General features: G+C 69.1%; 55 protein-coding genes and 1 tRNA gene (2 of these 56 only partly in view). 22 read left to right on the plus strand and 34 right to left on the minus strand.

Annotated elements, in window-relative coordinates; translation table 11 throughout:
- The 7 genes from AA983_RS11740 to AA983_RS11770 form a co-directional block, all read right to left on the minus strand.
- Positions 1–428, minus strand: partial view of an acetoin utilization protein AcuC gene (locus AA983_RS11740; RefSeq protein ID WP_047312439.1) — the beginning only. The gene continues 769 nt to the left of window position 1, outside the view; the window shows 428 of its 1197 coding nt (coding positions 1–428); its start codon is at positions 426–428; the stop codon falls past the left edge of the window.
- Between the two features lie 5 nt (positions 429–433).
- Positions 434–991 carry an N-acetyltransferase gene (locus AA983_RS11745; protein ID WP_047312616.1) on the minus strand — a complete coding sequence of 186 codons (558 nt, stop codon included), beginning with the start codon at positions 989–991 and terminating at the stop codon, positions 434–436.
- A gap of 116 nt (positions 992–1107) precedes the next feature.
- On the minus strand, positions 1108–1902 hold the full coding sequence (gene proC / locus AA983_RS11750; protein ID WP_047312440.1) for a pyrroline-5-carboxylate reductase: 795 nt from the start codon (positions 1900–1902) through the stop codon (positions 1108–1110).
- Positions 1903–1907: 5 nt separating this feature from the next.
- On the minus strand, positions 1908–2822 hold the full coding sequence (locus AA983_RS11755; protein ID WP_047312441.1) for a hypothetical protein: 915 nt from the start codon (positions 2820–2822) through the stop codon (positions 1908–1910).
- Positions 2823–2892: 70 nt separating this feature from the next.
- On the minus strand, positions 2893–3708 hold the full coding sequence (locus AA983_RS11760; RefSeq protein ID WP_182434773.1) for a sugar phosphate isomerase/epimerase: 816 nt from the start codon (positions 3706–3708) through the stop codon (positions 2893–2895).
- Positions 3708–4631 carry a Ppx/GppA phosphatase family protein gene (locus AA983_RS11765; RefSeq protein WP_047312443.1) on the minus strand — a complete coding sequence of 308 codons (924 nt, stop codon included), beginning with the start codon at positions 4629–4631 and terminating at the stop codon, positions 3708–3710. The genes AA983_RS11760 and AA983_RS11765 overlap by 1 nt, the downstream gene beginning before the upstream one ends.
- A 19-nt stretch (positions 4632–4650) precedes the next feature.
- Positions 4651–5526 (minus strand): hypothetical protein, encoded by an 876-nt coding sequence (locus tag AA983_RS11770; protein WP_052947092.1) that lies wholly within the window; start codon positions 5524–5526, stop codon positions 4651–4653.
- Positions 5527–5674: 148 nt separating this feature from the next.
- On the opposite strand from AA983_RS11770, the gene AA983_RS11780 reads away from it, so the two are divergent.
- The 5 genes from AA983_RS11780 (at position 5675) to AA983_RS11800 (ending at position 11258) form a co-directional block, all read left to right on the plus strand.
- A complete protein-coding gene (locus AA983_RS11780; RefSeq protein ID WP_047312446.1) occupies positions 5675–6520 on the plus strand; it encodes a hypothetical protein in 846 nt (281 codons plus the stop codon).
- Positions 6521–6777: 257 nt separating this feature from the next.
- Positions 6778–8196 carry a DNA repair protein RadA gene (radA, locus tag AA983_RS11785; RefSeq protein WP_047312447.1) on the plus strand — a complete coding sequence of 473 codons (1419 nt, stop codon included), beginning with the start codon at positions 6778–6780 and terminating at the stop codon, positions 8194–8196.
- A gap of 141 nt (positions 8197–8337) precedes the next feature.
- On the plus strand, positions 8338–9183 hold the full coding sequence (locus AA983_RS11790; RefSeq protein WP_047312448.1) for a CoA ester lyase: 846 nt from the start codon (positions 8338–8340) through the stop codon (positions 9181–9183).
- A 118-nt stretch (positions 9184–9301) separates the two neighbouring features.
- The gene (gene disA / locus AA983_RS11795) at positions 9302–10381 is read left to right on the plus strand and encodes a DNA integrity scanning diadenylate cyclase DisA (RefSeq protein WP_047312449.1); all 1080 of its coding nucleotides are present in this window, start codon (positions 9302–9304) and stop codon (positions 10379–10381) included.
- Between the two features lie 4 nt (positions 10382–10385).
- Positions 10386–11258, plus strand: coding sequence for an A/G-specific adenine glycosylase (locus AA983_RS11800; RefSeq protein WP_047312450.1), 873 nt, complete (start codon positions 10386–10388; stop codon positions 11256–11258).
- A gap of 74 nt (positions 11259–11332) precedes the next feature.
- Here the strand turns inward: AA983_RS11800 and AA983_RS11805 are convergent, their stop codons facing one another.
- Genes AA983_RS11805 through AA983_RS11815 form a run of 3 tightly spaced genes read right to left on the minus strand, consistent with a single transcriptional unit; the run spans position 11333 to position 13882 of the window.
- Positions 11333–11869 (minus strand): gluconokinase, encoded by a 537-nt coding sequence (locus tag AA983_RS11805; RefSeq protein ID WP_047312451.1) that lies wholly within the window; start codon positions 11867–11869, stop codon positions 11333–11335.
- A gap of 23 nt (positions 11870–11892) precedes the next feature.
- Complete coding sequence (locus AA983_RS11810; protein WP_047312452.1) at positions 11893–13335, minus strand: gluconate:H+ symporter; 1443 nt, start codon at positions 13333–13335, stop codon at positions 11893–11895.
- Positions 13336–13393: 58 nt separating this feature from the next.
- Positions 13394–13882, minus strand: a complete 489-nt coding sequence (locus AA983_RS11815; RefSeq protein WP_047312453.1) for a hypothetical protein — start codon at positions 13880–13882, stop codon at positions 13394–13396.
- Positions 13883–14022: 140 nt separating this feature from the next.
- On the opposite strand from AA983_RS11815, the gene AA983_RS11820 reads away from it, so the two are divergent.
- Positions 14023–14376: a hypothetical protein gene (locus AA983_RS11820; RefSeq protein ID WP_052947093.1), complete on the plus strand. Its 354-nt coding sequence runs from the start codon at positions 14023–14025 to the stop codon at positions 14374–14376.
- A gap of 63 nt (positions 14377–14439) precedes the next feature.
- Here the strand turns inward: AA983_RS11820 and AA983_RS11825 are convergent, their stop codons facing one another.
- Complete coding sequence (locus AA983_RS11825) at positions 14440–14940, minus strand: amino-acid N-acetyltransferase (RefSeq protein WP_047312454.1); 501 nt, start codon at positions 14938–14940, stop codon at positions 14440–14442.
- A gap of 90 nt (positions 14941–15030) precedes the next feature.
- On the opposite strand from AA983_RS11825, the gene AA983_RS11830 reads away from it, so the two are divergent.
- Positions 15031–15936, plus strand: coding sequence for a ketopantoate reductase family protein (locus AA983_RS11830; protein WP_047312455.1), 906 nt, complete (start codon positions 15031–15033; stop codon positions 15934–15936).
- Positions 15937–16021: 85 nt separating this feature from the next.
- Here the strand turns inward: AA983_RS11830 and AA983_RS11835 are convergent, their stop codons facing one another.
- Positions 16022–18643, minus strand: a complete 2622-nt coding sequence (locus AA983_RS11835; RefSeq protein ID WP_047312456.1) for an ATP-dependent Clp protease ATP-binding subunit — start codon at positions 18641–18643, stop codon at positions 16022–16024.
- A gap of 242 nt (positions 18644–18885) precedes the next feature.
- Here AA983_RS11835 and AA983_RS14950 point away from each other — a divergent pair, with 242 nt between their 5' ends.
- The gene (locus AA983_RS14950) at positions 18886–20058 is read left to right on the plus strand and encodes a hypothetical protein (protein ID WP_129664970.1); all 1173 of its coding nucleotides are present in this window, start codon (positions 18886–18888) and stop codon (positions 20056–20058) included.
- Positions 20059–20085: 27 nt separating this feature from the next.
- On the opposite strand, the gene AA983_RS11845 is transcribed toward AA983_RS14950, so the two are convergent.
- Positions 20086–20877 carry a Ku protein gene (locus tag AA983_RS11845; RefSeq protein WP_047312457.1) on the minus strand — a complete coding sequence of 264 codons (792 nt, stop codon included), beginning with the start codon at positions 20875–20877 and terminating at the stop codon, positions 20086–20088.
- Between the two features lie 56 nt (positions 20878–20933).
- Here AA983_RS11845 and ligD (AA983_RS11850) point away from each other — a divergent pair, with 56 nt between their 5' ends.
- Positions 20934–21881 (plus strand): non-homologous end-joining DNA ligase, encoded by a 948-nt coding sequence (gene ligD / locus AA983_RS11850; protein WP_047312458.1) that lies wholly within the window; start codon positions 20934–20936, stop codon positions 21879–21881.
- Positions 21874–22755, plus strand: a complete 882-nt coding sequence (ligD, locus tag AA983_RS11855) for a non-homologous end-joining DNA ligase (RefSeq protein WP_047312619.1) — start codon at positions 21874–21876, stop codon at positions 22753–22755. The genes ligD (AA983_RS11850) and ligD (AA983_RS11855) overlap by 8 nt, the downstream gene beginning before the upstream one ends.
- Positions 22756–22820: 65 nt before the next feature.
- Here ligD (AA983_RS11855) and AA983_RS11860 read toward each other — a convergent pair whose 3' ends face one another.
- The 5 genes from AA983_RS11860 to AA983_RS11880 form a co-directional block, all read right to left on the minus strand.
- Entirely contained in the window at positions 22821–23141 is a 321-nt protein-coding gene (locus tag AA983_RS11860; RefSeq protein ID WP_047312620.1) for an Lsr2 family protein, read from the minus strand.
- 96 nt (positions 23142–23237) lie between these two features.
- Entirely contained in the window at positions 23238–23501 is a 264-nt protein-coding gene (locus AA983_RS11865) for a hypothetical protein (RefSeq protein WP_047312459.1), read from the minus strand.
- 83 nt (positions 23502–23584) lie between these two features.
- Complete coding sequence (gene panC, locus AA983_RS11870) at positions 23585–24439, minus strand: pantoate--beta-alanine ligase (RefSeq protein WP_047312460.1); 855 nt, start codon at positions 24437–24439, stop codon at positions 23585–23587.
- On the minus strand, positions 24436–25374 hold the full coding sequence (locus AA983_RS11875) for a Rossmann-like and DUF2520 domain-containing protein (RefSeq protein ID WP_082128884.1): 939 nt from the start codon (positions 25372–25374) through the stop codon (positions 24436–24438). The genes panC and AA983_RS11875 overlap by 4 nt, the downstream gene beginning before the upstream one ends.
- Before the next feature lie 88 nt (positions 25375–25462).
- On the minus strand, positions 25463–26026 hold the full coding sequence (locus AA983_RS11880; protein ID WP_047312462.1) for an AAA family ATPase: 564 nt from the start codon (positions 26024–26026) through the stop codon (positions 25463–25465).
- Between the two features lie 78 nt (positions 26027–26104).
- Between AA983_RS11880 and AA983_RS11885 the strand changes: the two genes are divergently transcribed.
- Positions 26105–27139, plus strand: coding sequence for an SAM-dependent methyltransferase (locus AA983_RS11885; protein ID WP_047312463.1), 1035 nt, complete (start codon positions 26105–26107; stop codon positions 27137–27139).
- Between the two features lie 13 nt (positions 27140–27152).
- Here the strand turns inward: AA983_RS11885 and AA983_RS11890 are convergent, their stop codons facing one another.
- Positions 27153–27698, minus strand: coding sequence for a CGNR zinc finger domain-containing protein (locus tag AA983_RS11890; RefSeq protein WP_047312464.1), 546 nt, complete (start codon positions 27696–27698; stop codon positions 27153–27155).
- 81 nt (positions 27699–27779) lie between these two features.
- Between AA983_RS11890 and AA983_RS11895 the strand changes: the two genes are divergently transcribed.
- The 3 genes from AA983_RS11895 (at position 27780) to AA983_RS14955 (ending at position 31917) form a co-directional block, all read left to right on the plus strand.
- Positions 27780–28901 carry a DMT family transporter gene (locus AA983_RS11895; protein ID WP_052947095.1) on the plus strand — a complete coding sequence of 374 codons (1122 nt, stop codon included), beginning with the start codon at positions 27780–27782 and terminating at the stop codon, positions 28899–28901.
- 240 nt (positions 28902–29141) lie between these two features.
- Entirely contained in the window at positions 29142–30308 is a 1167-nt protein-coding gene (locus AA983_RS11900; RefSeq protein ID WP_047312465.1) for an NADH-quinone oxidoreductase subunit D, read from the plus strand.
- Between the two features lie 430 nt (positions 30309–30738).
- Positions 30739–31917, plus strand: a complete 1179-nt coding sequence (locus AA983_RS14955; protein ID WP_052947096.1) for a DUF6801 domain-containing protein — start codon at positions 30739–30741, stop codon at positions 31915–31917.
- A gap of 179 nt (positions 31918–32096) precedes the next feature.
- On the opposite strand, the gene AA983_RS14960 is transcribed toward AA983_RS14955, so the two are convergent.
- The 8 genes from AA983_RS14960 to AA983_RS11945 form a co-directional block, all read right to left on the minus strand.
- Positions 32097–32630, minus strand: a complete 534-nt coding sequence (locus AA983_RS14960; RefSeq protein WP_052947097.1) for a DUF3180 domain-containing protein — start codon at positions 32628–32630, stop codon at positions 32097–32099.
- Entirely contained in the window at positions 32627–33598 is a 972-nt protein-coding gene (gene folK / locus AA983_RS11915; RefSeq protein ID WP_047312466.1) for a 2-amino-4-hydroxy-6-hydroxymethyldihydropteridine diphosphokinase, read from the minus strand. Before folK ends, AA983_RS14960 begins: the two co-directional genes overlap by 4 nt.
- Positions 33599–33622: 24 nt before the next feature.
- Entirely contained in the window at positions 33623–34522 is a 900-nt protein-coding gene (gene folP / locus AA983_RS11920) for a dihydropteroate synthase (RefSeq protein WP_047312624.1), read from the minus strand.
- 5 nt (positions 34523–34527) lie between these two features.
- Positions 34528–35121 carry a GTP cyclohydrolase I FolE gene (folE, locus tag AA983_RS11925; RefSeq protein ID WP_082128885.1) on the minus strand — a complete coding sequence of 198 codons (594 nt, stop codon included), beginning with the start codon at positions 35119–35121 and terminating at the stop codon, positions 34528–34530.
- Positions 35114–37156 (minus strand): ATP-dependent zinc metalloprotease FtsH, encoded by a 2043-nt coding sequence (ftsH, locus tag AA983_RS11930; RefSeq protein WP_047312467.1) that lies wholly within the window; start codon positions 37154–37156, stop codon positions 35114–35116. Before ftsH ends, folE begins: the two co-directional genes overlap by 8 nt.
- A gap of 129 nt (positions 37157–37285) precedes the next feature.
- Positions 37286–37837, minus strand: coding sequence for a hypoxanthine phosphoribosyltransferase (gene hpt / locus AA983_RS11935; RefSeq protein ID WP_047312626.1), 552 nt, complete (start codon positions 37835–37837; stop codon positions 37286–37288).
- Positions 37838–37902: 65 nt separating this feature from the next.
- The gene (tilS, locus tag AA983_RS11940; RefSeq protein WP_047312468.1) at positions 37903–38970 is read right to left on the minus strand and encodes a tRNA lysidine(34) synthetase TilS; all 1068 of its coding nucleotides are present in this window, start codon (positions 38968–38970) and stop codon (positions 37903–37905) included.
- 10 nt (positions 38971–38980) lie between these two features.
- Positions 38981–40036 carry a zinc-dependent metalloprotease gene (locus AA983_RS11945; protein WP_047312469.1) on the minus strand — a complete coding sequence of 352 codons (1056 nt, stop codon included), beginning with the start codon at positions 40034–40036 and terminating at the stop codon, positions 38981–38983.
- A gap of 173 nt (positions 40037–40209) precedes the next feature.
- On the opposite strand from AA983_RS11945, the gene AA983_RS11950 reads away from it, so the two are divergent.
- A complete protein-coding gene (locus AA983_RS11950) occupies positions 40210–41286 on the plus strand; it encodes a hypothetical protein (protein WP_047312470.1) in 1077 nt (358 codons plus the stop codon).
- Positions 41287–41322: 36 nt separating this feature from the next.
- On the opposite strand, the gene dacB is transcribed toward AA983_RS11950, so the two are convergent.
- Positions 41323–42723: a D-alanyl-D-alanine carboxypeptidase/D-alanyl-D-alanine-endopeptidase gene (gene dacB, locus AA983_RS11955; RefSeq protein WP_052947098.1), complete on the minus strand. Its 1401-nt coding sequence runs from the start codon at positions 42721–42723 to the stop codon at positions 41323–41325.
- 83 nt (positions 42724–42806) lie between these two features.
- Between dacB and AA983_RS11960 the strand changes: the two genes are divergently transcribed.
- From AA983_RS11960 to AA983_RS11970, 3 genes are all read left to right on the plus strand, one after another.
- On the plus strand, positions 42807–43397 hold the full coding sequence (locus tag AA983_RS11960) for an inorganic diphosphatase (RefSeq protein WP_047312471.1): 591 nt from the start codon (positions 42807–42809) through the stop codon (positions 43395–43397).
- 169 nt (positions 43398–43566) lie between these two features.
- Positions 43567–44754 (plus strand): CapA family protein, encoded by a 1188-nt coding sequence (locus AA983_RS11965; protein ID WP_082128886.1) that lies wholly within the window; start codon positions 43567–43569, stop codon positions 44752–44754.
- A gap of 83 nt (positions 44755–44837) precedes the next feature.
- Positions 44838–46079 carry an MFS transporter gene (locus AA983_RS11970; protein ID WP_231579603.1) on the plus strand — a complete coding sequence of 414 codons (1242 nt, stop codon included), beginning with the start codon at positions 44838–44840 and terminating at the stop codon, positions 46077–46079.
- 37 nt (positions 46080–46116) lie between these two features.
- Here AA983_RS11970 and AA983_RS11975 read toward each other — a convergent pair whose 3' ends face one another.
- Positions 46117–47466, minus strand: a complete 1350-nt coding sequence (locus tag AA983_RS11975) for a nitrate/nitrite transporter (RefSeq protein ID WP_047312473.1) — start codon at positions 47464–47466, stop codon at positions 46117–46119.
- 139 nt (positions 47467–47605) lie between these two features.
- On the opposite strand from AA983_RS11975, the gene AA983_RS11980 reads away from it, so the two are divergent.
- The 4 genes from AA983_RS11980 (at position 47606) to AA983_RS11995 (ending at position 51856) form a co-directional block, all read left to right on the plus strand.
- Complete coding sequence (locus AA983_RS11980) at positions 47606–48604, plus strand: bile acid:sodium symporter family protein (protein ID WP_156170380.1); 999 nt, start codon at positions 47606–47608, stop codon at positions 48602–48604.
- A 150-nt stretch (positions 48605–48754) separates the two neighbouring features.
- On the plus strand, positions 48755–50473 hold the full coding sequence (locus AA983_RS11985) for an AMP-binding protein (protein WP_047312474.1): 1719 nt from the start codon (positions 48755–48757) through the stop codon (positions 50471–50473).
- 158 nt (positions 50474–50631) lie between these two features.
- The gene (locus AA983_RS11990) at positions 50632–51177 is read left to right on the plus strand and encodes a helix-turn-helix domain-containing protein (protein ID WP_047312475.1); all 546 of its coding nucleotides are present in this window, start codon (positions 50632–50634) and stop codon (positions 51175–51177) included.
- A 19-nt stretch (positions 51178–51196) separates the two neighbouring features.
- Complete coding sequence (locus tag AA983_RS11995) at positions 51197–51856, plus strand: LysE family translocator (protein WP_052947100.1); 660 nt, start codon at positions 51197–51199, stop codon at positions 51854–51856.
- A 78-nt stretch (positions 51857–51934) separates the two neighbouring features.
- Here AA983_RS11995 and AA983_RS12000 read toward each other — a convergent pair.
- From AA983_RS12000 to AA983_RS12020, 5 genes are all read right to left on the minus strand, one after another.
- Positions 51935–52008, minus strand: a tRNA-Thr gene (locus AA983_RS12000).
- Positions 52009–52144: 136 nt separating this feature from the next.
- Positions 52145–53698 (minus strand): alpha/beta hydrolase, encoded by a 1554-nt coding sequence (locus tag AA983_RS12005; protein WP_047312476.1) that lies wholly within the window; start codon positions 53696–53698, stop codon positions 52145–52147.
- A 17-nt stretch (positions 53699–53715) separates the two neighbouring features.
- Positions 53716–54900, minus strand: a complete 1185-nt coding sequence (locus AA983_RS12010; protein ID WP_047312477.1) for a DNA polymerase III subunit delta' — start codon at positions 54898–54900, stop codon at positions 53716–53718.
- Complete coding sequence (gene tmk / locus AA983_RS12015) at positions 54897–55598, minus strand: dTMP kinase (protein WP_082128911.1); 702 nt, start codon at positions 55596–55598, stop codon at positions 54897–54899. Before tmk ends, AA983_RS12010 begins: the two co-directional genes overlap by 4 nt.
- A gap of 189 nt (positions 55599–55787) precedes the next feature.
- Positions 55788–56178: the final stretch of a MerR family transcriptional regulator gene (locus tag AA983_RS12020; protein WP_047312478.1), read on the minus strand. The gene runs 401 nt beyond the window's last position; only the last 391 of its 792 coding nucleotides appear in the window; the start codon falls outside the window, past its right edge; its stop codon occupies positions 55788–55790.

The raw sequence follows: 56178 nt of genomic DNA on the forward strand, positions 1-56178 counted from the left end.
AAACCGCTCGCCTTGTCGGGCATGGCGTGGTGCAGGCCCCCGGTGAAGTTGACCGCGTGGCGCGCCTCGCCTGAATGGACGGCCTGCACGGCTTGCAGCGTGCCGGCGGCGATCAGCGCGGACACGTCGTGCATGCCCGCGAACGCCGGGTCGTCCTCGGTACCGATACCGAAGTTCTCATCGGCCGACGCCGGGTTCTGCGACGCCGCACGCACCGCGTCGAGGTACTCACGCGAGTGAACGGTCTCGAGGAAGGCGTCAGACCCGTCGGGCAGCGACGGCGCTTCGATGCGAACGTGCTCGAAAACGCCGAGACCCTCTGCGAGCTTCGCCGTGAGGGCGAGACGCAGAGGGTTCATGGGGTGGCCCTCGCCGAAGTCGTACCCCACGAGCGCGGGGTCCCAGATGACGAGGGCCGTGTCGTCCATGTCGGTCAGTGACGGGAGTCGAGGACGGCGCTCGGAACGTGCTCCGGGTCCGTGGTGATCGGGTAGACGAAGGCGATCTCTTCGGTGGACTCGGTGTCGGGGGACGCCGGGTTCATCGGACGGCGGTAGTCGGTCGGCCGGAAACCGTGACCGGACGCGAAGGCCACACCGCGGGCGTTGTCGGTGCCGACCCAGTACAGAACGGCTCCGAGGTTGTCCTTGCGAGCCTGCTCGAGGAGCGCCTCGAGGAGGTTGACGGCCACGCCGGTGCCGCGCTGCGAGGGAGCGACCCACAGGCCGAAGAGCTCGCCGTAGGGCTGGTCGACCTCGTCGTTGCTGTGGGTGCGCAGCGAGACGATGCCCACGCGCTCGCCGGCCTCGTTCTCGGCGAGAAGGCGACGCGAACGGCGCATACGCGAGCGCCACTCGTCCTCGTCGATCTGCTTCTCACCCGACGCCGTGGCCGCAAACGCCTCAGGGGATTCGTTCAGCGCGCTGAGGCGAACGTCGCGATAGGTCTCCCACTCGTCTTCACCGAGGGTACGTACAGTCAACGCAGTCATGGCCATATCGAATCACGTTTGAACGTCGCTTGGCCTCTTGAAGCGCCTTCCGCATCACATCGCGGGCACACAGTTCACCGGGCGACAACTGGGAATCGGCTGAAGGCGACGCGGCGTCAGTTCATCGATGCCGAGCGGTCGTGCGAGGCTTGCATCGCGGCCACCATGGCCGCCCGTACGGCGCGTCGATCCAGCTCTGCGAGCGCCATGATCGTCGTGCCGCCGGGGCTCGAGACCTTCTCGCGAAGCTGCACCGGGGAGTCGCCCGATTCAGCCAGCATCGCACCCGCTCCGACGATCGTCTGGACGGCAAGACGGTGAGCGACGTCACGCTGGAGGCCGAGCAGAACGCCTGCCTCGACCATGGCGTCGGCGATGTAGAACAGGTACGCCGGGCCGCTTCCGGAGACGGCGGTGACGGCGTCGTGGTCCTTCTCGGCCACCGTGACGACGTCGCCCGAGGCCGCGAGGAGCGACTTCGTGCGGGCCAACTGCTCGTCGCTGCACGCCTCGTTCGGCGTGACGGCGTGCATGCCCTTGCCGACCATCGAAGGGGTGTTCGGCATGACGCGCACGACGGCGACGCCGTCGGGCAGCTTGGCCTCCATCGACTCGAGCGTGCGGCCGACGGCCAAGGAGACGACGACAGCGTCCTTCGTGAGGTGCTCGCCGATCTCGGTGAGGATGTCATCGAGCTGGTACGGCTTCACGCCGAGCACGACGGTGTCGGCGTCAGCGACGGCCTCGGTGTTGGAGTTCGTCGCCTCGACGCCGAACTTCTCCTTGAGCGCGCTGATGCGCTCGTCACGGCGCGCGGTGGCGACGACGTCGGCGGCGTCGTAACCGCCCGCGAGGGCCCCGGCCATGACGGCCTCGTTCATGTTGCCCGTACCGATGAATGCGATGGTCATGGGGATCAGCCCTTTCGTCGAATGGGGTTCGGCAGGCTCAGCGCCAGCGAGGGGCGCGCGGCCACGAGGTTCGCGACGTACTCGGCCCACCGAGGGCCGTAGGGCACGAGCACGCGGGTGGCGAGCGTGTCGATCTCGCGCTGACGCGCACTCTGAGTACCCAAGGGCGCGATGACCTCGGCGCCTTCCGCTCCGTACCGTTGCACCAACGAGCCCACGATGTCGAGCAGCAGCGCGTCGTCGGTGTCGAAGCTGACCTGCGCGCCGCCGGCCAGCAGTTGCTTCGTGATGTCGACGAAGGCCGCGCCGCTCTCGCGCGCCGACGTGAGGCCGATCGCGGCGTCGAGGCGACCGGTGGCGAGGCGCACCCGCTGCCCCTCACGCGCCAAGTCGGAGACCTCCGTGGGTAGGCGGCGAAGACGCGTCGGCAGGACGATACCGACCTCCGGGAAGTCCTGACGCAGCTCGTGACCGAGGACGTGGACGGCCTCGATGAGCGCGGCATCGGGGATGGTGAGCGTCAGGCTGACGCCGGCGTTGCGCGCCGCCTGACCGACCTCGCGCAGCGCGTTGAGCAGGATGCCGGGCGTGACATCGGGCGCGAGCACACCGAAGGTCGCGACGTCGAGTGTCAGGTCGGGCGCCTCGGTGCCCGCGGCGGCGAGCCAGTTGAGGGCGCCGATCGTCTCCTGACGCGCGGTGATGATGTCGTCCGGGCTTGCGGCGTGGGTGAGCAACGGCATCCACGAGACGCGCTGGCCACCGACAACCACCTCACCGGTGACGCGGATGGCGTCGTCGACGCTCTCGCCCGCAACGAGCACTTTCGAGGCCGCACGCGCGATCGGCCCCCGCGACGTCAGCGCCAGTACACGCGAGGTCGCGACGGGAAGGCGAGGTGTCAGTGAACGAGGGTCCATGGCAAGGTGTCGTCTCCATAGCGCGATTTCGCTCAAGCCTACTCGGCGGCGTGTACGGGGCACAGCGCCCTCAGGGTGCGGACGCCTCCCCCGCTCCGATTGCGAGGTGGAGGCGGGCGAAGGCGAGGGCCTCGGCGAGATCGATGAGCCTGTCCTCGTCAGAAAGGCGCCGGGTGCCGACCTCAACGACGACGTCCCCGCTGAAGCCCGTTCGGGACAGGTGCTGGAGCAGTTCGGCGCACGGCTGGTTACCTCGGCCGGGCACGAGGTGTTCGTCCTTGTACGAGCCCAAGCCGTCGGCGAGGTGGATGTGCGTGAGGCGGTCACCGAGCTCGTCGGCGAGCGCCAGGGCATCGCTACCGGACGTGGCCGTGTGCGAGAGATCGAGAGTGGTGTGGGAGTAGTGGTTGCGCCGCAGATCCCAGTGCGGCAGGTAGGCCTGAACCTCGCGGCCCCGGGCCCGCCACGGGAACATGTTCTCGACGGCGAGGCGGATCTGCGGGTGCTCGCGTTCGCGTTGCGCCACACCTTCGACGAAGCCCGTCGCGTACTCCTTCTGCCACCGGAACGGTGGGTGCAGGACGACGGTGGACGCACCGACGTCACGCGCGAGCGCCACGGAGCGGTCGACCTTGCCCCACGGCTCGTTGCCCATGACGCGCTGGGTGAGCAGGAGCGTCGGCGCGTGGACCGACAATACGGGCACACCCCAGCGCTCGACGAGATCCCGCAGGAACTCGGGGTCCTGACTCGCCGCCTCGTTCCACACCATGACCTCGACGCCGTCGTAACCGAGCTCGGCGGCGATACGGAAGGCCGCCGAGGTGCCGAGCGGGTAGCACGACGCCGTCGACAGGCCGACGCGGATGGGTGCGGGCACCGTCATCACTCCAGGGCGTCGAGGCGGCGCAGGATGAGGCCCTCGCGCAGGGCCCACGGGCAAACGTCGAGGCGCTCGACGCCGAAGATGTCCATCGTGGCCTCGATGACGACGGCGCCGGCAAGAACCTGGGCCGAGCGTTCGGGCGAGACGCCCGGCAGCGAGGTGCGCTCCTCGGCGGTCATGCTCGCGAGGCGCGGAACGAGGTCGGCGAGCGCCGCGCGTTCGAGGCTGCGGTGCACGAACGGGCCGTCGCTCGACGGCGCCGCCCCACACATGCGGGCGAGCGATCGGATCGTCTTGCTCGTACCGACGTACCGATCGGGCGTGCCCCAGCGCGTCAGGGTGCGAGCCGACGACGCGATCTGAGTGCGCACCTGGGCACGCACGGCACGCAGGTCCTGGGCCGACGGCGGGTCGCCGTCGAGAGTGCGCGTGAGGCGGCCGGCACCCAGCGGAAGGCTGATGGCGGTGTCGGGCGTCTCGTCGATGCCGGTGGCGAGTTCGAGCGAACCGCCGCCGATGTCGATGCCGAACAGGCGTCCGCTCGACCACCCGAACCAGCGGCGGGTGGCGAGGAAGGTGACGCGGGCTTCGTCCTCGCCGGTGAGGACGCGCAGGCTCTGCCCGGTGACGTCGCGCACGTGGTCGAGAACGGCCTGGCCGTTCGGTGCCTCGCGGATGGCGGAGGTGACGAACGACATGAGCTCGGAGATGCCGAGGTCCTCTGCGATCTGGACGCATTCACCGACGAACTGCGTGAGGTCACGAATGCCCTCGTCGTCGATGAGCCCGTCGGCCGTCACGTGCTCGGACAGGCGCAACAGACGCTTGTGGGACGTGGCAGGAAGTGGCTGAGCCCCGGGATGGGCGTCGACCACGAGGAGGTGGACCGTGTTCGATCCCACGTCGATCACTCCGAGGCGCATGGTTGGCAGGGTATCGGTCTCAGCGGAACGTCGGATACCAGGCCACGTATCCGGACTCCAGCGCCGTGAGGCCCTTACCGAAGTGCTTGTTCAGCAGGGCCTCCAGCGGTTCCTTCGTGCGCACGGCCTCGGAGTAGAAGACCATCACCTTGTCGTGTCCGTGGGTGTCGCGCAGGTACCGGGCGAACGTGAAGGCCGTGTAGTAGGCGTCCGCGGCGTTCGCTCCGCGCAGTTCCTCGTCGCTCGGCACGTGGGGCGAGATGTCATCGCGCTTGTGGGGCGCCTGCGGCACGGTGCGCTGCCCCACGTACTCGGCCCACCCCTCGAGCAGCCAGAGCGGACGCTCGGTGGCCAGCTTCTCGAGCGTGAGCGCGTGGAACGCCTCGTGCGCGAGGGTCTCGCGGGTGGTGAGCGTGTCGGGGTTCTTCACCGTCCAGTCACTCATGACGACGAACGGCAGGCGCCCGCCCCCGGTGACGGTGTTGGCCAACTGGGACGCCTGATCCTGGCCGGTGTACTCCTTGAACTCGGCGTTGTCGCGCGGCACGAGGACGAGCAGGGCATTCTTCGAGGCCTGCGGGTCGAGGGCGCGTACCGACGCCGCGGCCTTGGCGCTGCCCTCGACGATTCCGTTCGGTATCCGGGTGCCGTTGGAGGCGACGATCATCGCGCCGCCCGGCGTGCGTGCGTTCATGCCCGCGCCGACCTTGGTCTCGAGATCGCTCTGACGCACGCGTTGCGCCGGGTCGGTGACGGGCTGGGTGGTGGAGGGCGACGACGACCGCTCCGCCTGTTGATCCAGGACGTGACGGACGGCGTCACAACCCGACACGAAGAGGCTCGCCGCGAGGACGCCTGCGGTGACACCCGCACGCACTCGTCGTCGCATCGGCATGCCTTCCTCGCTTCGGGGTTCGAACGCGCTGCTCGCCGGGCGTCCGGGGCCGGGCGGGCCGGCTCGTCACCACAGTAGAGCCCGCCCCTGACAGCCCGCTCCGGCTCTGCTCGGAAGAGGCGACGAACACGCCACCTAAGATCGTGCAGTGACTGAATGTGACCTCGAGATCCCGCGCACGTGGGTGGAGTTCGACGATCCGGCGAGCGAGCCCGACGCGGTCGAACGCTTCCGGTGCGACCTCACGTGGCTGACGTCGAGTTGGACGTGCACGTTCGGTTCCGGCTGCGCGGGCATCGACGCGTCGAAGCCCGACTTCGGGTGCTGCGTGTTGGGCGCCCACTTCACGGGTGACGAGGACGAGAAGCACGTGGCTGAGGTCGTCGCGACGCTGACGCCGGACGATGTCCAGTTCTACGACGAGATCGTCTCGGACGCCGGGTGGGTGGAGACCGACGACGAAGGTGACCGCAAGACACGCGTCGTCGAGGGCGCCTGCGTGTTCCTCAACCGGCCCGGCTTCGGCCAGGCCGTGGACGGCGGGGACGACGACGTCGACAACGGCGCCCCCGGGCTCGGGTGCGCGCTGCACCAGAAGGCGTGGGCGACCGGCGTCGAGCCGTGGACGCTGAAGCCCGAGGTGTGCTGGCAACTGCCGATCCGCCGTTCGTACCGGCGCGTGACGCTGCCCGACGGCGAGGAGTACCTCGAGACAACGATCGCCGAGTACGACCGGCGCGGTTGGGGCTCGGGCGGTCACGATCTCGACTGGTACTGCTCGGGCAACTCCGAGGCGCACATCGGCGCCGACCCCGTCTACGTCTCGCAGAAGCCCGAACTCGTCGAACTCATGGGCAAGCAGGCCTACGACGTCCTCGCCGGGTACTGCGATGCACACCTCGCCGCCGCCCGGGCCTTGGCCGTGACACCGGCGGGTCGCGACCTGCTGCCGCTCTACGTCCACCCCGCGACGCTGGAGGCCGAGGGGCGCTGAGGCTCCGCGCAGGCGTCCCCGCTGGGCTGTGGAACGCCCGACGTTGGGAGTTTTTCGGCCGAAGCAGCGACCGTTGGCCGTGAAACTCCCAAGGTTGGGGGTTTGTCCGCGACGACGCGTGTGGCGGCCACCCCGGCCGACGTCCGGAGTTGGTGCACGAGATCAAGACATCGTGCTCGTCGCTCGCCCGGTCGGTCGACCACCGGCACCACCTCGTCACGACGGGGTTGTCAGTGCCGGCCTCTAGGGTTTGAGCCATGGCAAGCAAGGCTTCGAAGCGACCGACGTACCGGTGCACCGAGTGCGGCTGGCAGACCGTGAAGTGGGTCGGCCGCTGCGGCGAGTGCCAGGCGTGGGGAACCGTCGAGGAGACGGGCGCCGTCGCCGTGCGCACGCAGCCGGCCGCGAAGGTGATGAACCCGGCCAAGCCGATCGGTGACGTCGACGCCACGCGTGCCGCCGTCACGACAACAGGCGTCGGCGAGTTCGACCGCGTCCTCGGCGGGGGGCTCGTACCGGGGGCCGTCATGCTCGTCGCGGGTGAGCCCGGCATCGGCAAGTCCACGTTGCTGCTCGACGTCGCCGCCCGCACCGCGCGTACGGGCGCGAAGGTGCTCTACGTCAGCGGCGAGGAATCCGCTGCTCAGGTACGTCTGCGCGCCGACCGCACCGACGCCGTGGCCGACACGCTCTACCTCGCGAGCGAAACCGACCTCGCCACCGTGCTCGCCCACATCGACTCCGTCTCCCCCACCCTGCTCGTCATCGACTCGGTCCAGACCATCGCGAGCGCCGAGATCGAGGGCAGCGCGGGCAACGTCTCGCAGGTACGCGAGGTGGCCGCCGCGGTCATTCAGGTGGCCAAGGCGCGCGGCATCTCCACGGTGCTCGTCGGGCACGTGACGAAGGACGGCTCCATCGCCGGCCCGCGTCTGCTCGAACACCTCGTCGACGTCGTCATCACCTTCGAGGGCGAACGCCACTCGCGGCTGCGTCTCGTGCGCGCCGTGAAGAACCGGTACGGCCCCACCGACGAGGTGGGCTGCTTCGACCTGTCCGACGGCGGCATCGAGGGTCTCGCCGACCCGAGCTCGCTGTTCCTCACGGCCCGCGACAAACCCGTCGCGGGCACGTGCGTGACCGTGACGCTCGAGGGCCGTCGGCCGCTCGTCACCGAAGTGCAGGCCCTTGTCGCACCGTCGCCCGGCGGGTCGCCGCGACGCACGACGTCGGGCGTCGATTCTTCGCGCACCGCGATGATCCTCGCCGTTCTCGAGCGCCGCGCGGGCGCGCCGGTCAGCCGGGCTGACTGCTACGTCTCCACCGTCGGCGGCGCGCGGTTGACGGAGCCCGCGGCCGACCTCGCCGTCGCGCTCTCGCTGCTCAGCTCGGCGCAGGAGAAGCCGCTACCCGGTGGCCTCATCGCCGTTGGAGAAGTGGGGCTCTCCGGCGACATCCGGGCTGTCAGCGGTGTCGCGCGTCGACTCGCCGAGGCCGCACGCATCGGCTTCGACAAGGCGATCATCCCTGCCGGCTCGCTCGGCACCGAGAAGCCGCCGGCCGGCATGCGCATCGCAGAATGCGCCGACCTCGGCTCGGCCATGCGCGCTGTCGGCACGGCCTCCTCCGCATCCCATCCGTCGGCCGATGCCGACGCGGCGCCCTCCCCCGGCTGACTCTTCCGACACGCGAACGTGTCCACCGCCGCCCATTCGTACTGCGGAGTACGCCCCGCCGACCCTTAGGGTGATGTACGTCGAGCGCGCCTTTGCGGCCGCGCGGACGAAACCGACGACGACTGAGGAACGAAACAAGACGTGTTTTCCGGACGCAATGCCCGCGCGGCCGCCCTCCCGGCCACCCTGTCCCGTAGCTGGCTGCTCGCCAGCGCCATGAAGCCCGAGCTGTTCGACACCGCTCTGGCATCCGAGGCCGACTCGGTCATCTTCGACATCGAGGACGCGGTGCCGGCCGAGCACAAGTCCTCCGCCCGTGACGCGGTGGTCAACGCCCTGCGCGACGGCATGACCGGCTGGGTGCGCATCAACGACATCAACACCGAGTACTGGGCCGACGACCTCGAGGCGCTCCACGGCGTACCCGGACTGCGCGGCGTCATGCTCGCCAAGACGGAGAAGCCGGAGCACGTCACGCTCACGGCCATGCGCCTGGCCGCCGGCACCCCGGTGCTCGCGCTCATCGAATCGGCCCTCGGCGTCGAGAGCGCCACGGCCATCGCCTCGGCCCCGGGCACGTTCCGCCTCGCCTTCGGCGTCGGCGACTTTCGTCGTGACACCGGCGCGAGCGACGACCCGATGGCTCTGGCCTACGCGCGCGCCAAACTCGTCGTGGCCTCCCGCGTCGGCCAGCTGCCCGGCCCGATCGACGGCCCCACGCTGACCGACTCCGACGACGCGCTCCTCGAGGCTTGCAAGGTCACGCAGAGCATGGGCATGACCGGCAAGCTGACGCTGCGCGCCGAGCAGACCGACACGATCAACCACGGCCTCGCCCCGAGCGACACCGAGATCAAGTGGGCCGCCGAACTGCTCGATGAGCACGAGCACGGCGGCGGTTCGCGTGACGGCAGCTACGCCCCGCGTCTGGCCCGCGCCCAGAAGATCCGCAACCTCGGCGAGTCCTACGGTCTGTGGACGTCCTGACCGTCCGGTGAACGCGGCCTCGGACGCACGTCACGAAGGTGTCACGACGTGCGTCCGAACCGCCTCGGCACGTTATGTTCAACATGGTGATTCACCGCCCGGTGTAAAGGAGAAGAGCGTGGCTGAGCGTTCCGACGAGACGCTCCTGTGGGAGACCCTCGCGGCCATCGCCCCCGGCACGGAGTTGCGTGACGCCCTGGAGCGCATCCTGCGTGGCCGCACGGGCGCACTCATCGTCGTCGGGCACGACGACGTGGTCGACTCGATCTCCACGGGGGGGTTCCCCATCGACATCGAGTTCTCGGCCACGCGACTTCGCGAGCTGGCCAAGATGGACGGCGGCATCGTCGTCTCGTCGGGTCTCGAACGCATCATTGGCGCCGCCATCCAGTTCGTGCCGGACAGCTCGATCGAGACCCGCGAATCCGGCACGCGTCACCGCACCGCCGAGCGCGTCGCGAAGCAGACCGGCTACCCCGTCATCTCCGTGAGCCAGTCGATGCAGATCATCGCCGTCTACGTCGGCAACCTGCGTCACGTTGTCGAGGGTTCCCCCGCCATCCTGTCGCGCGCCGGTCAGGCCCTGCAGACGCTCGAGCGGTACAAGAAGCGTCTCGACGAGGTCACCGGCTCGCTCTCCGCTCTCGAGATCGAAGACCTCGTGACCGTGCGCGACGTCGCCCAGGTGCTCCAGCGCCTCGAGATGGTGCGCCGGATCAACGACGAGATCTCCGAGTACGTCGTCGAACTCGGTACCGACGGCCGCCTCATCGACCTGCAGCTGCAGGAACTCGTCGGCTCCCTCGGTGACGACCGGGAGCTCGTCATCCGCGACTACCTCGCCTCGGCCCGTGACGGGTTCACGTTCGAGCAGGCCGACGCCAACCTCGCCGCCCTCAGCTCCGCGGACCTCATCGACATCTCCGCCAACGCCCGCGCCGTCGGTTTCGCCGTGGTCGGTGACTCCCTCGACGCGCTCGTCACGCCTCGCGGATACCGCCTGCTGTCGAAGGTGCCGCGCCTGCCGGGCGCCATCATCGAGCGCCTCGTCGACAACTTCGGCAGCCTGCAGGCTCTGCTCGGCGCCGAGTTCGACGACCTGCTTCAGGTCGACGGCGTCGGCGAATCCCGCGCACGCGCTGTGCGCGAGGGGCTCTCCCGCCTCGCCGAGAGCAGCATCCTCGAACGCTACGTCTGAGCGCGTGAGCACCGACCTCGTCGTCCGGCTGAACGACTGGTTCCTCGCCCACTCGCGCCCGCTGCCGTGGCGTGAGCCCGGCACGACGCCCTGGGGCATCTTCCTCTCCGAAGTGATGAGCCAGCAGACCCCCGTCGCCCGCGTCGTGCCGCTGTGGCAGGAGTGGATGGATCGCTGGCCCACGCCCGCGGACCTCGCGGCCGCACCGGCCGGCGACGCCGTCCGTCACTGGGGTCGCCTCGGCTACCCGCGCCGGGCGCTGCGTCTGCACGCGGCGGCCGTTGCGATGGTCGAGCGACATGACGGCGACGTGCCGTCCACGTCCGAAGAACTGCTCGCGCTTCCGGGTGTCGGCGAGTACACGGCAGCCGCGGTGGCGGCGTTCGCGTTCGGGGAGCGCATCCCCGTCATCGACACGAACATCCGACGCGTCGAAGCGCGCGCCGTCACGGGTGTTCAGTTCCCGCGCCCCAGCCTCAGCGCCGCCGAGCGGGCGTTGGCCGCTCAACTGCTCCCGCATGAGGACCACGTGTTGTGGAACGCCTCGTCGATGGAGTTCGGTGCGGTCGTGTGCACCGCGAAGGCGCCTGCCTGCGGCGAGTGCCCGGTCCTCGACCTGTGCGCGTGGCAGCAGGCCGGCGCTCCGGCGTACGACGGCCCCGCACGACGCGGACAGGCCTGGGCCGGAACGGATCGCATGGTTCGCGGCAAACTGCTCGCCGTCCTGCGCGAGCGTGACGGCGCGGTGCCGCACGACGACCTGCGTCAGGTCTGGGACGACGAGGTGCAGCGTGAGCGCTGCCTCGACTCGCTCGTAGCCGACGGGCTCGTCGACCTCGTGGGCGACGACTCGTTCGCCCTGCCGGGGCACGCCTAGCCGGTGACGTTCGTTGCGGTTGGTGACGGTGCACCGTCACCAACCGCAACGAACTCAGCCAACCAGAGCGTTGGTCAGGTGGCGGAGCCCTCGGCGTCGAGGTTCAGCGCCTTGAGCACCTCGCGGAGCACGGCCTCCTGGCCGCCCGTGGACTCGACGATGACGCCGGGCTCGTCCTCGCTCAGCTCCTCGAGCGTGTCGAGCTGTGACTGCAGGAGCGACGCCGGCATGTAGTGACCCTTGCGCTCGGCGAGGCGGCGCTCGAGTTCCTCACGCGACACGTCGACGTGGCAGAACGTCACGCCCGGGCGCCCCTCGCGCAGCAGGTCGCGGTAGGTGCGCTTGAGCGCACTGCACGTGATGACGGCGCTCTTGCCCTCGCCCTCGTGCTCGTCGATCCACTCACCGATCTTGCGCAGCCACGGCCAGCGGTCCTCGTCCGTGAGCGGGATGCCGTTGCGCATCTTCTCGACGTTCGCCGCGGGGTGCAGGTCGTCGCCTTCGACGTACGTCCACCCCAGGTGCTCCGCGAGACCCTCGGCCACGGTGGTCTTGCCGGAGCCGGAGACGCCCATGACGATGACGAACTGCGGTGCCCTGGGAGAAGTCATACGGCTCACCCTAGACCCGGCGCTCACACGAGCATCCAGGCCATGGCGCAGAACGCGAAGCCCGCGACGGAGATGGCGGTCTCCATGAGCGACCACGACTTGAGCGTCTGGACGACCGTGAGCCCGAAGTACTCCTTGACGAGCCAGAAGCCCGCATCGTTGACGTGGCTGAAGAACACCGAGCCGCACCCGATGGCCAGCACGACGAGGGCGAGCTGGTTGGCGTCGAGGCCGGTGAGCATCGGCGCGACGATGCCGGCCGCAGTGATGGTCGCGACCGTCGCCGAACCCGTCGCGAGACGGATACCGACGGCGACGAGCCACGCCATGAGCAGGGGCGAAAGGTTCTTGCCCTCGGCCCATTCCTTGATGACGTTGCCGACACCGGCGTCGACGAGCAGCGTCTTGAAACCACCACCGGCAGCGACGATGAGGATGATGCCGGCGACGGCGGGCAGGCCGTTGCTCATGACGCCGTTGGCGGTCGCGAGCGACATCCCGCTGCCCTTACCGAGCGCGAACAGGGCGACGAGCACGGCCAGCATGAGTGCCACCGACGGCGTGCCGAAGAACTTCACGACGGTGAGGAACGTGCCCGAGTCGGGCAGGAAGATCTCCGTGATCGATGCGAGCAGCATGAGCACGACAGGCAGCAGGATGCAGCCGATGGCCGCGCCGAACGAAGGGCGCTTCGTGGCGGGCGAGGCGGCCTTGCCGTCCGCCGACTCCTCGGCCAGGTCGGAGTCCCCGACGGCCGCACCGGGCGAACCTGCGTCGGCAGCGAGTTCGGCGGGAGCGTCCACCGGCACGAGTCGGGCAATGAGACGCGCGAGCAGCGGGCCCGCGATGATGAGCGTCGGGATGGCGAGGAGCACGCCGAACATCAGGGTGCGGCCGGTGTCGGCCTTGACCGCCTCGATGGCAGCCACCGGGCCGGGGTGCGGCGGCACGAGTGCGTGGAGCACCGAGAGGCCTGCGAGCGCCGGGATGCCGACGAGCAGCACGGGCTGCTTGGCGCGGCGCGCGACTGAGAGAACCACCGGGATGAGGAGGACGACGCCGATCTCGAAGAACATCGGCAGACCGATGATGGCCGCGACGAGCGCCATCATCCACGGCAGCGCGGCTGCTTTCACGCCGAAGACGAGCTTGTCGACGATGGCGTTGCCGCCTCCGGAGTCCGCGAGCAGCTGGCCGACCATGGCGCCGAGCGCGACGAGCAGACCGACCGAGCCGACCGTCGTGCCGAACCCGGTGGTGAAGCTCTTCACTGCGGCCTCGCCGGGCACCCACGCCACGAGCGCAAGCGCCGCGCTTCCGAGGATGAGCGCGAGGAACGGGTGCAGCTTGGCGGCGGTGATGCCGAGGACGACGACGGCGATGCCCGCGAGCGCCGCGAGCGCGAGTTGCCCGGACGACGCGCTCGAGAGCGGCTCGGCAGCGTCGGCTGCCAGGAAGTGGACCATGAGGTGTCCTTCGAACGGAGGTGGGTGAAACGACGTACCGGTCGCACGCGGGCCGACGTCACCTCACCGTAGGACTCCCCCACGGCGGCCAAGCCCCCGGATCGGTTCCGGTTGAGTCACGATCTTTCACCGGCCCGCTCGCCCCCTCGGCTCCCCGTGAGTGACGCGGCTGCGGCGCAAACGCCTGCCACGTACCGCTCGCGATGCCCGCAGCGATCTCGTTCCGGCGCTTGCGGGCCGCCGTGAACGTCGACGCCCGCTCGACGTGAATCACTCCGCCGTTGCGCGCGACGTAGACCGGCCACGGCCGGCGCAGAAGGACGCGCCACAGGGCAAGAAGCGGAAGAGTCAGGAGCAGCAGTGCCAGCTCGCCCATGACGAGACTTGCCGCCACGACTAGAGGCACGAGGAGAACAACCAGGACGACCGCCCCTGCATCGCCGGAGAGCCCACCGAGACTCCTGGTGTCGCTCTTGCCGAAGAAACCCAGAAGCAGTTCGGCGACGCGCGGTGTGCCCGGCTCCCACGGCAACCAACGGCATCGCACGCGCTACACCTGCCGACGCGTGCCGTCGTCACCCGCGATCGTCACCTTCACGGCCCCAGTGTCCTCCACGCCTGATCGGTTCGCCCGCACAGTGGGCTGTACTGACCTGCTTCCCCACCCGTTCTCGTACCGTTGTCGACATGAACGAGCCTGCTGCGCTTCGCATCACGGCCCTCGGGAACCGAGTCGCGTCGATGGGCCAGAAGGTCATCGTCGAGGTCGACGCCGACCGCACGCACGTCACGCTGCGCGCTCCGTTCTACCGTCGCTCGATTCCGCTGCGGGACATCGCATTCGCCGAGGCCCACCCCGACGACGGTCGCAACCACGGCGCCCTCAACTGGTTCGTCGTCGGCCGGGAGAACTCATCCGGCGGCGTGCGCCTCAACACCGGCGACATCGTGACGAGCGACGTTCGCCGTTACGGCGTCGTCGTGGACACCATGGAGCGGGCTCGGCAGATCGTCGACGCCCTCCGCGTCACCGGACACTGACCCGGCCCGGCCCGGCGCACAGCGCTGGGCCGGCGTCGACGCCAGAGGACAAGGACACACCCCTCACAGCTGCAGCAGCATCCTCGTGTTGCCGAGCGTGTTCGGCTTCACCCGATCGAGGTCGAGGAACTCGGCGACACCTTCGTCGTATGACTGCAGCAACTCCGCGTACACCTCGCGCGTGACGGGCGCGCCCTCGATCTCGACGAAACCGTGGCGACCGAAGAAGGCCGTCTCGAACGTCAGGCAGAACACGCGGCTCACGCCGACGGCGCGGGCGCGGCGCACGAGCTCGTCGAGAATCATCGAGCCGATGCCACGGCCCTTGACCGTCGGTGACACCGCGAGCGTGCGAACCTCCGCCACGTTCTCCCAGATGACGTGCAGGGCGCCGCAGCCGACGATCTCGCCGTCCAGCTCGACGACGACGAACTCCGACAGCGACTCGAAGTACGACACGACGGGCTTGTCGACGATGGCCTTCGACTCGACGTACGGCCCCACGAGCGTCCGAATGCCCCGCACATCGGGCGTGCGGGCGCTGCGCAACTGCGGGGAGGTCATTCCTTCAGCCTACGACGCCGCCGAACGCGGGGTTCGCCGTGATTGGATCGAGAGACTCACGCCCCCGAGTCGGAAAGCGCCAGGCACCCCGTGGAGAACTCACCCCAGCACATCGTCGTCCTCGGCCCCGGCGGTGTCGGTGGCCTCATCGCGGCCCTCGCCTCGCGCGCCGGGCACCGCGTCACGTGCCTCGCGTCCGAGTCGACGGTGGACGTTCTGCGCCGCGACGGCATCACCGTCAGCAGTGCACAGTTCGGCGACTTCACCGCGCCGGTCGAAGCCGACACGACGCTGCGTGAGCCCGCCGGCCTCGTCTTCGTCACCGTCAAGGCCACGAGCCTCGAGGCGGCGCTCGATCGCCTCGACCCCGACGCCATCGGTGGCGCGCTCATCGTCCCGCTGCTCAACGGCGTCGACCACATGACGCTCCTGCGCGAGCGCTACTCCCCCGAGCAGGTGACGGGCGGGGTCATCCGCGTGGAGGCCACGCGCCCGCGGCCGGGCATCGTGGAGCACGCCAGTTCGTTCGCCGACATCGACCTGGCGAGCTCGACCACCGACCGGGCCCGCCTCGACCAAGCCGCCGCCACACTAAGTGCGATCGGTCTCGGCGTTCGCGTCCTCGACGACGAGGCGCAGATGCTCTGGGCCAAGCTCTCCTTCCTCGGCCCGTTCGCCCTGTCGACGACGGTGAACCGCGCACCCATCGGCGTCGTGCGCACCAAGCACGCCGACGAGCTCGACTCCATGATCGACGAAGCCGCCCTCGTGAGCTCCGCCGAGTGCGGCGCCCGCTTCGACGAACGAGCCCGACAGCTGGCGGACGCGCTCGGAGACGCCGCGAAGTCCTCGATGCTGCGCGACGCCGAAGCCGGCCGTCCGACGGAGATCGACGCCATCGGCGGCGCCCTCCTGCGCGCCGGGGAGCGTCACGGCATCGACACCCCCGTCATCCGTGACGTCATGACGCGCCTGCAGCCACAACAGTCCAGCTGAGAGCGCCCCCAGCACACGGCGAAGCGGCGGCCCGCCTCCCCGAAGGGAAGCGGGCCGCCGCTTCGTTGTCAGCTCAGCGAGAGCGTCAGGCCGTGGCCGTGCCCTCGCCGCCGCCGGTGTTGCCACCGACCGGGCCGCCGAAGTCCATCGGACCGGACAGGTCGTCCGACGACGGAACAGCGCCCTTCATGTCGGTGTCGACCTGGTCGGATGCTCGCGTGTGCTCCGAGAGCGCCTTCGGCGTGCCGGAGAACGTGAACTTCGCGTCCTTGCCCTCACCGTCGGCGTCCACGAGCACGAGGTCGCCCTTGGACAGCTCGCCGAAGAGGATCTTCTCCGACAGCTGGTCCTCGATCTCGCGCTGGATCGTGCGACGCAGCGGACGAGCACCGAGAGCCGGGTCGTAGCCGCGCTTGGCGAGCAGGTTCTTGGCGGTCTGCGTGAGCTCGATCGCCATGTCCTGGTCCTTGAGGCGCTCGTCCAGCTTCGCGACCATGAGGTCGACGATCTGCACGATCTCCTCCTGCGACAGCTGCGGGAACACGATCGTGTCGTCCACGCGGTTGAGGAACTCGGGGCGGAAGTGCTGCTTGAGCTCCTCCGAGACCTTCGCCTTCATCCGGTCGTAGTTGCTGCGCTGGTCGTTGCCGGCTGCGAAGCCGAGCGTGACGCCCTTCGCGATGTCGCGGGTACCCAGGTTCGTCGTCATGATGATGACGGTGTTCTTGAAGTCCACGACACGGCCCTGGCTGTCGGTCAGGCGACCGTCCTCCAGGATCTGCAGCAGCGAGTTGAAGATGTCGGCGTGAGCCTTCTCCACCTCGTCGAACAGGACGACCGAGAACGGCTTGCGACGCACCTTCTCCGTCAGCTGGCCGCCCTCTTCGTACCCGACGTAGCCGGGGGGCGAACCGAACAGACGCGAGACGGTGTGCTTCTCCGCGTACTCGGACATGTCGAGCGTGATGAGCGCGTCCTCGTCACCGAAGAGGAACTCGGCGAGCGACTTGGCGAGCTCGGTCTTACCCACACCGGTCGGGCCGGCGAAGATGAACGAACCACCGGGACGACGCGGGTCCTTGAGGCCCGCACGCGTACGACGGATGGCCTGCGACAGCGCCTTGATGGCGTCGTCGTTGCCGATGACGCGCTTGTGCAGCTCGTCCTCCATGCGCAGCAGTCGCGAGGACTCCTCCTCGGTCAGCTTGAACACCGGGATGCCGGTGGACGCGGCGAGAACCTCGGCGACGAGCTCCTCGTCGAGCACGGCCGCGACGTCCTGGTCGCCGGCCTTCCAGGCCTTCTCCTTGGCTTCCTTCTCCTCGACGAGCTTGCGCTCGTCGTCGCGCAGGGAGGCCGCCTTCTCGAAGTCCTGGCCGTCGATGGCCGATTCCTTCTCGCGACGCACGTGCGCGATCTTCTCGTCGAACTCGCGCAGCTCCGGCGGAGCCGTCATGCGACGAATGCGCAGGCGAGCGCCGGCCTCGTCGATGAGGTCGATCGCCTTGTCCGGCAGGTACCGGTCGGTGATGTAGCGGTCGGCCATGTTGACGGCGCCGACGAGCGCGGAGTCGGTGATCGTCACGCGGTGGTGCGCCTCGTAGCGGTCACGCAGACCCTTGAGGATCTCGATCGCGTGCGGGATCGACGGCTCGTTGACCTGGATCGGCTGGAAACGACGCTCGAGCGCCGCGTCCTTCTCGATGTGCTTGCGGTACTCGTCGAGCGTCGTAGCACCGACCGTCTGCAGCTCACCGCGGGCGAGCATCGGCTTGAGGATCGACGCGGCGTCGATCGCCCCCTCGGCGGCACCTGCACCGACGAGCGAGTGGATCTCGTCGATGAACAGGATGATGTCGCCGCGCGTGCGGATCTCCTTGAGCACCTTCTTGAGGCGCTCCTCGAAGTCACCGCGGTAGCGGGAACCGGCGACGAGCGAGCCGAGGTCGAGCGAGTAGACGTGCTTGTCCTTGAGCGTCTCGGGCACGTCGCCCGCGACGATCGCGGCGGACAGGCCCTCGACGACGGCCGTCTTACCGACACCGGGCTCACCGATGAGCACCGGGTTGTTCTTCGTACGCCGCGACAGCACCTGCATGACGCGCTCGATTTCCTTCTCGCGCCCGATGACCGGGTCGAGCTTGCCCTCGCGGGCGGCCTGCGTCAGGTTGCGACCGAACTGGTCGAGCACCGTCGAACCCGCGGGCGTGCCCTCGGCCGGGCCGGACGACGACGCGCCGACGCCGGCACCGGCCGGCTCACCCTTGCCCTGGTAGCCCGAAAGGAGCTGGATAACGGTGGTACGCACCGTCGACAGGTCTGCGCCGAGCTTGACGAGGACCTGCGCGGCAACGCCCTCACCCTCGCGGATGAGGCCGAGCAGGATGTGCTCGGTGCCGATGTAGCTGTGGCCGAGCTGCAGCCCCTCACGCAGGGAGAGCTCGAGAACCTTCTTCGCGCGGGGCGTGAAGGGAATGTGGCCGGACTGCGTCTGCTGCCCCTGGCCGATGATCTCCTGAACCTGTTCACGCACGGCGTCCAAGGAGATGCCGAGCGACTCGAGCGCCTTGGCGGCAACGCCTTCGCCTTCGTGGATGAGGCCCAGGAGGATGTGCTCCGTGCCGATGTAGTTGTGGTTGAGCATGCGCGCTTCCTCCTGCGCGAGCACCACCACACGGCGGGCACGGTCGGTAAACCGTTCGAACATGTCATCTCCTCGATGCCGAGATCTCACTCGATGCTAGCCGGGAGCGCCGAGATCGCACGTTTCGCGCGTTCGAGGCTCGCCGGGCTTTGACGTTGCCAACGCCTCGATCCGTCATCCTGTTCCGCATCGACGCCGGAAGTGGCACGCGTTCGCCGTGGGCGGAACCGAGCCCGATGTCCTGCGTGGGTTTGATGCGTGAAACCAACCGGGTCGCGGCTCGCCTCGTCGCTACGCTGGCCGACGTGCAAACCGTCACGCTCCGCCTCCGTGTCTTCGGCCTCGACGTCGATGTCGACGTGCCCGCGGAGCGAGCGGAGTCGATCCGTTCGCAGTGGGCGTGGTGTCTGCCCGATTCGCCTGCCCAGCGCGACATCGCGCCGCTGCCGGGCGCGCCCGAGCTCAACGACGAGCCCCTCACCGTCACGCGCGGCGCCGACGGCGAATCGGACGACCACATCGCCGACTACAACCTCACGACGAGCATCACCCGCGAGGCAATCGGACGCCGCGCAGCCCAGTTCGTCATGCTGCACGCCGGCGGCGTCGCGGAGCCGGAGACCGGCCGAGTCGCCGGGTTCGTCGCCGCATCAGGTACGGGTAAGACGACGGCCACCCGCCACTTCTGCTCCCGCGGCTACGGCTACGTCAGCGACGAGTCGCTCATCATCGGCGAGGCCCGCACGGTCATGCCCTACCCGAAGCCGCTGTCGGTCGTCATCGACCCCAGCAAGCCGTACGAGAAGACACAGCACGACCCTGGCGAGGTGGGGCTCGCGTTCCCGCCGGCCGGGCCGCTGACGCTCGGACCGCTCGTCGTTCTCGTCCGCGAGCGTGGCGAGGAGGCGTCGGGGGACGTCGCCCGCCTGGAGCACATTCATCTCTTCGACGGCCTCGCTCAGGTTCTCCCTCAGTCGTCGGCCATGCCGGAGATTCCCGGTTCGCTCGACGTCCTCGCGCGGCTCGCCCAGGGGGGTGGGGGCATCCACGAGATGCACTACCGCGAAATCGCCGAGACCGAGCACCTCCTGCGGAGGGCCCTCGCGCTCGAACCGCTGGAGCCGTTCTGGCGCCACGTGCCCGGCGCGTGGGGTGACACCTCGCCCTACCTTCCGCCGGAGCAGTTTCCCGTCGACCCCGATCGAGTGGCGGAGGGCCTCGAGGTCGAGCGCGCACGTTTCGTCGACGCCCTCGTCGACGACGAGGTCATGGAGGCCATCGTTCTGCTCGGCGCGGCGCCGGTGCGGATGTCGGGGCTCGCGACACTCGTGTGGGACGCGAGCGCCGAGCCGCGCGACCTCGAGCAGCTCACGGCGCAGTGCGTCGCGGAGCTCGGCGACCACCCGGACGCCACGGCCCTCGTGCAGGAGACCCTCGTCCAGATGCTCGCCGACGGGGTGTTGCGCCCGGTCGAGTAGCGGAGTCGCGACCGGCGAGCCGCAGCGTCAGACCGCTTCGCCGCGCGCCTTCTTCGCCCGGTCGACGCTGGCCTGCAGAGCCGCGAGAAGATCGACGACCTCGGCGCTCTCCTCCTTCTCGGCCTCGGGCTCGTGGACCTCTCCCCCGGCGAGCTTGGCCTCGACGAGCTGCTTGACGGCCTGCTCGTACTCGTCCTCGTAGGCGCTCGGGTCGAAGTCACCCGAGAGCGATTCGACCAGCATCGCGGCCATCGCCTGCTCGGCGTCGGTGACCTCGCTCTTCTCGGCGAGCACCGCGAAGTCGGGCTCGCGCACCTCGTCGGGCCACAACAGCGTCTGCAGCACGAGGGTGTCCTCGTGAACGCGCAACACCGCCACGGTCACGCGCGTGCGGATGGCCACCGTCACGACGGCGACGCGACCGCTCTCCTCGAGCGCGCTGCGCAGAAGGGCGTACGGCTTGATCGCGGCCTTGTCGGGTTCGAGGTAGTAGACCTTGTCGAGCACGAGCGGGCTGATCTGCTCGGCCGGCACGAAGCGGTCGACTGCGATCTCCTTGCTCGTCGACAGGGGCAGCTCGGCGAGGTCGGCGTCGGTGAGCACGACCATCTGACCCTCGTCGGTCTCGTAGCCCTTCGCGATGTCGCTGTAGGCCACCTTCTCGCCGTCGAGACTGCACACCCGCTGGTACTTGATGCGCCCGCCGTCCTCGGCGTGGACCTGACGGAACTGAACGTCGTGGTTCTCGGTGGCGGAGTACAACCGCACCGGCACGTTGACGAGGCCGAAGCTGACCGCGCCCTTCCAGATGGCTCGCATGGCGTCCTTTCCTCGCGGGCTGCGTGTGGCCCGCACACCGCGTCTAGGGTGAGCCTATGCGCCCCATGCTCGCCTCACCCGCAGCAGCGCCGCCGACGGGGCCGTCGTGGCGCCACGAGGTGAAGTGGGACGGCATCCGCGCCATCGTCACGGTGAGCGGCGGCGAGGTGAGCATCGCCACCCGGTCCGGCGCCGACGCCACGGCTCGCTTCCCCGAGATCACCGGCTCGCACCTCGCCGACTTCGACGACATCGTGCTCGACGGCGAGATCGTCGCCCTCGTCGACGGGGCACCCGACTTCCGCACGGTGATGCACCGGCTCGCTCCCGGGGGTGGCCGCTCGCGAATGTCGGCAACCTCGCCCGAGGACGCCCGGCGCATGGCCCGAACCCCCGTGCGATTCATGGCCTTCGACGTCCTGCGCGCCGCCGGCCACGACGTCGTCACGATGCCGTGGAGCGCCCGGCGCGCCCTGCTCGAGGGGGCGGGCGTGGCTGACGGCGTCGCCGTCGAGGTGCCGGAGGCGTACGAGGACGGCGCGGCCCTTTTCGCCGCGACGCTCGAACAGGGCGTGGAAGGCATCGTGAGCAAGCGCGTCGACGCTCCGTACCGACCCGGCGTGCGCAGCGAGGAGTGGCTCAAGAGCGTCCATCGCCAGGCTGACACCTTCGTCGTCGGAGGCTGGCGGCCGGTCGCGGGTTCGCTCGCGCAGGTCGGTGCGATCCTCGTCGGCGAGGTGACCGACGACGGCCTGCGCTACCGCGGCCGCGTGGGGACCGGCTTCTCCGCCTCCAGCGGTCGGGCGTTGCTCGAGAGGCTCACGCCGATGCCACAGTGCCCCTTCACCGCCGACGACCTGCCGCCCGAGGACCTCGAGGGCACGCACTGGGTGCGCCCGGAGATCACGGTCGACGTCACCCACCTCGGCCGCAGCGCCGGCGGGCGCCTTCGTCAGCCGTCCTACAAGGGTCTGCGCCTCGACATCGGAGGTGCGCGTGGCTGACGAACCGACGGTCACCGTCGCCGAGGTCGACGGGCGGCGCCTGAAGCTGACGAATCTCGACAAGCTCCTCTACCCCGCCACCGAGACGACGAAGGGCGAGGTGCTCCACTACTACGCGGCTGTCGCACCGCGCCTGTTGCCGCAGATGGCCGGGCGCCCCGTGACGCGCGTCCGCTTCCCCCACGGCGTGGGCGACCTCAACTTCTTCGAGAAGAACGTGCCCGGCGGCGCACCCACGTGGCTGACGGCGCACGACATCGACGGCGTGCGCTACCCCTTCGTCGACTCGACGGCGGCACTCACCTACTTCGCCAATCTCGCGTCGCTCGAGTTCCACACGCCGCAGTGGCGCTGGGAGAACGGCGAGCGCCGGGCTCCCGATCGCCTCGTGCTCGACCTCGACCCCGGCGCACCCGCGGGCCTCGACGAGTGCGCGCGCGTGGCCCTCGTCATGAAGGACCTGCTCGATTCCCTCGGGTGGGCCTGCGTACCCGTCACCTCGGGCAGCAAGGGGATGCAGGTCTACGCGGCCCTCGACGGGAAACGCTCGAGCGACGAGGCCCGCGAGTTCGCCCGCGTCGTCGCGGAAAAACTCACCGAGCTCGAACCTGATCTCGTGACGGCCAAGATGACCAAATCCCTACGCCCGGGAAAGGTATTCATCGATTGGTCGCAGAACGTGGCGGCGAAGACGACCATCACGCCGTGGTCACTGCGCGGAAGGAACCGGCCCTTCGTTGCGCTGCCGCGCACGTGGGACGAGATCAGCAACGCGGCGGACAGCCCCGGAACTCTGGAACAGATCGATCTCGACGAGGTGCTCGATCACAGAATGCATTCGGAGGATCCCATGAACATCCTGAAAAGAGGATAAAACAAACCAAATGGTCGGTCATTGGATGAAATGACGAGCCCTTTGGTTTGTTCACCGAGTTCAGTTCAGCCCTTGGCGGCGTCGAACGCCTTGAGAACGTCGGCCGAAACGCGACCACGGTCGCTGACCTTGTAACCGTTCGCACGACCCCACTCGCGAATCTCGTTCAGATCGTTACGAGCTGACGTCGTGCGAGCCTGCTGCTTGCGGCCACCGACACGACGCGCGTGCCCGACCCACTTCGAGAGCGAGTCGCGCAACTGCGCGGCGTTCGCGTCAGAGAGGTCGATCTCGTAGCTGACGCCGTCGAGACCGAATTGAATGGTCTCCGCGGCCTCTGAACCGTCGATGTCGTCCTCAAGCGTCACGTGTACACGCTGCGCCATGTTGTGCACCCCTTCAGGCCATTTCATTGAGCCGAGCACTGCGCTCGGTCACTTCAACAAGGCAAGCCTAACGAAAGGGTCAAGAAATACGAAAATCTAATTATCACGATCGACCGAGCGATCAATTCGGCTATCCATCGTTCCAGGTGCCGACTTGGGAAGGTGCGCATTCTGCAGAACTGCGTCTGCTTCCTTCGGCGCGACGGTGCCCTTGGCAAGGTCGTGATCACGTTCCCACTGCTGCTGGGCGATGCGCTCGCGGCGGTCGCCCTCCATGATGTGGCGCATGATGACGTAGAAGAGACCGAGGATGCCGATGGACGGCACGAGCGTCTGAATGGCCGGCCACAGGGTGTCCACGACTTCACGTCCTTTCGTCGAATCCGAGCGCGGCGCTCGGAGCCTTCATTCTACGGATGCCCGCTCCGAGGCGGGCGCCCACGTCAGCGATCGCCGCCGATGACCAGCGGGATGTTGTCGATGAGGCGCGTCGTCCCCACCTTCGCGGCCACGGCGAGCAGTGCCTCTCCGCGGAAGTACTCGGGCACCTGTTCGAGCGTCACCGGGTCGACGAGCACGAGATAGTCGACGAGCGCGAGCGGCTCACGCACGAGCACCTCACGGGCCGCACGCCGAACGGCGGCCGGGCCGGAGTTGCGTGCAGCTTCCCCGGCCTTGAGTGCCTTCGACAGGCACAGGGCCACCTCGCGGTCGTGCTCACTGAGGTAGACGTTGCGGCTGGAGAGGGCGAGGCCGTCGTGCTCGCGCACCGTCGGGACGCCGACGATCTCGACGGGCATGTCGAGGTCGCGCGCCATGCGCTTGATGAGCAGGAGCTGCTGCGCGTCCTTCTGCCCGTAGTAGGCGCGGGTCGGGCCGACGATGTTGAGCAACTTGTTGACGACGGTGAGCATGCCGTCGAAGTGACCGGGGCGCGATGCGCCCTCAAGAACGGTGCCGAGCGGGCCGGCGGAGATGCGGACGCCGGGCTCGCCGTCGGGGTAGACGACGTCGGGGCTGGGGGCGAACACGAGGTCAGCGCCCTCTCGCTCGCAGATCTCGAGGTCGCTCGTGAGCGTGCGCGGGTAACGAGACAGGTCCTCACCAGCGGCGAACTGCAGCGGGTTGAGGAAGATCGTCACGATGACGTTGTCGTTGGCGGCGCGTGCTTCACGGATGAGGGTGGCGTGGCCCTCGTGGAGGGCGCCCATTGTCATGACGACGGCGACGCTGCCGTCGAGCTTCGCTCGGGCGTCGGCGAACTCGGCTCGGGTGTGGGCGACGACGGGTGCGCTCATCGGGGTTCTCCTGGTGCTGGCGGTTCGGTGGTGTCGGAGGGGCCCGCGACACCGGGCGGGTCGAGGACGCCGAGGACGGCGTCGATCTGGATCGGGGTGAGCGCCCCGCGCGATCCCGCACGGCGGGCCGTGGCGAGCGCGAGGGCGCGGTAGGTGGGCGGGATGTCGCCGGCGACACCGTCGGCTGCGAGGGCGTCGAGCATCGCGAGGTGACGCGTCAGCGTGCCCGCATCGCCACGGGCGACGGGGCCGGTGAGGGCCTTGTCGCCACGCTCGAGGGCGTTGTCGAGGGCGGCTTCGAGTAGCGGCCGCAGGAGGCGTCCGGGGTCGTCGACGTCGATGCGGCGCAACAGTTCGGCGGCCTGCGCGACGAGGGTGACGAGGTGGTTCGAGCCGTGTGCGAGCGCTGCGTGGTACTGCGTGCGGTCGGCCTCGTCGAGGGTGAACGGCTCCCCGCCGATGTCGAGGACGAGGGCGTCCGCGACCATGCGGTGGTCGGGCATCGCCGTGACGGCGAAGGGGCATCCGGAGAGGCGCGGCAGGTCGGCGTCGGTGCCGCTGAACGTCATCGCCGGGTGGATGGCGAGGGGCACGCCGCCGGCCTCGACGACCGGGGAGAGCACGGCCAGGCCCTGCGCACCGCTCGTGTGAACGACGATGCGGGCGCCGAGGGCGCCCGGGAAGTCGAGTCCCGCGACGAGCGGTGCCAGTTCGTCGTCGGGGACGGTGAGCAGGAGCAGGTCGGCACGCTGGGCGACCTCCTGTGGCTGGAGGAGCGGCACGCCGGGCAGCAGCGCCTCGGCGCGCTCACGGCTCGCGTCGCTGACGCCGGACGCCGCGACGACCTCGTGCCCGGCCTTGCGCAACGCGGCAGCGAGGACGGCACCGACGCGTCCGGCACCGATGACGCCGACGCGAAGGCTCGGCGGGCCCATTTCACTCACTCGCCCCACGCTACCTGCGATCCGCATCCCCGATGTTGACCGGGCGCCGCGGCACCGGCGCCTCGTTACGCAGGCAACATCACAACGCGTCGACGAGGCGGGCGGCGTCCGTGCGGTTCTGCACCCTGACGATCGGGAGGCCGGGGCGCGCTCTCGCCATCTCCTGGACGCGGCTGCGGTTGCGGTCGTACGTCGCCCAGGCCCACCGGACGATGTGCTCGGGGTCGGTGAAAACCTCATGCAGGGGGGCTTCGACGTTGCCGTTCCACAGCTCCTCGCGGTGCCGACGCCGTCGCACCGTGCGCGCGACGACCTGTCGCATGACGACGTGGCGCGGCAGGTCGAGCCAGACGACGAGGTCGGCGCGCTGCGCGAGGAGCGGGCGTACCTGGCTGTACTGCCATTCGGTGACCCAGGCCGCGCCTGCGCTGAAGCGCTCGACGTCGTCGAGGAAGGTGGCGCGTGGGGTCCAGTTCGGGCCGTGGAAGAGAGCGTCGATCTCGACGTGTTCGATGCCGAGCGCGTCGCCGATGCGGGCGGCGAGGGTTGTCTTCCCGGAGCCGGAAGTGCCCGCGACGAGAACGCGGCGGGCCGGTTCGCGCGATGTGCGGCTCACGAACTCGTCAACATCGATGATCGGCATCCGCCCATTCTCCCGATGATGAGCGGGCGCCGCGGCACGGGTGCCGCGTTCTTGAGGAAACATCGCGACAATGGGAGCGTGAGCACCCACCCCCGGCCCTGGTTCGACGCCTGGCACGATGCGCTCTACGGCGAAGCCGGTTTCTATCGACGCGACGAGGGGCCGGCGGGCCACTTCGCCACCTCGGCGCAGGGCATTCCCGGCGTCGCCGATGTGCTGGCTCAGGCGGTGCTCGCCTACGCCGAGCGCTGCGACGCCGAGGTCGTCGTGGACTTCGCATGCGGGCGCTGTGAACTCCTCGAGGCTCTCGCACGGTTCGCTGACCCGTCGCTCGAGCTCATCGGCGTCGATGTCGTCGCTCGGCCGGACGCCGTGAGCGACCGCATCGCGTGGGTGCAGTCACCGGGTGCGGCCGCCGTTCCCGACTTCGATTTCCTCGACGGACGCCGCGCGCTCGTCGTCGCTCACGAGTGGCTCGACGTCGTGCCGTGCACGGTCGCCGAAGCGGACGACGACGGCGTCCTGCGCAGCGTTCTCGTCGCACACGACGGCACTGAGTCAGTCGGCGAGCCGCTCACCGAGCCCGAGCTCGACTGGGTCCGACGCTGGTGGCGGCCTCAGCACTATACTTCGGACGCCACGTCGTCTCCCGGCCCCGACGCTGCCGAGACCCACCTCCCCGGCGAGCGCGTCGAGGTCGGCCTCACCCGTGACCGCGCGTGGTCGTACCTGATCGAGAACGTGTCACGCCACGCCACGCCGGGCAGCGTTCTCGTCGGTGTGGACTACGGCCACACGAGAGCGACGCGGCCACCGCTCGGCACACTCACCGGGTTCCGCGAAGGCGCCGAGTGCACTCCGATCCCGGACGGTTCGTGCGACGTCACGGCCCACGTGGCCGTCGATTCCCTCGACGCCGATCACGTGACGACGCAGCGCGCCGTCATGCTCGATCTGTTCGGGGAGGAGCCCCTCGAGCCGGTGCCGCTCGATCTGGCGCACACCGCCCCCCCGGCCTACCTGCAACGGCTGGCGGTACGTTCGGCGCTGGCGGCCGCCGTCAGCCCCGACGGTTTGGGCGCGTTCTTCTGGTGGGTACGCGAGATCCGCTGACCTTCGGCCGGCTTCAGTCGGTTTCGGCCGCCGCAGCCTTGCGCGCACGGTAGGCCGCGACGTTGGCCCTGTTGCCGCAGCCGCGATCGCAGTATCGGCGTGAGCGGTTCTTCGACAGATCCACGAGCACTCCCCCGCAGTCGCCGGCGCACATCTTGAGTCGTTCGAGTTCGTCGGCGCGGATGACGTCGATGAACGCCATGACCGATTCCACCGCGATGCGGCTCGCGAGCGGCGCGTCGGACGGCGTCGCGTGGAGGTGATAATCCCACCCGTCGTGGCGCACGAGCTGCGGCAGGGCCTCGTTCTGGAGGAGCACGTCGTTGACGAACGTGACGAGGTCGTCACGTGACATCGACCACGCTTCGAGGAAGCGGGGACGCAGCGCACGCACCTCGTCGAGCTCCGCTCGGGTGTGCGTGTGAGCACCCGTGTAGGCCCAGCTGCGCACGAATTCGTCGAGATCCCCGACGTTTTCGAGCGAGTCCTCCGGAGTCAACGTGTTGACGAGGGCCGCCGCGGAGAGCAGCGAATCCTCCGTGTCATGACCAAACGCCATTTTGACTCCTGACCTCGTGACGACTTAATGTAACCACTCACCGTACTTTTTACCACTTACACGAGAGTTGGAGGTGTTCCCATGGCTCCCACCCAGGTCGCGCACGACATCCACCCCGTTCCCGTTCCGACCCGCAAGCGGTTCGGCCGACGCGAAGGTGCGATGTCACATACGAGCATGGGACTCATCGTCGCCATTGTCTCGTGTGCGGCGTTCGGAACGTCGGGTTCCTTCGCCAAGGCGCTGCTCGGTTCCGGCTGGACGCCGGTGACGGCAGTCGCCGCCCGCATCACCATCGCAGCGTTCGTGCTCGCCGTTCCGACGGCGCTCGCCCTGCGCGGTCGTTGGCACACGGTGGCGGAGAACTGGAAGCCGATCGTCCTCTACGGCATCTTCGGCGTCGCGGGCTGCCAGCTCTTCTACTTCAACGCCGTGACCCACGTCAGCGTCGGCGTGGCGCTGCTCATCGAGTACCTCGCGCCGGTGCTGCTCGTCGGTTGGGCGTGGGCCCGCTACGGCCGCACCCCGCGTCGCCTCACCGTGGCAGGAATGCTCGCGGCGGTCGTCGGATTGCTCTTCGTCCTCGACGTGTTCAACGGGTTCACCGTCGACCTCGTCGGCGTCGCGTGGGCGCTCGGCGCGGCGCTGTGCCTCGTCGTGTACTTCATCATCGCCAGTGACGACCAGTCGAGCCTCCCCTCGATCGCGCTCGCCGGTGGCGGGATGGTCGTCGGCGCCCTCATCCTGCTCGCGATCTGCGCCGCGCAGGCACTGCCTACCGCGGTGAGCACGCAGGACGTCGCCTTCGCCGGCAGCCACGTGCCGTTCTGGGTTCCGGTGCTCGGCCTCGCCGTCATCGCGGCGGCGATCGCCTACGCGACCGGCATCTACGCCGCACGCGTGCTCGGTTCCACGGTCGCGTCGTTCATCTCGCTGCTCGAGGTGCTGTTCGCCGTCGCGTTCGCGTGGATGATCGTCGGCGAGGTGCCGACGCTCGTGCAGGCCGTCGGCGGACTGTTCATCGTCGGCGGCGTGGTGCTCGTGCGCGTCGACGAGTCGCGTCACGCCGAGGCCTTCGGACCGGTCGTCGCCGCCGAGCACGACGAAGAGGTGACGCGCTGGCTCGACGAAGCCCAGGCGCCCGTCGTCGATGACGAGCACGCCGGCGGCGCCACCGCTCTGCGCGAGGCCGCCCGCTCCTGATCGGCTCGAAGGTGAGCACCGTGCGCACCTTCGTCGTTACGGGGCGAGACATGAGGACACAAGGGACAGGACGCCCCGCGCGCACCTCAACGCCCGGGGTGTAGAACTCTTCGTGCGAGGGCGGCGTCAGCGCACCTGGTTCCCCTGCGCCGCCGACGCACCGCCCGCCTCGGCGACCGCTCGCCGTCCGGCGCGTGGCGCGCCCGACGACTGCCGTCCCGCTTTGGCAGACTTGACCGCATGTCTACGAGCGCGCGCGAACTGACGGTCGGCATGGGAGCCGGGGGTCTCGCTACGTCGGACATGGTGCTCAACATCGGCCCGCAGCACCCGGCCACGCACGGCGTCCTGCGCCTGCGCATCACCCTCGACGGCGAGCGCATCACGAAGTGCGAACCAATCGTCGGGTACATGCACCGCGGCGCGGAGAAGCTGTTCGAGGTGCGCGACTACCGGCAGATCCTCGTGCTGGCGAACCGTCACGACTGGCTTTCGGCGTTCAGCAGCGAGATCGGCGTGTGCCTCGCGGTCGAGCGGGCACTCGGCATGGAGGTGCCCGAGCGCGCGACGTGGACGCGCACGTTGCTCTCCGAACTGAACCGGGTGCTCAACCACCTCATGTTCCTCGGCTCGTACCCGTTGGAGCTCGGCGCTATCACGCCGATGTTCTACGTGTTCCGCGAGCGCGAGGAACTGCAGGCCGTCATGGAGGAGATCGCCGGCGGCCGCCTGCACTACATGTTCAACCGCATCGGCGGGCTGCGCGACGACATCCCCGCAGGTTGGCTCGACCGTGCCGCCGAGGCCGTCGCGACGGTGCGCCGTCGCATGCCGGAGATCGAGAGCTTCATCGTCGGCAACCCGATCCTCAACGCCCGGACGAAGGGCGTCGGCGTCATCACGCCGGCGATGGTGGAGCAGTACGGCATCTCGGGGCCGATCGCGCGCGCCGCGGGTGTCGACGTCGACCTGCGCCGCGACGACCCCTACCTCGCCTACGGCGAGTTGTTCTCCCCGGGCGCCCCGGGCCGCGTCATCACGCGCCCGGAGGGCGATTCCTTGGCGCGACTCGAGGTGCTGCTCGACCAGACGCACGTCTCGCTCGACCTCGCGGATGCGTGCATCGAGAAGCTGCGGTCGCTGCCACAGGGCCCGGTGAACGTGAAGCTGCCGAAGGTGCTCAAGGTGCCCGAGGGTTCGGGCTACGCGGCGACGGAGAACCCGCTCGGTTTCAACGGGTATTACATCGTGTCGCGGGGTGAGAAGACGCCGTGGCGGTTGAAGTTGCGTTCGGCGTCGTTCAACAACATGGCGTGCCTCGGCGAGGTGATGAGGGGACAACTCTTGGCCGACATGGTGGCGATCTTGGGGTCGATGTTCTTTGTGGTCGGGGATATAGACAAATGAGTCCCGCCGAGCGGAGCTGAGGCCGACGTGCTGAGCTTGCGGAGCATGCCGGCCTCGGCGCAGCGGGGTGGGTCTCATTTGTCAATCAGATATGGACAAGTAGATGCAGCCCTTGCGCACGGTACGGGCCCGGAGCTTGCGGAGGGCTTGTGCCGGGGGCGGGGTGCTTCTACTTGTCAATCAGATATAGACAAGTAGATGCAGCCCTTGCGCACGGTACGGGCCCGGCCTGAGCGCCAGGCAGCAACACCGCCCCATCGTTCGTCCGAGCCACGCCGGTTCGCGCGGCCCTCGTCTCGCGCACCGAGAAAACCTACGCTTCCGTAGGTGGACCGCTGCAAAAGCGATGCGCGTCACGTCACATGGGGTTACGCTCAGGTAGGGCTTGCGCCCGTCGACCCCCTGTTTCGACCCTCAGGAGTTGTTTTCCATGAGCAAGCACTCAGTTCGCCCCGCCTCTCGCACCCGCCGCGGTCTTGCATCGCTCGGCGCTCTCAGCCTCGTCGGCGGCGCCTCCCTCATCGGTGTCGCAGCCATGGCGCCGAGCGCCAGCGCGGCCACGGAACTCGTCTACACGTGCAACACGGCCGTCGGCGACAAGGACGTCACCGTCGCCATCGACACCAACGCTCCAACGAGCGGCACCATCGGTTCGCCCATCACCGTCTCGAAGGTCACGGGCCAGATCACGCTGCCGGGCGACCTCGGCAACGCGATGGCCGGTTTCCTCGGCTGGAACTACGTCAGCGGGTCCACGCCCAACACGGTGACGATCGCGGGCCCCGACGGCACGACCACGCAGGACGTGCAGCTGACGACCGCGAAGACGCACATCTTCAACAACGGCTGGGTCAACGACGGCACCTACGGCGGTTTCGGGCCCGACGGCCATCTCGTGCTGCCCCTGGCAGGCTCGCCCGACACAACGATGACGCCGAAGAACGCCGGTACGTACACGATCTCGGCGCCTGACACGTTCACGTCCACGTTCACGGGCACCAAGGCGGACGGAACAACTGCGTCCCTCGACAGCGCCTGCACCTACAAGAGCGGCACGAAGGTCGTCGACTCCATCACGGTGACGGCTTCGGCCCCTTCGACCTCGACCACGCCGACGAGCCCGACCACGGAGCCCACCAGCCCGACCACGGAGCCCACCAGCCCGACGACGTCGCCCACCACGTCGACGGAACCCACGAGCCCCACGACGTCGCCCACCACGTCCACGGAACCCACGAGCCCGACCACGTCGCCCACCACGTCCACGGAACCCACGAGCCCGACCACGTCGCCCACCACGTCCACGGAACCCACGAGCCCGACCACGGAGCCCACCAGCCCGACGACGAGCACGTCGCCGACGACGTCGACCTCGTCCACGACGTCGACGAGCCCCACGACGAGCACCGACCCGACGGCGCCGTCCACGAGCACGGCCAGCTCCACGGCGATGCCGTCGCCGTCGCACACGACGGGCGGCGGTCAGGGCCCCAAGGTCGACACCGACTACGTCGGTCACGACTCGATGAACCTCGCCGGCATCGGCCTCGCTGCGGCGGGTCTCGTCGCCATCGGTGGCGCGGCGTTCGCCGGACGTCGAGAAAACTGACGCTGGCCGACGGGCCTCAGCGCCTGCGCCCCGCATGACGATGGGGCTCGTTCACCACGAACGGGCCCCATCGTCATGCGGCCGGCTGTGAAGCGGCCGCGAACTCTTGACCACCTGCGCGGTTCACGGTCGACGCGTGCAGCCGCCCACCAACCCCACCGGCAAGGATGGCCGACGCGTCAGCGTTCGTCGTCGGGAATCGTGCACCAGCGCTGCACGACGAACCCCAGCACGCTAAGCACGACGGAGCTGACGACGAGCACCCCGAGCAGCAGCACGGCCGAACGGACCGAGGGCACGCTGAGGCGCGCGAGCTGGGTGACGGCCTGCCCCGCGTACCAGCCCGTGAGCACCGCACCACCGATTGCCGCCGCCTGCGAGAACACGACGACGCGACGCGCCGTGTCGGCGCTCAGCCCCTCGTGGCCCTGCATGACGCCAGCCGCAGCGCTGCGGGCCAGTGCTTCATCCTGGCCCGCGCGAAGTCGGGCGTCGGCCTCGCGCTTTGCCTTCGTCCGTGTGCGCACCTGGTCGCGCACGCGCCACCCGCCCGCCACGAGCGCCCCCGAGAGCGCGACGACGAGCAGCATCTCCCACCAGCTGTGCTGCGGCAGCGCGTTCCCGCCGTAGCGCACGAGCTGCATGGCGAGCGCCGTCACCGCCGTGACGACGACGCCCGCGATCAGCGCGGAGCGCGGTGCAAGCGGCTTCATCGAAGGCCTCCTTCGAGGTCGAGGTACTCCTCGGCGTCCCACGCCGGGCCGCGACGTACCCCCGCGACGTCGAGCGCGCGCACGTGGTCGTCGAGCGCGACAACACCCTCGGGAGTCCGCAGCGTCATCCACGGCGCCGCCTGCCACCACGGCACGACGACGAACGCCCGCTCGTGGGCTCGCGGATGCGGCAACGCCAGCGGCGACTTCGACGCCTCCGCGACGCCGGCCGTCACACCGTCACGCTCGCCACCGGCACGCACCTCGTCCGACTCCCCCGGCGCGCCCAAGGCAATGACGTCGAGGTCGAGGGTGCGCGCGCCCCAGCGCACGTCGCGACGACGGCCGTGTTCGGCCTCGATGCGATGCAGTTCGGCCAGCAGGTGCTCCCCCGTGAGGCGCGTGAAACCGACGACGACGGCGTTGAGATAGTCAGGCTGCTCGACGCCACCGACCGGGTCGGTCTCGACGAGCGGCGACACGTGCACGACGTCGAGACCGTCGAGAGCGCGCAGCGATTCCAGCGCAGAACGCATGGTCGCCACCCGACGCCCGAGGTTCGTTCCCATCGCAATGACGACCGCACGACGTCGCTCGCGGCGCACCGACACAGCGGGCCCGGCCATGACGCCCGTCGTCGGCGTGAAGGGCACCCCAGCGGGCGCGTGCGGCTTGCGCACCGTCACGCCCACGGCCTCGACGAACGCCCACTCGAGGCAGGCGTCGGCGATGCGCTCGGCGAGAGTTTCGATGAGGTCGACGGGCTCTCCGCTGGCTACCTCGACGACGCGCGCCGCGACGTCGGCGTACGACAGCGAGGCGGTGAGGTCGTCGCTACGCCCCGCGGGCGCCAAGTCGGCTTCGAGCGAAAGGTCGACGACGAACGGCTGCGGGATCTGCTTCTCGAAGTCGAGCACGCCGTGGCGTGCGCTGATCGCGAGCCCCGTGAGTGTGATCGTGTCGCTCATCGCCCTACCTTCCGTGCGTCTTCGTCATGCCAGTGATCGCGCTGAGCCGCGGCTCGACGAGCGGCCCAGAACGCCAATCTGCCCTGCCGCGACCGCGACGTCGAGGGCGGCGAGCGTCGAGGGAACGTCATGGACGCGCACACCCCACGCGCCGTGCTGGGCTGCCAGCAGGCTGGTCGCGGCCGTCGCGGCGTCACGCTCCGCAGGCTGGACGGCGCCGTCCTCAGTCACCAGCGCCAGCGAGCGCCCGACACGTCCGAGGAACGTCTTGCGCGACGTGCCCCACAGCACCGGCAGGCCGAGTACGTCGAACTCCCCCATGCGCGAGAGCAGCTCCCAGTTCTGCTCGCCCGTCTTCGCGAACCCGAAACCGGGATCGACGACGAGCTTCTCGCGGGCCACCCCTGCGTCGAGCAGCGTCTCGACGCTCGTTGTCAGCTCCGCGACGACGTCGGCGACGATGTCGGCGTAGACGGTGCGCTGCTGCATGTCGACCGAGTGCCCCCGCCAGTGCATCGCGACGAACGCCGCCCCGGCCTGCACGGCCACACTCGGCATCGCGGCGTCGGCCAGGGCCCCGCTCACGTCGTTGATGACGGCGGCACCCGCCTCCACGGCGGCCTCCGCCACACTCGCGCGCATCGTGTCGACGCTGACGCACGCGCCCGCGGCGGCCAGTTCACGCACGACGGGAACGACCCGGCGCAGTTCCTCGTCCTCGTCGGGGCGCTTCGCGCCGGGGCGCGTCGACTCACCGCCGACATCAAGGATGTCCGCGCCCTGCTCGAGCAGTTCCTGCCCGTGCGCCACGGCGGCCGCGGTGTCGAACCAGCGCCCGCCGTCGCTGAACGAATCGGGCGTCACGTTGACGACACCCATGACGAGCGGGCGCCCGGACGCACCCGGTCGTGGCAACGAGGACATCGTCGTCACTTGCCCATGAGGAGGCTCATTGCCTCAGCGCGCGTGGCCGTGTTGCGCAGCTGCCCGCGCACCGCGGACGTGATGGTGCGCGCACCCGGCTTACGGATGCCGCGCATCGACATGCACAGGTGCTCGGCCTCGATGACGACGATGACGCCCTGCGCGTCGAGGTGCTCGACGAGGGCGTCCGCGATCTGCGTCGTGAGGCGCTCCTGCACCTGCGGACGCTTGGCGTACACGTCGACGAGGCGCGCGAGCTTCGACAAGCCCGTCACGCGCCCGGAGGCCGACGGGATGTAGCCGACGTGCGCGACGCCGTGGAACGGCACGAGGTGGTGCTCGCACGTGGAGTAGACCTCGATGTCCCGCACGAGGATGAGCTCCTCGTGTTCGACGTCGAACGTCTTGTCGAGCACGTCGGCCGGTGTCTGACGCAGGCCGACGAAGGTCTCCGCGTAGGCTCGGGCCACCCGGGCTGGGGTGTCGAGCAGACCCTCACGATCCGGGTCCTCACCGACGGCGGTGAGGATCTCCCGAACCGCAGCCTCGATCCGCGGAAGGTCGACCTCGCCGCTCGGCACGGCGTTCGTGTCAGCCAAGACCCGGATCCGTGTCCGTGGGCCCCTGCGTTCCGGGGCCGGCCGGCGGCTGCGGCGGGTAGAGGGTGACCTCGTCCTTGGGCTCGTTGTCGTCGATGTTCTTGCCCGCCGCGAGCGCACGCTCCTCGGCAGGCGTCATGACCGGGCCACGGGTGCTCACGTGACGGTCGGCGCTCGAGAGCCACACGTCGCGCTTCGGCTCCTTGCGGACGTTCGCGAAGATCTCGGCGAGACGCTCGGCCTCGAGGGTCTCCTTCTCGAGCAGTTCGAGTACGAGCGCGTCGAGGATGTCGCGGTTGTTGCCCAGAGCGCGCCACGCCTCGTCGTGCGCCGCCTCGATGAGCTTGCGGACCTCACGGTCGATGACCGAAGCGATGTCCTCGGAGTACTCGCGGTTGTTGCCGCCCATGTCGCGACCGAGGAAGACCTCACCGCCGGAGTTGCCGAGGTGCACCGCGCCGACGTTCTCGCTCATGCCGAACTGCGTGACCATCTTGCGGGCAATGCTCGTGGCCTTCTCGATGTCGTTGCTCGCACCGGTGGACGGGTCGTGGAAGACCATCTCCTCGGCGACGCGACCGCCGAGTGCGTAGGCGAGCTGGTCGAGCAGCTCGTTGCGCGTCGTCGAGTACTTGTCGTCGGTGGGCAGCACCATCGTGTAACCGAGGGCGCGGCCACGCGGCATGATCGTGATCTTGCTGACCGGGTCGGTGTTGTTCATCGCCGCAGCGACGAGCGCATGTCCACCCTCGTGGTACGCGGTGACCTTGCGCTCCTTGGCGCTCATCGGGCGCGACTTCTTCTGCGGGCCGGCCATGACGCGGTCGATGGCCTCGTCGAGTGCCTCGTTCGTGATGATCGTGCCGTTCGTGCGCGCCGTGAGCAGCGCGGCCTCGTTGAGCACGTTCTCGAGCTCCGCACCGGAGAAGCCCGGCGTACGGCGTGCGACCGACATGAGGTCGACGTCCTTGGCCATCGGCTTGCCTTGTGCGTGCACCTGCAGGATGTGGTGGCGCCCGCCCATGTCGGGGGCCTCGACGGCGATCTGACGGTCGAAGCGGCCCGGGCGCAGCAGCGCCGGGTCGAGAATATCGGGGCGGTTCGTCGCGGCGATGAGGATGACGCGCGTGCGGTCGTCGAAGCCGTCCATCTCGACGAGGAGCTGGTTGAGCGTCTGCTCGCGCTCGTCGTGGCCACCGCCGAGGCCGGCGCCACGGTGACGACCGACGGCGTCGATCTCGTCGACGAAGATGATCGCGGGCGAGTTCTCCTTGGCCTGCGTGAACAGGTCACGCACACGGCTCGCACCGACACCGACGAACATCTCGACGAAGTCGGAGCCGGAGATCGTGTAGAACGGCACGTTGGCCTCACCGGCAACGGCGCGCGCGAGAAGCGTCTTACCCGTTCCGGGAGGACCGTAGAGCAGCACACCGCGCGGAATCTTGGCGCCGATGCGCTCGTACTTCTCCGGGTCGGCGAGGAAGTCCTTGATCTCCTTGAGTTCCTCGACGGCCTCGTCGGCACCGGCGACGTCGGCGAACTTCGTCGTCGGCATGTCCTTGCTGTGCAGCTTGGCCTTCGACTTGCCGAACTGCATCACCTTGGAGCCGCCGCCCTGCGCCTGGCTCATGAAGAACCAGAACAGACCGACGAGCAGCAGGATGGGCAGCAGGTTCATCAGCAGGCTGACGAAGATGCCCTGGCGCTGCGGGTCGTCGGTGAAGCCCTTGGGCGGCTGGTGGGCGTTGAGCGCGTTGACGATCTGCTCGCCACGAGCGTCGACGTAGTCGGCCTCGACCCGCTCGACGCCCTTGAGGCTGCCGATGTCCTGCTTCTGCTTCAGCGTGAGGCTGACGCTGTCGGGCGTCACCTTGGCGCTTTCGACCTTGTCGCTGTCGATGAGCGACACAGCCTGGGACGTGTCGATGCGCGAGTACCCGCCGATGTTGCTCGCCATGTAGAAGAGCAGGGCAGCACCGAGCGCCACGATCATCCACAGGCCGGGGGCCCGGAGGAGCTTCTTACCGTTCATGTGATGCGGGGCGGGCCCCGATCCTCTCGTCGAGAATGCGTGTCAACACGTCGTCAACGTGTGGTGTGCGCCGGTTGTTCCGAACATGCGCACACCGATGCCGGCGGACGGGTCGATCGGATGCGCAGGTCAGGAGTAGACGTGCGGGGCGAGCGTGCCGATGTCGCGCAGGTTGCGGTACTTCTCGTCGAAGTCGAGGCCGTAGCCGACGACGAAGGCGTTCGGGATCTCGAAACCGACGTACTTGCAGTCGATCTCGACCTTCGCGGCCTCCGGCTTGCGCAACAGCGTGCAGATCTCGACGGACGCGGGGCTGCGCGACTCGAGGTTGCTGCGGATCCAGCTCAGCGTCAGGCCCGAGTCGATGATGTCCTCGACGATGAGCACGTGCTTGTTCGTGATGTCGGTGTCGAGGTCTTTGAGGATGCGCACGACCCCGGAACTCTTCGTGCCGGAACCGTAGGAGCTGACGGCCATCCAGTCCATGGGAACGCTGCCCGGAAGGGCGCGCATGAGGTCGGCCATGACGAGGATCGCGCCCTTGAGCACGCCGACGAGCAGAACGTCCTTGCCCTCGTAGTCACGCCAGATGTCCTGGGCGAGTTCGTCCAGACGCTGGTGAATCTGCTCCTCGGTGAACAGCACGTTCTCGAGGTCGTTTCCCATGTGGGAAGAGTCCATCGAAGGCTCCTTGTGCTCGTGGCGACTCATGCTCGATGCGGGCACGCCCACGTGGCGTGCTCCAGTCATTGTCCGACATTGCGCGGGCCGATGACGACCTCGCCCCCGATTCGGCTGACGACGACGTTGCCGGGCACGTCGATCGGGCCCTGACCGTGCCAGGCGACGAGCAGTCGCTCGACGTCGGCGAGGTGATGTTGAGCGAGCTCACTCGAGCGTGCACCGTGCAGCACGAGCAACCGACGCAGGGCACGGATGCGCAGCGCGGGGTCGAGTGTGCCGAGCGCTTCGACCGGCCAGTGGGCAGGCCACTGCGTCTCGTCCGGGGTTCCCGTGAGACGGGTGAGGGCCTCGTCGGTGAGGCGGGTGAGCAGGTCGGCGTCACGACCGGCCGCGGCCGCGCTCCGGAAGAGACTGCGGCGCAGCGTCGGGGCGTCGATGTCGCGTTCGAGCAGGCCGAGTGCTCGCCGGGCCCGGACGCGTGCGTAGCGCAGGTCGTCGTTGTGGGGGTCGTGCCACGGCTCGAGATCGAGTGCCACGCAGGCCGCTTCCGTGTGTTCCCGGGTGACAGGGCCGCCGGGCACGACGTCGGAGCCGAGGAGGAAGGGGCGCAGCAGACCGTCACGGTCGGGGCGCATGCCGGCGAGGGCGGTGGTTCCGCTGCCCCGCAACAGCGCAAGAAGCACCTGTTCGGCTTGGTCGTCGGCCGTGTGAGCAAGGACGACGCGCGCGGCACCGACCTCGTCGGCCACGCTCAGGAGCGCCTCGTGACGAGCGATGCGGGCGGCGGCTTCGGGCCCGTCAGCGGACAATGCGTCGACCTCGACCCGCACGACACGCACCCGCTCCGGCGCGTACCCGAGCTGCTCGGTGCACGCGTTCGCCGCTCGAGCGGCGACCTCGGCCGAAGCCTTCTGCAGCCCGTGATCGACGATGACGACGTCGACCTCGACGTCCTGCTTGGGCGCCTCGAATGCGAGCGCCGCTGCCAGCGCAAGGGAGTCGGCTCCCCCGCTCACGCCCACGACGACGCGCGGCACTCCGTGGCGCGGGTTGTGACGCGCGAAAGCACGCCGCAGCCCGTGACGAACGGCGAGGCGCGTCAGCGCGACAGCGGGATGGGGGCCGGGCATGGAAGCTGACCTACTTGAACAGGGAGCCGTGGACGCGCTCGACCCACAGCTGCGGGCGCTGGATCTCCGCGGGCGTCGGCAGGTTGACCGGTTCCGCCCAGACAGCGTTGAAACCCTCGACCCCGACCTTGCTCTGCACCGATCGCACGAACGCCGCACCGTCCTTGTACTGACGCATCTTCGCTTCGAGTCCCATGAGGCGGCGCAGCAGGCGATCGACATTGCCGAGGCCGTCACGACGCTCACCGAACCGGGCGCGGATGGTCTCGACGCTCGGCACGACCTGCGGACCCACGTCGTCCATGACGACGTCGGCGTGCCCCTCGAGCAACGACATGACGGCCGTCAGCTGGGCCATACGTTCACGCTGCTCCGGCGTGGCGAACAGATCCGTGAGGCCCATCGAGCCCTCGCGGAAAACCTCGGGCAGCCGATTGGCCATCTCGCCGACACGCTCGGCCATCTCCTCGGGCGTGGGCGCCATCTCGACGAGGAGATCGCGGGCTCCGCTCACGACGTGCTCGCGCAGCCACGGCACGGCCGTGAACTGAACCCGGTGGGTCTCTTCGTGCAGACACACCCAGAGACGGAAGTCGTGGGGGTCGACATCGAGTTCGCGTTCCACCGCGACGACGTTCGGGGCCACGAGCATGAGTGACGGCGTGCCACCCGGTGCAATGTCGTACTGGCCGAGCACCTTGCTCGACATGAACGCCATGAGGCCGCCGAGTTCGCCGCCACTGACCTTCGCCGTCACCGCGCGGGAAACCGGTCCGGCGAGGCGCTTGGCCGTGATCTTGTCGACGACCGGCGCCAGCATGCCCTCGAGCGAGACGACATTGACGTCGATCCACGTGGCCCTGTCGACGATGCGCACCGGCCCCAGGTCACCATCTGTGCCGAGCTGCGCCGTTTCGGCGACCGGATCGTGCGCACGCACGGCAGCGTCACGCAGCTCGGCAACGACCTCGGCCATCTCGTTCGCCTCGAGCCGGGGCCCTGCCGTACTCAGTCGGCGGCCCGACGATCGCGCGAATCGCCAGTCGATGTAGGTGCGGTCTGCCATGAATCTCAGGCTAGCGCCAACCCCCGACACCCCCGGAATCACACAGGTTTCCGGTCTGTGTCGATCGATTGTGGGAAAGAAGATCGTCAATCGGCGGAACCTCGACGGAGGTGATCCACGTCTCACTCCTGTAGCCGACGCACAAGGCGCCGCTCCCAACCCAAGGAGTCATCATGTTCCGCACATCGCGCATGGCCCCCACCGTCGCTGCCGCGTCCGCCATGGGAATCATGGCCCTCGCCGCTCCGGCTCACGCAGGTACGAACGTTCCCGGCATCAACGTGGAAGTCACCACGAAGGTCAGCGGAAACACCGTCACCCTCACCTACCTCGGCGAGGGCTCCCAGTTCATGAAGATGGCCGACGGCAAGGCCTACTCGGACGGTGAGTCCGCGGGCTTCGACATCGATTACGGCGACGGTACGCCGGTCACCGGAGGCGACGGCATGGGCGGCTCGACCTGCGCTTCGTCCGGTGAGACGACCACGTTCAAGGACAAGGTCACGGGCCTCAAGCACACCTACGCGAAGCCGGGAACGCACACGATCACGGTCACCGGCTACTACTGCGGCACCACGGGCAACGACGGGTTGACGAAGAAGTACAAGGTCACCGTCGGAGCCGACGGTACGACGACGACCACGCCGGCCAAGGTCGGCGTGACCCCGCACATCCGCTACACCGTCAAGGGCAACACCGCGACGCTCACGCCCTACCTCACCGGCACCCAGCACGAGATGCTCATCGGGGGAAAGCGCGAACGAGTGGCCCTGCCCATGAGCTTCAACCTGGTGGCGCCCAAGGGTGCGACCCAGATCACCGGCAATGCGGCGGGTGACAGCGGCGTTGCCGCCTGCACGACATCGGGTTCGGTGCCGGTGAACACGTCGGCGCTGACCGGTGACCCCGCCACCTTCCGCTTCGCCGGCCCGGGCACCTACAAGGTGACGCTGAACGCCACCGTCTGCACCGGCGGCGCCGGTCAGCAGATCAGCAGATCAGTCAACGTGACGATCCCCGGTGCCACGAACGGCGGCTCGACCACGACGCCGCAGGCCCCCACGGGTTCGACGCCGACGAAGTCGGGCGCTGCCCCCGCGCAGGGTTCCGCGCCGAAGGCCTCGGAGGGCCCGAAGGTGAACACCGACTACAACGACGGTGACAACTCGACGGTCTGGGGCGTCGGCGCCCTCGCCGGAGCCGGTCTCATCGGAGCCGGAGCCTTCGCCACTCGCCGCCGCCGCGGCTGACCCTCGCCTCGAGGGCCACGCATGAACGGCCGTCGATCACTTCAATGTCGTCAACTGGGCGACGAGGTGGTCGACGGCCGTTTTCGCGCCCACCGGCCCCTCGGGGAAGTCACCGTTCGTCGTCACGGCGAAGACGAGACGGTGACCACCGACCGTACGCAGTTCACCGGCCAGCGACGAGACGCCCGTCAACGAGCCCGTCTTCGCATGCACGAGGCCTGCGCCGGCCTCGGACTCGGTACGCGTGTAGCGGTCGTGCAGCGTTCCGTTCCACGCCGACACGGGCAGCCGCGAGACGACCTCCGCGTACTTCGCGTCCTTGCCGCTCGTGGCTCGCGACAGGATGTCGCCGATGATGCGCACCGGCAGCGTCGTCCCCTTGGAGAGACCGCTCGCGTCGGCGAGCTTCATGCCGGAGACGTCGACACCCTCGTCCTTCAACTTCTTCGTCACCCAGGTTCCGACAACCGTGCTGTCGCCGTGGACTCCTTCGGCTGCCGCGGCCTGGCGCGCGAGGGATTCGGTCATCGCGTTGTCCGAGTCCTGCAGTGCGAGCCCGAGCAGGTCGAGCACAGGAGCCGATTCCACGGACGCGAGCTCCGTGCCGCCCGTCGCGGTCTTCACGTTCGTGCCGTAGGTGGCCTTGATGCCGCGCTTCGCGAGTTCACGCGTGAACGCGTCGGCGGCGTTCTTCGTCGGGTCGGCCACGGCCGGCGTGCGGTTGTCGGCGCGGTCGTCCGCGAGCGCGAGCGTGGAGATGCGGGCGGTGAACCCGTAGGAGAGGAAGCCTTCCTCCCACCCCTTCGCCGTGTCGGGGCCGTCGGCGTAGGAGGTGTTCGTGTCGAGGGTGACCGACGTCAGGCCGCGCTTCTTCAGCTGCGCCGCCGTCGACGCAGCGAGATCGCCGAGCCCCGCGTGCCCTGCGATCTTGGAGCCGTCGCCCGCACCCGGCGCGAGAACCATGTCGCCGCCGCCGACGAGCGTCAGGGTCGTCCCGCTCAGTGTGGTGCGGGTCTTCAGCCCCTTCTCGAGTGGAAGGTCGCTGTGAGCGACGGCGAACGCCGACGCCAGCTTCGTCACGGACGCGGGCGTCGTCGCCTTGTTCGAATCGTGCTCGTAGAGAACCTCACCCGTGTCGGCGTCCCGCACCGTGACGGCCGTCGTCGGCCCCAACCACGTGCTCTTGAGGGACGTCTCGACGCTCCTCTTGACTGCATCGGCCGACGGCGCCGGGCCGTTCGCGGCGGTGGGCAGCGCAGGCGCCGACGAGACGCCGCGCACAGGCTCGTACGTCGTGCCCTCGTGGGTGACGGTGCGCGGTTCGTTGCCACGCTCGAGAGTGAGGACGCCAGGCGCCACATCGAAGGCGTCCAGAGTGGCGTACCCGCCGAGAAGTGCGACGACGAGCCCAGCGCTCGCCCACTTCTTCGCCGACATCGACACCCTCGTTTCCCATTCGCCGTCCCAGTACGGAACACTGAGCAGGGACTATTACACCAGCTATCGGAGGGCCACGAACCATGGAGTTCGACGTCACCATCGAGATTCCGCGCGGCACGCGCAACAAGTACGAGATCGACCACGAGACCGGTCGCATCCGTCTGGACCGCATCCTCTTCACGGCGATGCACTACCCGGCCGACTACGGCTACATCGAGGACACCCTCGGTGAGGACGGCGACCCGCTGGACGCGCTGCTGCTCATTGACGAGCCCACGTTCCCCGGCTGTGTCGTGCGTGCGCGCTCGATCGGCGTCTTCAAGATGATCGACGAGGCCGGTGGCGACGACAAGATCCTGTGCGTGCCCGCGGGTGACCCGCGTCAGGACCACGTCACGGACATCAAGGACATCTCGGACTTCACGCTCAGCGAGATGCAGCACTTCTTCGAGACCTACAAGGCGCTCGAGCCGGGCAAGTCCGTCGAGGAGGGCTCGCACTGGGTCGGTTCCGACGAGGCTGCCAAGACGGTCGAGGACGCTCTCGAGCGCGCCAAGGCCGAGGGCATGACGACGGCCCGCTGGGCGATGCCAGGTCACGGCGCCCACGAGACCGAGCGCTCGATCGACAAGGCACCCGGCGACAGCCAGGCGGACAAGCCGGAGGCCTGACCCGCCGTCTTCGCTGCACCGACGACGCGGGGTGCCCCTCATCGATGAGGGGCACCCCGCGTCGCTCGTTGGGGCGCGCATGGCCCGACGGGGCCGATCCGGATTGGCCGCCCGACATCTCTTGCGCCTCAACCCTTCCCCCGTCACCGAAGATCCGTAGCCTTCAGGTATGGGGAGAACGACACGCAGCATCATCATGTCCACGGCCGTCCTCGCACTGACGGTCGCCTGCACTTCGGGCGACGGCGCGGATACCGTTCGCTCCGGTGACGGCACGAACACATCATCGGAGACGAACACCTCGGCGTCATCGTCGAGCGCGGGCCTGACGCACGGCGAGGTCGTCCACGTCGGCGGCTCGGGCGACATCCTCGTCCACACGCCGGTGCGTGATCGAGCCAAGGCCAACGCGGGCGGCTCAGGGTACGACTTCGACCCGATGTTCGCCGCCGTGAAGAAGCCGATCAGCGAGCTCGACCTCGCGCTCTGTCACATGGAAACGCCGCTCTCGACCGACAACACCAACCTGTCCGTCCCGGCCACGCTGTCGTTCAACGTGCCGCACGAGGTCGCGGGTTCGCTCAAGCGCGCCGGGTTCGACGGGTGCGACCGCGTCGGCAACCACGTCGTCGACCGCGGCCTCGCCGGCGTCGCGTCGACGAAGAAGGTTCTCGACGACGCGGGGCTGAAGAACCAGGGGCCCTCGCCCCATACGACGGACACCCAGAAGCCGGTGATCCACGACGTCAAGGGCCTCAAGGTGGCTCATCTCGCGTACTCGTACACGACGGGCAACGAGGCAGCGTCCAACACGAACGTGCCGCCGGACATGCCCTGGTTCAAGTACTGGCAGTTCCCGATCGTCAAGGCCGAAGGCATCCGCGCAGACGCCCGCAAGGCAAAGGCGGCAGGCGCGGACGCCGTCGTGCTGAGCATGCACTGGGGGCCGGAGTACAGCTCCGAGGCGAGCCCTGAGCAGCGGGAGCTGGCGAAGAAGCTCCTCGACTCCCCCGATGTCGACCTCATCCTCGGCACGCATGTTCACGTCGCCCAACCCTGCGAGAAGATCAACGGCAAGTACGTCGTCTACGGCATGGGCAACTTCATCAGCAACCAGAGCCACGACCAGAACCCGGACCTCAAGCCCGCGACCCAGGACGGCATGATCGTCGACGTCGCCTTCAGCCGCGGCTCGGACGGCAAGCTCGCGCAGAAGCTCACCTACCAGCCCACGCACGTCCACCTCGGCGACTACGAGATCCAGCTCGCCACGCCGACGCAGAACGCCGAGGCGTACAAGCGCGTCACGTCGACGATGTCGGCCCTGCCGAGCTGTGACGCGAAGCCCGCGAGCTGAGCCGGCAGGTCACCGGGGCCAGATCCTTACCCACGCTATGGAATGCACCGACGGCGAGCACCCGCTCGCCTTACATTGAGCGGGTGAGCAGCGCCGACCACCGCGAACCCGAGATCACCGCGAGACACTCGCGGCTGGCGATCACCGGTGTCGGCGTGCTCGGGACGCTCGGCGTCGCTCTCGTCTCGATCAACCTGCGCCCCGGGGCCGCCTCCGTCGGACCGGTCCTCGAGGAGGTGCGTGACGACGTCGGGCTCAGCGCCACCGTCGCGGGGCTCATGACGGCTCTGCCCTGCCTGTGCTTCGGCCTCGTCGGCGCGCTCGCCGTCACGCTGGCCAAGCGCATCGGCGTGACGGCGGGTGTCGCTGCGGGCCTCGTCGCCATCACGACCGGCCTCCTTCTGCGTTCCCTCACGGGCAACGGCGTCGGTTTCCTCCTGTTGTCGACGCTCGCGCTCGCCGGCATGGCCCTCGGCAACATCCTCGCGCCGGCCTGGATCAAGCGGCATTCGAGCGACGGCGGCACCCGCGGCATGACGATCTACAGCACCGGCCTGGCGATCGGCGGCTCGCTCGGCTCGCTTTTCGCCGCGCCCGTCGCCCAGAGCGCGCCCGGCGGGTGGCGAGGATCCCTGGCGCTGTGGGGCTTCGTCGCGGGCATCGCCGTCATCCCCTGGCTGGCCCTGACCGGGCGCGAGCGACGAACGTTCGCCCATCACACCGTGCCGCCGGCGGCGCCCCCGGTCCGCCTGCGAGCCTCGCGCACCGCCGTCTTGATGTGCGTGTACTTCGGGATGCAGTCCATGAATGCCTACGTCCAGTTCGGGTGGCTTCCGCAGGTGTGGCGTGACGCCGGCCTGTCGAACGTCGAAGCGGGATCCTGGCTCGCGCTCATCGCCTCGCTCGGCATTTTCGGCGGGCTCATCATGCCCAGCGTCGTCAACCGACGTGGACTCATGACGGTGATGGTGCTCGTTCTCGGCGCGCTCCTGTTGGGCGGCTACTTCGGGCTGCTCCTCGCACCGGCCAGCATCCCGTGGCTGTGGGCGCTCATGCTCGGCATCTCCGGGTGGAGCTTCCCCGGTGCCATCGCCATGATCACCGCACGCACCCGCAATCCGCGCATCACCGCCCAGGTGAGCGGCTTCGTCCAGCCCATCGGGTACGTCATCGCCGGCGTCGGGCCCGTGGCTGTGGGAATCGTGCACGAACTCGTCGGCGGATGGACCCTCGTCCTGCTGCTCCTCATGGGGACCGGCGTCATCATGACCGCCGCCGGACTGGTGCTCGCCCGTTCGGGATACGTCGACGACGAGCTCGCCTGAGTCTCTGCGGCCGACGTGGGTCCGCGCCGATGGCGGGTCAGGCGCCCGTGCGTCGCCGCCTGCTCGGGACGCCCGCACGCAGGTGGGCGTAGGCGTCATCGGCGAGGACGACGGCATGCGTGCGACGCCGCGAGCGCCACATCATCGCGAGGCCGAAGGCCCAGACGAGATACTGCACGCTCATCGCTGCGCGGAAGGAGCCCGCGTCGTACGTAGCCGGGCCGCCCGGGGCGACGTGGTCGAGCACGACCCCGATGAGCAGGATGCACGTCACGGAGGCGACGTATCCCCCGACGTTGACGATGCCGTTGGCACTGCCGAGGCGGGTGGGCGCGTTGAAGGAGCGGGCCATGTCGAAGCCGACCATGGAGCCCGGCCCGCCGAGCGACACGGCGATGCACAGCAGGACGAGCAGCCACAGCGGCGCCCGCCCGGGCCACGCGAGCACGACGCTCCACAGCGCGATGATGACGCCGATGAGCGTCATGACGACGACGGAGCGACGGTGTGGCATTCGCGCCGTGTACATGCCCAGCACCGGACTCGCCACGATGATCGTCACGACCATGAGGGACAGCAATGTGCTCGCCGTCGCCTCGGACAGGCCCTGACCCTTCGTGAGGAACGGGAAACCCCACAGGAGGACGAACACGTTCATCGCGAACTGTGCGGTGAAGTGGGTCCACAGGCCCAGGCGTGTGCCCGGCTCGCGCCAGACCTCGCCGAGCACCCGGGCAACCGCCCGCAGCCTGACGGTGTCGCGCCGTTTGTCGAGGTTCGGGCTGTCGACGACGACGAACCACATGACGAGGCCGAGCACGAGACCCAGGGCAGCGGCGATGAGGTAGGTCCGCTCCCACCCCAGTGCGTGGAGCGCCGCGGCGAGCGGACCCGCCGCGAGCAACGCACCGATCTGGCCGGCGAAACCGGTGATCTGGGTGACGAGCGGCGCTCGCATCGGCGGGAACCACAGCGCGGCGATGCGCAGGACGCAGACGAAGATCATCGCGTCGCCCATGCCGACGAGGACGCGGGCGCCCAACCCTGCCGCGAAGGTGTGAGCGAAGGCGAACCAGGCCTGCCCGGCCGTCATCGTCAGGGCACCGGCGGCCAGGAGGATGCGTGAGCCGTACTGGTCGAGCGCGGCCCCGACGGGCACCTGCATCGCCGCGTAGACGAGCAGTTGGACCATGGCGAAGGTCGCGAGCTGCGAGGAGCTGATGCCGAACCGCTCGGCCGCCATGATGCCCGCCACCCCGAGCGATGTGCGGTGGAAGACAGCGAGCACGTACACGGCGACAGCCGCTCCCCAGATCGCCCACGCGCGTCGGCCGCCGAGCGGTGCGAGGAGGCGGGGTTCGGGGGCGGGTGCGGGCGTGCTCGTCATGACGCCTCTACTTTAGTTCGCCTTCCGATATTCTCGCGTCAGTGTCTCAGCGCGCCCGATGCGCCCGCACGCGGTGGATCGGGTGGAACGAGGCCACCCCGCGTGTGCCCGGTTCGGCATATGCCCGACGACCGATGGGATGACGATGGCCTCCGAGCGCAGCAACGCGCCCTCCTCGACCTCCGGGGCGGCCGCCGTCGAGACGCCGAAGCAGCGTCGCGCCGCACTCGTGGCGGTGACGGCCCTGCCGATCGTCGTCGTCATCGCAGGCGCGTGGGGCTACACCCAGCCCGGCCTTTTCACGCCGCACGCCACATGGGTGCCGTACCTGCTCGGCGTCGTGATGTTCACGATGGGTCTCACGCTCACACCACACGACTTCGCCGCCGTCATGCGCCGCCCCTGGGCCGTGCTCATCGGGCTGGTGGCCCACTACGTCATCATGCCGGGAGCCGGGTGGGTCATCGCGCACGCGCTCGCGCTCTCACCGGAGCTGGCCGTGGGTCTCATCCTCGTCGGATGTGCGCCGAGCGGCACGGCGTCGAACGTCATGACGTTCCTGTCGAAGGGCGACGTCGCGCTCGGTGTGTCGGTGGCCACCGTCTCGACACTTGTGGCACCCGTCGTCACGCCTGCACTGACGGCGCTGCTCGCCGGGTCGTACCTCCACGTCGACGCAGGCTCGATGATGGTGGACATCGTCAAGACGGTGCTCGTGCCGATCGTGCTCGGCGTCGTCGTCCGTCTCGTCATCAAGGACGCCGGCGTGCGCGCCATCGCTCCGGCCCTGCCGTGGGTGAGCGCCGTCGTCATCGCCTGGATCGTCGCGATCGTCGTTGCAGGAAGCGCCGGCAAGCTCGCCTCCGTCGGCGGCATCGTGTTCCTCGCGGTCGTGTTGCACAACGGCTTCGGGCTCGGCCTGGGCTACCTCGCAGCGCGCTTCGCGGGCCTCGACGCGAAGGCCCGCCGCGCGCTCGCCTTCGAGGTGGGCATGCAGAACTCCGGCCTTGCCGCGACGCTGGCGAAGGTGCACTTCTCCCCGCTCGCCGCGCTGCCGTCGGCCGTGTTCTCCGTGTGGCACAACGTCTCGGGCGCCGTGCTCGCCGCGTGGTTCGCGCGCCGGCCGGTGCGCGACTGAGCACCCCGACCGTGATGTGAGTCGTGGCTCGTTCTGTGAGCTGCGCTGGTCACCGGACGGACCGGAGCTCACACACCGGGCCATGGCCGACGTGATTCACCTCACGTGTACTCGCCCGTAACCCATACCGGCTTTGGCAAGGTGCCGAGCATGAGCGAGAACGTTGCCACCACCCGCTATCGTCAGGCCCGGGACGAGCTGCTGGCCCTTCGCGGCAAGCACGACGAAACCGTCGCCTCGTTCACGTGGCCCGACCTGGGTGAGCGCTTCAACTGGGCGCACGACTGGTTCGACGTCGTCGCGCGCGGCAACGACGCGAAGGCACTCGTCATCCTCGAGGAAGACGGCTCGTCGCAGGAGGCGACGTTCGACGAGATGGCGCGCCGCTCCGATGCCATCGGGACGTGGCTCGCCGAACGAGGCGTACGCCGCGGCGACCCCGTCATCGTCATGCTCGCCAACCAGGTCGAGCTGTGGGACGTCATGCTCGCCACGATGAAGCTCGGCGCCATCATCATGCCGACGACGACGGCCGTCGGGCCGAACGATCTCGTCGACCGCATCGAGCGCGGCGGCGTCAAGCACGTCATCGCGAACGCTGCGGACACCGACAAGTTCTCCTCCGTGCCCGGCACGTACACGCGCATCTCCGTCGGCGAAAGCGACGGCTGGCAGGACATGCGCGCCGCCTACGCGAACGTCGAGGGCGCCACCCCGCTCGAGCACCCGGGCACCGCGCCGAGCGACCCGCTGCTCTACTACTTCACGTCCGGCACGACGAGCCGGCCGAAGCTCGTCGAGCACACGCAGTCGTCGTACCCGCTGGGTCACCTGTCGACGATGTACTGGCTCGGTCTCGAACCGGGCGACGTGCACCTCAACATCTCCAGTCCGGGGTGGGCCAAGCACGCGTGGTCGTGCTTCTTCGCGCCGTGGATCGCGGAGGCGACGATCTTCGTCTACAACTACACGCGCTTCTCCCCCGGCGCCCTGCTGGAGCAGCTGCGCAGCCGCGAGGTGACGACGTTCTGCGCGCCTCCCACGGTGTGGCGCATGCTCATCAACGCCGACCTCTCGGGCGGCAAGGGATCGCTGCGCGAACTCATCGGCGCGGGCGAGCCGCTCAACCCGGAGGTCATCTCCCGCGTCGAGAAGGCGTGGGGTCTCACGATCCGCGACGGCTACGGCCAGACCGAGATGACGGCGTCCGTCGGCAACACCCCCGGCTCCACGGTGAAGCCGGGGTCCATGGGTCGGGCGCTGCCGGGCATCCCGGTCGTCATCGTCGACCCGATGACGGGTGAGCGCGTCGAGGGCGCCGGCGAGGGCGAGATCTGCCTCGACCTGTCCGACCGGCCGCTCTCGCTCATGACCGGCTACCTCGGCGACGAGAAGCGCAACGCCGAGGCGATGGAGGGCGGTTTCTACCACACGGGTGATGTGGCGACGATCGACGACGAGGGCTACATCAGCTACGTCGGGCGCACCGACGACGTGTTCAAGGCGAGCGACTACAAGATCAGCCCGTTCGAGTTGGAGTCGGTGCTCATCGAACACCCGGCCGTCGCCGAGGCAGCCATCGTGCCGGCCCCCGACGCCGTCCGCCTCGCCGTACCGAAGGCTTACCTCGTCCTCGTCGACGGGCAGGAGGGTGACGAGGCCACGGCGGAGAGCATCTTCGCGTTCGCGCGCGAGCGCCTGGCGCCGTGGCAACGCGTGCGTCGCCTCGAGTTCGCCGAACTGCCGAAGACGATCTCGGGCAAGATCCGACGCGTCGAACTACGCGGCCGCGAGAACGAGCTGGCCGACGCCCACGAGCGGCCCGAGGGCGAGTTCCGCGACGAGGACTTCCCCAGCCTGCGCGGCTGACGGCGCTGCGGCGACCCTTCCCCCGGGCCACGGATGACGGCTCGGGGAAGGGTCGCTTTATGCCCGGCGCCGACTGAGGTGCCAACGCGCCACATGACGAGACCCATCACACACAAATCGCACTATCCGCCGAACGAAACGTTCGCTAAAGTGAACACATGGCCTACCTGAGCGAACGCGTCGGAGCGCAGATCAAGCTGCGCCGCGAGCAGCGAGGGTTCTCCCTCACCGAGCTCGCGCGACGAGCTGATCTCGGCAAGGGCACCCTGTCGAATCTCGAGGCGGGGCGCGGCAACCCGACGCTCGATACGCTCGACGCCCTGGCGCGAGCCCTCGGCATCCCGCTCACCGACCTGCTCACGGTTCAGCCCACCGGCCAGGCCACCGTCGTGCGCGCCGAACCCGCACCACACGACGAGTTCACCCGTCAGTTCCTCGCGCGCGTCGGCGGAGGCCGCAGCCTCGAGATCTGGCGTCTGCACATGCCGCCCGGCGACGTCTTCGACGGCGTTCCGCACACTCCCGGCACGGTCGAACACATCATCCTCGTGAGCGGCTCGCTGCGGGCCGGCCCCACGGACGCCCCCGTTGATCTGGAGCCCGGCGACCTCGTCGCGTTCCCCGGGGACGCACCCCACCGCTACATCGCCGGCCCCGAGGGGGCCGACATGCACTTCGTCTTCGCCACGCCCACGCTCGGCTGATCACCCAGAAGGAGCACCCTTGTCCCTCGCCACCTGGCTCACCCTGCTGTCGGCCTGGATCGTCGCCGTCGCCTCCCCCGGGCCCGACTTCCTCGCCGTCATGCGCACCTCGGCAACCTCGGGTCGCCGGAAAGGGCTGTTCGTCGCCGCCGGCGTGACGACCGGCATCGCCCTGTGGGTCGTGCTCGCCCTCACCGGCCTCGCCGTGGTCTTCGCCCAGTACGAGGCCGCCTACAAGGTGGTGCGTTACCTCGGCGCGGCGTTCCTCATCGGGTACGGCCTGCGCATCCTGTGGAGCCTGCGTCGCAGCAGCAGCAACAACGATGACGACGCAGAGGCTCCCGGAGCCAATGCGGCCGCCGCGTCAGCACCCCTCGCGACCCGCAGCGTGTGGAAGGCGTACCGCATCGGCCTCGTGACGAACGTCGCCAACCCGAAGGCCCTCGTCTTCTTCGGCGCCCTGCTCGCCTCGATCGTGCCGCACGGTTCGCCGTTGCTCGCCCAGCTCGAGGTCTTCGCCACCATCGTCGGCGTCGCGTTCGCGTGGTTCGCGAGCCTCGCGTGGATCGCGTCCGGCGAACGCGTCGCGAACGGCTATCGCCGCGCAGCCCGCCGTATCGACGGCGCGGTGGGTGGCGTGTTCACCGTCATCGGCGTCTCGCTCGCCGCGAAGGCGTGACCTTCGCCGCAGCGACGGAGGCGGTTGCCCCGACATGACGAAAGCCCCCAGGTGAGACCTGGAGGCTTTCGTGCGCTGAGCCGCTTGTCGGAATCGAACCGACGACCTTCTCATTACGAGTGAGACGCTCTGGCCGACTGAGCTAAAGCGGCACCGCTGGGCTCGGAGAATCTCCGGCAGCGAGGCTAGACATTACACGAGGACTCAGGCGAACGCGAATTGCGGGGGCCCTCCACGCGCTCGCCCACCCGTCGAACGGGTGTCGCGAAAAAAGCGTGAGGACAACCCTCAGCAGGTGGTCTTCTCCGGAAGGTTCTTGCCTTCGAGCAGGTAGGAGTCGATGGCCGAGTCGACGCACTCGGAGCCGCGGCCGTAGGCCGTGTGACCGTCACCGTCGTAGCTCACGAGACGCCCGTTCTCGAGCTGCTTCTCGAGGCGCTCGCTCCACTCGTACGGCGTGGCCGGGTCGCGGGTCGTGCCGACGACGACGATCGGTCCGGAGCCCGCCGCCTTGACCGACTTGGCCTCACCCGTGGCCTTGACCGGCCAGTCCGCGCAGATGGCGCCGGCCCAGGCGAGCTGCGAGCCCCAGGTCGGGGCGTCCTTGGCGAGCGCCTTCGTTTCCTTTTCGTACGTCGCGACGCCGCCCGTCGGGGCCGGGCGGTCGAGGCAGGTGACAGCGTTGATGACCTGCATGATGTTGCCGTTGTAGGTGCCGTCGTCGTTGCGCTCGGCGTACTGCTTGCCCGAGGCGAGCAGGAGCGTCCCGTCACCGTTCATCGCCCCGCGCAACGCATCCGTCAGGCCCGGCCAGCTGGCCTCGTCGTAGAGGCCCGCGGCGATGCCGTTGACGGCCCACCCCTCGGTGAGTCGATCGATGCGCGAGTCACCCTCGGCGCGAACGGTCTTGTCGTCGAGGCCCGCGAGGAACTCCTGGAGCTTCTTCTTGCCTGCCGCCGGTTCCGAACCGAGGGGGCAGTCGGATTCCTTCGTGCAGGAGGCGAGGTAGGCGTCCAGTGCCGTTTCGAATCCCTTGGCCTGTCCGGCGTTGAGCTCGGCCATCGTGAGGTCGGGCGGCAGCACGCCGTCGAGCACCATGCGCCCGACCTTCTTCGGGAACTGCTCGGCGTAGGAGGCTCCGAGGAACGTTCCGTACGACTTTCCGAGGTAGTCGAGCTTGTCCTCGCCGAGGGCCGCGCGCAGAACGTCCATGTCCTTGGCCGCCTCCTCGGTGGAGACGTGGCCGAGCAGCGGGCCGGCGTTCTTCTTGCAGGCGTCGGCGAAGGACTTGTCGGCGGCGAGCAGTTCCTTCTGTTCTGCCGCGTTGTCGGGTGACGGATCGGCACCGAGAAGATCGTCGAGCTCGGCGTCGCCGACGCACGTGATGGCCGCCGAACGCTGAACGCCTCGCGGGTCGAAGCCCACGACGTCGAAGCTCTCGCGCACGCCCGAACTGACGATGCTGTCGGCGGCCGCGGCATAGTCGACACCCGAGGCGCCGGGTCCACCCGGGTTGACGACGAGCGACCCCTTCTTCGTGCCGGTGGCTTTCTGGCGGTTGACCGCGATCTCGATCGTGGCACCGTTCGGCTTGGCGTAGTCGATGGGCACGCGCAGTTTCGCGCACTCACCCTCGTCGCACTTCTCCCACTTGAGCTTCTGGGAGTAGAACGACTGCAGACCCGACGGAGCGGGCCCGGCCTTCGATGCCGACGTGGTGGCACTGCCCGCCCCGGTTGCCTCGGAGTGCGACGACGACGAGCTGCAGCCGGCCACCAGCGTCAGCGCGCCGGCCGCCGCGAGGGCCGTGCGCAGTGAGCGGGGGGTGGCGCGTCGGGTCATGGGGTCTCCTCGGGGCGTTACAGGGGAAGTTTGAGCGCGATGCACATGGCTTCGAGCGCGAGCAGAGGCGGCACGTTGGCGGCGATGCGTTCGCGTGCGGTGGCGATGGCGTCGAGGGCGAGCAGAAGTTGCTCGGGTGTCAGCGCCCGCGCGAGCTGTTCGACCTCACCGACGATGTCGGCGTTGACGAGGTCGACCGGCTTACCCCAGCGCACGACCATGGCGTCGCGGTACATCGAGGCGAGGTCGATGAGGGCGCGGTCGACGACGTCACGCGCGAATCGCGTGGCCCGCGTCTTCTGCTCCTTCTCGAGCTGATTGATCGCCGAACGCACGTGCGGGGGTTGGGTTCTCGCCGACGTGTCGGCGCCCAACTGCTCAAGCAGCTTCGCTTTCTCCTGGGCGTTGCGCTCCCCCGACGACGCGCCGGATTCGTCCTCGGCGATCGACGCGAGGTCGGCGGCGGCCTTGAGTGCGTCACCGAGCCCGCGGATGGACAGGGCGAGCAGGAGGGTCTCCCGTCGGCGGATCCGAGCGCCTTCGTCACGCGCGAGTCGGCGAGCGATGCCGATGTGCGACTGCGCGGCGCGGGCCGCGTACGTGGCCATGGCCACGTCGACTCCGTCGCGGCGCACGAGAAGTTCGGCCACGGCTTCGACCGGAGGGATGCGCAGGCGCACGTGACGAGACCGGCTGCGGAGCGTGACGATGATGTCCTCGACGCTCGGCGCACACAGCAGCCAGACGGTGCGCGGCACAGGCTCCTCGAGGGCCTTGAGCAGGGCGTCGGCGGCGCGTTCGGTGAGGCGGTCGGCGTCCTCGATGACGATGACGCGCCAGCGCCCCACCGACGGCGACGACTGTGCCGCGAGCGCCAGATCGCGGGCCTCGCGGACCTGGATCGTCAGACCCTTCGTCGAGACGATCTGGACGTCGGCGTGAGAACCGTCAAACGTGGTGCGGCATTCGCGGCACTCACCACACCCGCCCTGTGGGCACTCGAGCGCGGCGGCGAACGCGCGGGCCGCGTTGGAGCGCCCCGAGCCGGGCGGGCCGGTGAGGAGCCACGCGTGGGTCATGCGGCGGGGGTCGGCGATAGCCTCCGAGAGCGTGCGGACGGCATCGTCCTGGCCGACGAGATCGCGCCACACGCCTTCGCCGATGCCCGGAACGGAGCGCACCTCGGGTGCCTGCACGCTCATCGACGCGCCGCCAAGGTCTGTTCGAGTCGGGTGCGAACCGCAGCTGCGATGTCCTCGCGCGGCAGCGAAGCGTCGAGGACGAGGTAGCGCTCGGGGTCGCGAGCGGCGAGTGCGAGGAAGTGCTCGCGCACGCGCGCGTGAAAGTCGTCGGCTTCACGTTCGAGCCGGTCTTCGCCGCCGCGGCCACCACGGCGGGCGCGGCCGTCAGCCGGGTCGACGTCGAGCAGCACCGTGAGCTCGGGCGTGAGGCCCGTGGTCGCCCAGCGTGAGATGGACTCGATGTCGGCGGCGTCGAGCGCGCGGCCCGCGCCCTGGTAGGCGATGGACGAGTCGATGTACCGGTCCTGCAGGATGACGTCGCCGCGTTCGAGCGCCGGGCGCACGAGTGTCTCGACGTGGTTGGCCCGGTCGGCCGCGTAGAGCAGCGCCTCGGCGCGGGGCGCGACGTGGTCGCCGTGGAGGATGAGCTGCCGGATCGCGACTCCGAGTTCGGTGCCGCCCGGCTCGCGCGTCCTGACGACGGCGTGGCCCTGCTCCTCGAGCCAGGCCTGGGCGAGCGCGATCTGCGTCGTCTTGCCGGCGCCGTCGCCGCCTTCGAACGTGACGAAAAGACCTGCGCGTGCGCTGCCACTGACACCATCGCGGGCCGCGCCGGGCACGGGGGCGAGCAGTTCCTCGTCACGCACGTCGTCAGCCATGCGCACACCCTACCGAGGCGCACCGACAACGCCGGATCGCCGCTCGGTCGCGGCGGCCCGACGCGTCAGGACACAACGCGCCTGACGGCCTCGTCGCCACCTCAACCACCCCGATTCGGGACGCAAGGTGCGCGCCCCGCCCGCACCCGACGCCTGCGGAGGTCCGCCCTCACCCCGCGCCCGAGAAATTCACGAACCGCAGTTCTCGTCCACACCCCGCTTGGCGCAGTAGGCCGTGATCACCGAGGTGACGTACGGCGCGAGGTCGGGCTCGACGTCGTCGTAGGTCTTCGCGAACCGCGGGTCAGCGCTGAACATCTCACCCATGCCGAGCAGCATCGGCAGCGGGACGTCGTTGAACCACGTCTCGATGTGGTCGCGGTGCGCCTGGACCGCGGCGTCCGCCTGCTCGGAGCCCGGTTCCGCGCCGTCACGCTTGGCCTGCGCGAACCGCTCCATGACGGCGTCGCCCTCGGCCTTGATGCGAACCCACTGTTCCTTCGTGTACGACTTCGCGCGGCGCTGCGACTCCTTGTACGCGTCGGTCTCGCCCCAGCGGGCCTCGGCTTCCGCGTCGTAG

Source organism: Dermacoccus sp. PE3 (genome assembly GCF_001021715.1).
GTDB lineage: Bacteria > Actinomycetota > Actinomycetes > Actinomycetales > Dermatophilaceae > Dermacoccus > Dermacoccus abyssi.

What these genes read in the sequence shown, in the direction of transcription:
- AA983_RS11765 (WP_047312443.1), bottom strand. Translation starts at nt 4,631, where the DNA reads ATGCGCCTCGGAGTGATCGACGTGGGATCGAACACGGTCCACCTCCTC.
- AA983_RS14955 (WP_052947096.1), top strand. Translation starts at nt 30,739, where the DNA reads ATGAGCAAGCACTCAGTTCGCCCCGCCTCTCGCACCCGCCGCGGTCTT.
- AA983_RS11835 (WP_047312456.1), bottom strand. Translation starts at nt 18,643, where the DNA reads ATGTTCGAACGGTTTACCGACCGTGCCCGCCGTGTGGTGGTGCTCGCG.
- AA983_RS11770 (WP_052947092.1), bottom strand. Translation starts at nt 5,526, where the DNA reads ATGCCGATGCGACGACGAGTGCGTGCGGGTGTCACCGCAGGCGTCCTC.
- AA983_RS11900 (WP_047312465.1), top strand. Translation starts at nt 29,142, where the DNA reads ATGTCTACGAGCGCGCGCGAACTGACGGTCGGCATGGGAGCCGGGGGT.
- radA (WP_047312447.1), top strand. Translation starts at nt 6,778, where the DNA reads ATGGCAAGCAAGGCTTCGAAGCGACCGACGTACCGGTGCACCGAGTGC.
- AA983_RS11990 (WP_047312475.1), top strand. Translation starts at nt 50,632, where the DNA reads ATGGCCTACCTGAGCGAACGCGTCGGAGCGCAGATCAAGCTGCGCCGC.
- AA983_RS11755 (WP_047312441.1), bottom strand. Translation starts at nt 2,822, where the DNA reads ATGGACCCTCGTTCACTGACACCTCGCCTTCCCGTCGCGACCTCGCGT.
- AA983_RS11945 (WP_047312469.1), bottom strand. Translation starts at nt 40,036, where the DNA reads ATGGCAGACCGCACCTACATCGACTGGCGATTCGCGCGATCGTCGGGC.
- hpt (WP_047312626.1), bottom strand. Translation starts at nt 37,837, where the DNA reads ATGGACTCTTCCCACATGGGAAACGACCTCGAGAACGTGCTGTTCACC.
- tilS (WP_047312468.1), bottom strand. Translation starts at nt 38,970, where the DNA reads ATGCCCGGCCCCCATCCCGCTGTCGCGCTGACGCGCCTCGCCGTTCGT.
- AA983_RS11760 (WP_182434773.1), bottom strand. Translation starts at nt 3,708, where the DNA reads ATGACGGTGCCCGCACCCATCCGCGTCGGCCTGTCGACGGCGTCGTGC.
- AA983_RS11980 (WP_156170380.1), top strand. Translation starts at nt 47,606, where the DNA reads ATGACGATGGCCTCCGAGCGCAGCAACGCGCCCTCCTCGACCTCCGGG.
- AA983_RS11860 (WP_047312620.1), bottom strand. Translation starts at nt 23,141, where the DNA reads ATGGCGCAGCGTGTACACGTGACGCTTGAGGACGACATCGACGGTTCA.
- AA983_RS11820 (WP_052947093.1), top strand. Translation starts at nt 14,023, where the DNA reads ATGAACGAGCCTGCTGCGCTTCGCATCACGGCCCTCGGGAACCGAGTC.
- AA983_RS11950 (WP_047312470.1), top strand. Translation starts at nt 40,210, where the DNA reads ATGTTCCGCACATCGCGCATGGCCCCCACCGTCGCTGCCGCGTCCGCC.
- folP (WP_047312624.1), bottom strand. Translation starts at nt 34,522, where the DNA reads ATGTCCTCGTTGCCACGACCGGGTGCGTCCGGGCGCCCGCTCGTCATG.
- AA983_RS12005 (WP_047312476.1), bottom strand. Translation starts at nt 53,698, where the DNA reads ATGACCCGACGCGCCACCCCCCGCTCACTGCGCACGGCCCTCGCGGCG.
- AA983_RS11890 (WP_047312464.1), bottom strand. Translation starts at nt 27,698, where the DNA reads ATGGCGTTTGGTCATGACACGGAGGATTCGCTGCTCTCCGCGGCGGCC.
- dacB (WP_052947098.1), bottom strand. Translation starts at nt 42,723, where the DNA reads ATGTCGGCGAAGAAGTGGGCGAGCGCTGGGCTCGTCGTCGCACTTCTC.
- tmk (WP_082128911.1), bottom strand. Translation starts at nt 55,598, where the DNA reads ATGGCTGACGACGTGCGTGACGAGGAACTGCTCGCCCCCGTGCCCGGC.
- ftsH (WP_047312467.1), bottom strand. Translation starts at nt 37,156, where the DNA reads ATGAACGGTAAGAAGCTCCTCCGGGCCCCCGGCCTGTGGATGATCGTG.
- AA983_RS11845 (WP_047312457.1), bottom strand. Translation starts at nt 20,877, where the DNA reads ATGCGAGCCATCTGGAAGGGCGCGGTCAGCTTCGGCCTCGTCAACGTG.
- proC (WP_047312440.1), bottom strand. Translation starts at nt 1,902, where the DNA reads ATGACCATCGCATTCATCGGTACGGGCAACATGAACGAGGCCGTCATG.
- AA983_RS11805 (WP_047312451.1), bottom strand. Translation starts at nt 11,869, where the DNA reads ATGACTTCTCCCAGGGCACCGCAGTTCGTCATCGTCATGGGCGTCTCC.
- AA983_RS11985 (WP_047312474.1), top strand. Translation starts at nt 48,755, where the DNA reads ATGAGCGAGAACGTTGCCACCACCCGCTATCGTCAGGCCCGGGACGAG.
- AA983_RS14960 (WP_052947097.1), bottom strand. Translation starts at nt 32,630, where the DNA reads ATGAAGCCGCTTGCACCGCGCTCCGCGCTGATCGCGGGCGTCGTCGTC.
- AA983_RS11880 (WP_047312462.1), bottom strand. Translation starts at nt 26,026, where the DNA reads ATGCCGATCATCGATGTTGACGAGTTCGTGAGCCGCACATCGCGCGAA.
- AA983_RS11965 (WP_082128886.1), top strand. Translation starts at nt 43,567, where the DNA reads ATGGGGAGAACGACACGCAGCATCATCATGTCCACGGCCGTCCTCGCA.
- AA983_RS11960 (WP_047312471.1), top strand. Translation starts at nt 42,807, where the DNA reads ATGGAGTTCGACGTCACCATCGAGATTCCGCGCGGCACGCGCAACAAG.
- AA983_RS11745 (WP_047312616.1), bottom strand. Translation starts at nt 991, where the DNA reads ATGACTGCGTTGACTGTACGTACCCTCGGTGAAGACGAGTGGGAGACC.
- folK (WP_047312466.1), bottom strand. Translation starts at nt 33,598, where the DNA reads ATGAGCGACACGATCACACTCACGGGGCTCGCGATCAGCGCACGCCAC.
- AA983_RS11810 (WP_047312452.1), bottom strand. Translation starts at nt 13,335, where the DNA reads ATGGTCCACTTCCTGGCAGCCGACGCTGCCGAGCCGCTCTCGAGCGCG.
- panC (WP_047312460.1), bottom strand. Translation starts at nt 24,439, where the DNA reads ATGAGCGCACCCGTCGTCGCCCACACCCGAGCCGAGTTCGCCGACGCC.
- ligD (WP_047312458.1), top strand. Translation starts at nt 20,934, where the DNA reads ATGCGCCCCATGCTCGCCTCACCCGCAGCAGCGCCGCCGACGGGGCCG.
- AA983_RS11895 (WP_052947095.1), top strand. Translation starts at nt 27,780, where the DNA reads ATGGCTCCCACCCAGGTCGCGCACGACATCCACCCCGTTCCCGTTCCG.
- AA983_RS11875 (WP_082128884.1), bottom strand. Translation starts at nt 25,374, where the DNA reads ATGGGCCCGCCGAGCCTTCGCGTCGGCGTCATCGGTGCCGGACGCGTC.
- AA983_RS11975 (WP_047312473.1), bottom strand. Translation starts at nt 47,466, where the DNA reads ATGACGAGCACGCCCGCACCCGCCCCCGAACCCCGCCTCCTCGCACCG.
- AA983_RS12010 (WP_047312477.1), bottom strand. Translation starts at nt 54,900, where the DNA reads ATGAGCGTGCAGGCACCCGAGGTGCGCTCCGTTCCGGGCATCGGCGAA.
- AA983_RS11825 (WP_047312454.1), bottom strand. Translation starts at nt 14,940, where the DNA reads ATGACCTCCCCGCAGTTGCGCAGCGCCCGCACGCCCGATGTGCGGGGC.